This is a genomic window from Youngiibacter fragilis 232.1, from assembly GCF_000495435.3.
Classification (GTDB): domain Bacteria; phylum Bacillota; class Clostridia; order Clostridiales; family Clostridiaceae; genus Youngiibacter; species Youngiibacter fragilis.
This window is the reverse complement of the sequence record NZ_AXUN02000035.1, coordinates 1-57,671: the sequence shown is the minus strand read 5'-3', so window position 1 is coordinate 57,671 and position 57,671 is coordinate 1. Positions and strand designations below refer to the sequence as shown.

At 45.9% G+C, this 57,671-nt stretch carries 55 protein-coding genes (1 of these 55 running past the window's edge); 6 read left to right on the top strand and 49 right to left on the bottom strand.

Going from position 1 to position 57,671, the window contains the following annotated elements; all coding sequences use genetic code 11:
- On the bottom strand, positions 1–1,049 hold the 5' portion of the coding sequence (locus T472_RS02335) for a hypothetical protein (RefSeq protein ID WP_023386863.1). It extends 445 nt beyond the left edge of the window; the window shows 1,049 of its 1,494 coding nt (coding positions 1–1,049); it begins with the start codon at positions 1,047–1,049; its stop codon lies beyond the left edge, outside the window.
- A gap of 79 nt (positions 1,050–1,128) precedes the next feature.
- Complete coding sequence (locus T472_RS02330; RefSeq protein ID WP_023385752.1) at positions 1,129–2,088, bottom strand: PstS family phosphate ABC transporter substrate-binding protein; 960 nt, start codon at positions 2,086–2,088, stop codon at positions 1,129–1,131.
- A 479-nt stretch (positions 2,089–2,567) separates the two neighbouring features.
- Here T472_RS02330 and T472_RS02325 point away from each other — a divergent pair, with 479 nt between their 5' ends.
- From T472_RS02325 to T472_RS19490, 3 genes are all read left to right on the top strand, one after another.
- Positions 2,568–2,852: a hypothetical protein gene (locus tag T472_RS02325; protein WP_023385749.1), complete on the top strand. Its 285-nt coding sequence runs from the start codon at positions 2,568–2,570 to the stop codon at positions 2,850–2,852.
- 174 nt (positions 2,853–3,026) lie between these two features.
- Positions 3,027–3,167: a hypothetical protein gene (locus T472_RS20055; RefSeq protein ID WP_023385747.1), complete on the top strand. Its 141-nt coding sequence runs from the start codon at positions 3,027–3,029 to the stop codon at positions 3,165–3,167.
- Positions 3,139–3,366: a hypothetical protein gene (locus T472_RS19490; RefSeq protein ID WP_152975103.1), complete on the top strand. Its 228-nt coding sequence runs from the start codon at positions 3,139–3,141 to the stop codon at positions 3,364–3,366. The genes T472_RS20055 and T472_RS19490 overlap by 29 nt, the downstream gene beginning before the upstream one ends.
- A gap of 102 nt (positions 3,367–3,468) precedes the next feature.
- Here the strand turns inward: T472_RS19490 and bfr are convergent, their stop codons facing one another.
- From bfr to T472_RS02230, 19 genes are all read right to left on the bottom strand, one after another.
- The gene (gene bfr / locus T472_RS02320; RefSeq protein WP_023385744.1) at positions 3,469–3,933 is read right to left on the bottom strand and encodes a bacterioferritin; all 465 of its coding nucleotides are present in this window, start codon (positions 3,931–3,933) and stop codon (positions 3,469–3,471) included.
- A gap of 49 nt (positions 3,934–3,982) precedes the next feature.
- Positions 3,983–4,327 carry a carboxymuconolactone decarboxylase family protein gene (locus T472_RS02315; RefSeq protein WP_023385742.1) on the bottom strand — a complete coding sequence of 115 codons (345 nt, stop codon included), beginning with the start codon at positions 4,325–4,327 and terminating at the stop codon, positions 3,983–3,985.
- A gap of 108 nt (positions 4,328–4,435) precedes the next feature.
- Positions 4,436–5,485 carry an LCP family protein gene (locus T472_RS02310; RefSeq protein WP_160319110.1) on the bottom strand — a complete coding sequence of 350 codons (1,050 nt, stop codon included), beginning with the start codon at positions 5,483–5,485 and terminating at the stop codon, positions 4,436–4,438.
- A gap of 148 nt (positions 5,486–5,633) precedes the next feature.
- Complete coding sequence (locus T472_RS02305) at positions 5,634–6,284, bottom strand: hypothetical protein (RefSeq protein ID WP_023385737.1); 651 nt, start codon at positions 6,282–6,284, stop codon at positions 5,634–5,636.
- A complete protein-coding gene (locus T472_RS02300) occupies positions 6,274–7,641 on the bottom strand; it encodes a type IV pilus biogenesis protein PilM (protein WP_023385735.1) in 1,368 nt (455 codons plus the stop codon). Before T472_RS02300 ends, T472_RS02305 begins: the two co-directional genes overlap by 11 nt.
- 10 nt (positions 7,642–7,651) lie before the next feature.
- The gene (locus T472_RS02295) at positions 7,652–8,845 is read right to left on the bottom strand and encodes a type II secretion system F family protein (protein ID WP_023385733.1); all 1,194 of its coding nucleotides are present in this window, start codon (positions 8,843–8,845) and stop codon (positions 7,652–7,654) included.
- A gap of 11 nt (positions 8,846–8,856) precedes the next feature.
- Positions 8,857–10,518, bottom strand: a complete 1,662-nt coding sequence (locus T472_RS02290; protein ID WP_023385730.1) for a GspE/PulE family protein — start codon at positions 10,516–10,518, stop codon at positions 8,857–8,859.
- A gap of 14 nt (positions 10,519–10,532) precedes the next feature.
- Complete coding sequence (locus tag T472_RS02285) at positions 10,533–11,456, bottom strand: PilW family protein (RefSeq protein ID WP_023385728.1); 924 nt, start codon at positions 11,454–11,456, stop codon at positions 10,533–10,535.
- The gene (locus T472_RS02280) at positions 11,449–11,904 is read right to left on the bottom strand and encodes a hypothetical protein (protein WP_023385726.1); all 456 of its coding nucleotides are present in this window, start codon (positions 11,902–11,904) and stop codon (positions 11,449–11,451) included. Before T472_RS02280 ends, T472_RS02285 begins: the two co-directional genes overlap by 8 nt.
- A 13-nt stretch (positions 11,905–11,917) precedes the next feature.
- Positions 11,918–12,313 (bottom strand): type IV pilus modification PilV family protein, encoded by a 396-nt coding sequence (locus T472_RS02275; RefSeq protein ID WP_023385723.1) that lies wholly within the window; start codon positions 12,311–12,313, stop codon positions 11,918–11,920.
- An 87-nt stretch (positions 12,314–12,400) separates the two neighbouring features.
- A complete protein-coding gene (locus T472_RS20465) occupies positions 12,401–12,835 on the bottom strand; it encodes a type II secretion system protein (protein ID WP_023385720.1) in 435 nt (144 codons plus the stop codon).
- Positions 12,836–13,256: 421 nt separating this feature from the next.
- Complete coding sequence (locus tag T472_RS02265; protein WP_023385717.1) at positions 13,257–14,003, bottom strand: prepilin peptidase; 747 nt, start codon at positions 14,001–14,003, stop codon at positions 13,257–13,259.
- Between the two features lie 19 nt (positions 14,004–14,022).
- Positions 14,023–15,096, bottom strand: a complete 1,074-nt coding sequence (locus tag T472_RS02260; protein WP_023385715.1) for a type IV pilus twitching motility protein PilT — start codon at positions 15,094–15,096, stop codon at positions 14,023–14,025.
- A 26-nt stretch (positions 15,097–15,122) separates the two neighbouring features.
- Positions 15,123–17,408, bottom strand: a complete 2,286-nt coding sequence (locus tag T472_RS02255) for a putative bifunctional diguanylate cyclase/phosphodiesterase (protein ID WP_160319109.1) — start codon at positions 17,406–17,408, stop codon at positions 15,123–15,125.
- 568 nt (positions 17,409–17,976) lie between these two features.
- Positions 17,977–20,667, bottom strand: a complete 2,691-nt coding sequence (locus tag T472_RS02250; protein WP_023385711.1) for an HD domain-containing phosphohydrolase — start codon at positions 20,665–20,667, stop codon at positions 17,977–17,979.
- Between the two features lie 23 nt (positions 20,668–20,690).
- Positions 20,691–22,622, bottom strand: a complete 1,932-nt coding sequence (locus T472_RS02245; RefSeq protein ID WP_023385709.1) for a putative bifunctional diguanylate cyclase/phosphodiesterase — start codon at positions 22,620–22,622, stop codon at positions 20,691–20,693.
- Positions 22,623–22,667: 45 nt separating this feature from the next.
- Entirely contained in the window at positions 22,668–23,252 is a 585-nt protein-coding gene (locus tag T472_RS02240; protein ID WP_023385707.1) for a hypothetical protein, read from the bottom strand.
- 289 nt (positions 23,253–23,541) lie between these two features.
- Positions 23,542–24,645, bottom strand: coding sequence for an Ldh family oxidoreductase (locus tag T472_RS02235; protein WP_023385704.1), 1,104 nt, complete (start codon positions 24,643–24,645; stop codon positions 23,542–23,544).
- A 159-nt stretch (positions 24,646–24,804) separates the two neighbouring features.
- Positions 24,805–25,533 carry a nuclease-related domain-containing protein gene (locus tag T472_RS02230; RefSeq protein ID WP_023385702.1) on the bottom strand — a complete coding sequence of 243 codons (729 nt, stop codon included), beginning with the start codon at positions 25,531–25,533 and terminating at the stop codon, positions 24,805–24,807.
- A gap of 214 nt (positions 25,534–25,747) precedes the next feature.
- On the opposite strand from T472_RS02230, the gene T472_RS02225 reads away from it, so the two are divergent.
- Together T472_RS02225 and T472_RS02220 are read left to right on the top strand one after the other, a co-directional pair.
- Positions 25,748–26,470 carry a hypothetical protein gene (locus T472_RS02225; protein WP_023385700.1) on the top strand — a complete coding sequence of 241 codons (723 nt, stop codon included), beginning with the start codon at positions 25,748–25,750 and terminating at the stop codon, positions 26,468–26,470.
- Between the two features lie 88 nt (positions 26,471–26,558).
- The gene (locus tag T472_RS02220) at positions 26,559–27,335 is read left to right on the top strand and encodes a M15 family metallopeptidase (RefSeq protein ID WP_207643933.1); all 777 of its coding nucleotides are present in this window, start codon (positions 26,559–26,561) and stop codon (positions 27,333–27,335) included.
- 70 nt (positions 27,336–27,405) lie between these two features.
- Here T472_RS02220 and T472_RS02215 read toward each other — a convergent pair whose 3' ends face one another.
- The 19 genes from T472_RS02215 to T472_RS02130 all read right to left on the bottom strand — a co-directional run bounded on the left by T472_RS02215 (position 27,406) and on the right by T472_RS02130 (position 47,924).
- A complete protein-coding gene (locus T472_RS02215; RefSeq protein WP_040906398.1) occupies positions 27,406–27,900 on the bottom strand; it encodes a C-GCAxxG-C-C family protein in 495 nt (164 codons plus the stop codon).
- A 123-nt stretch (positions 27,901–28,023) separates the two neighbouring features.
- Positions 28,024–29,394 (bottom strand): tripartite tricarboxylate transporter permease, encoded by a 1,371-nt coding sequence (locus T472_RS02210; RefSeq protein ID WP_023385696.1) that lies wholly within the window; start codon positions 29,392–29,394, stop codon positions 28,024–28,026.
- Positions 29,395–29,853, bottom strand: coding sequence for a hypothetical protein (locus T472_RS02205; RefSeq protein WP_023385693.1), 459 nt, complete (start codon positions 29,851–29,853; stop codon positions 29,395–29,397). It lies immediately after the preceding gene.
- Positions 29,854–29,875: 22 nt separating this feature from the next.
- Positions 29,876–31,144, bottom strand: a complete 1,269-nt coding sequence (locus T472_RS02200; protein ID WP_023385691.1) for a hydroxymethylglutaryl-CoA reductase, degradative — start codon at positions 31,142–31,144, stop codon at positions 29,876–29,878.
- A gap of 10 nt (positions 31,145–31,154) precedes the next feature.
- A complete protein-coding gene (locus T472_RS02195) occupies positions 31,155–31,478 on the bottom strand; it encodes an AtuA-related protein (protein ID WP_023385688.1) in 324 nt (107 codons plus the stop codon).
- Between the two features lies 1 nt (position 31,479).
- Complete coding sequence (locus T472_RS02190) at positions 31,480–32,847, bottom strand: acyclic terpene utilization AtuA family protein (protein WP_023385686.1); 1,368 nt, start codon at positions 32,845–32,847, stop codon at positions 31,480–31,482.
- 286 nt (positions 32,848–33,133) lie between these two features.
- Complete coding sequence (locus T472_RS02185; RefSeq protein ID WP_023385684.1) at positions 33,134–34,702, bottom strand: sigma-54 interaction domain-containing protein; 1,569 nt, start codon at positions 34,700–34,702, stop codon at positions 33,134–33,136.
- 182 nt (positions 34,703–34,884) lie between these two features.
- A complete protein-coding gene (locus T472_RS02180; RefSeq protein WP_023385682.1) occupies positions 34,885–35,235 on the bottom strand; it encodes an FMN-binding protein in 351 nt (116 codons plus the stop codon).
- 25 nt (positions 35,236–35,260) lie between these two features.
- Entirely contained in the window at positions 35,261–36,022 is a 762-nt protein-coding gene (gene tatC, locus T472_RS02175) for a twin-arginine translocase subunit TatC (RefSeq protein WP_023385679.1), read from the bottom strand.
- A 17-nt stretch (positions 36,023–36,039) separates the two neighbouring features.
- On the bottom strand, positions 36,040–36,201 hold the full coding sequence (tatA, locus tag T472_RS02170) for a twin-arginine translocase TatA/TatE family subunit (protein ID WP_023385676.1): 162 nt from the start codon (positions 36,199–36,201) through the stop codon (positions 36,040–36,042).
- A 101-nt stretch (positions 36,202–36,302) separates the two neighbouring features.
- Complete coding sequence (locus T472_RS02165; protein ID WP_023385673.1) at positions 36,303–36,563, bottom strand: Sec-independent protein translocase subunit TatA/TatB; 261 nt, start codon at positions 36,561–36,563, stop codon at positions 36,303–36,305.
- 96 nt (positions 36,564–36,659) lie between these two features.
- Positions 36,660–38,180 carry an FAD-dependent oxidoreductase gene (locus T472_RS02160; RefSeq protein WP_023385670.1) on the bottom strand — a complete coding sequence of 507 codons (1,521 nt, stop codon included), beginning with the start codon at positions 38,178–38,180 and terminating at the stop codon, positions 36,660–36,662.
- An 88-nt stretch (positions 38,181–38,268) separates the two neighbouring features.
- Entirely contained in the window at positions 38,269–38,835 is a 567-nt protein-coding gene (locus T472_RS02155) for a TetR/AcrR family transcriptional regulator C-terminal domain-containing protein (protein WP_023385667.1), read from the bottom strand.
- 418 nt (positions 38,836–39,253) lie between these two features.
- Positions 39,254–41,941, bottom strand: coding sequence for an immunoglobulin-like domain-containing protein (locus tag T472_RS02150; protein ID WP_207643932.1), 2,688 nt, complete (start codon positions 41,939–41,941; stop codon positions 39,254–39,256).
- Between the two features lie 646 nt (positions 41,942–42,587).
- Positions 42,588–43,445, bottom strand: a complete 858-nt coding sequence (locus T472_RS02145) for an oxamate carbamoyltransferase subunit AllH family protein (protein WP_023385662.1) — start codon at positions 43,443–43,445, stop codon at positions 42,588–42,590.
- A 288-nt stretch (positions 43,446–43,733) separates the two neighbouring features.
- On the bottom strand, positions 43,734–43,961 hold the full coding sequence (locus tag T472_RS19680; protein ID WP_207643931.1) for a hypothetical protein: 228 nt from the start codon (positions 43,959–43,961) through the stop codon (positions 43,734–43,736).
- A gap of 476 nt (positions 43,962–44,437) precedes the next feature.
- Entirely contained in the window at positions 44,438–45,871 is a 1,434-nt protein-coding gene (locus T472_RS02140; RefSeq protein ID WP_023385656.1) for a lactate racemase domain-containing protein, read from the bottom strand.
- Entirely contained in the window at positions 45,871–46,716 is an 846-nt protein-coding gene (locus T472_RS02135; RefSeq protein WP_023385654.1) for a triose-phosphate isomerase family protein, read from the bottom strand. Before T472_RS02135 ends, T472_RS02140 begins: the two co-directional genes overlap by 1 nt.
- A gap of 47 nt (positions 46,717–46,763) precedes the next feature.
- Positions 46,764–47,924 carry a diphosphate--fructose-6-phosphate 1-phosphotransferase gene (locus T472_RS02130; RefSeq protein ID WP_023385652.1) on the bottom strand — a complete coding sequence of 387 codons (1,161 nt, stop codon included), beginning with the start codon at positions 47,922–47,924 and terminating at the stop codon, positions 46,764–46,766.
- Positions 47,925–48,055: 131 nt separating this feature from the next.
- Between T472_RS02130 and T472_RS02125 the strand changes: the two genes are divergently transcribed.
- The gene (locus T472_RS02125) at positions 48,056–49,159 is read left to right on the top strand and encodes a LacI family DNA-binding transcriptional regulator (RefSeq protein ID WP_207643930.1); all 1,104 of its coding nucleotides are present in this window, start codon (positions 48,056–48,058) and stop codon (positions 49,157–49,159) included.
- A gap of 21 nt (positions 49,160–49,180) precedes the next feature.
- Here the strand turns inward: T472_RS02125 and T472_RS02120 are convergent, their stop codons facing one another.
- From T472_RS02120 to T472_RS02080, 9 genes are all read right to left on the bottom strand, one after another.
- Positions 49,181–50,320, bottom strand: coding sequence for a class II fructose-bisphosphate aldolase (locus T472_RS02120; protein ID WP_040906396.1), 1,140 nt, complete (start codon positions 50,318–50,320; stop codon positions 49,181–49,183).
- A 104-nt stretch (positions 50,321–50,424) separates the two neighbouring features.
- The gene (locus T472_RS02115; RefSeq protein ID WP_023385647.1) at positions 50,425–51,288 is read right to left on the bottom strand and encodes a class II fructose-bisphosphate aldolase; all 864 of its coding nucleotides are present in this window, start codon (positions 51,286–51,288) and stop codon (positions 50,425–50,427) included.
- A 22-nt stretch (positions 51,289–51,310) separates the two neighbouring features.
- Complete coding sequence (locus T472_RS02110; RefSeq protein ID WP_023385643.1) at positions 51,311–52,327, bottom strand: zinc-dependent alcohol dehydrogenase; 1,017 nt, start codon at positions 52,325–52,327, stop codon at positions 51,311–51,313.
- Positions 52,328–52,329: 2 nt separating this feature from the next.
- Positions 52,330–53,124 (bottom strand): SDR family NAD(P)-dependent oxidoreductase, encoded by a 795-nt coding sequence (locus T472_RS02105; RefSeq protein ID WP_023385641.1) that lies wholly within the window; start codon positions 53,122–53,124, stop codon positions 52,330–52,332.
- Between the two features lie 2 nt (positions 53,125–53,126).
- The gene (locus T472_RS02100; RefSeq protein WP_023385639.1) at positions 53,127–53,879 is read right to left on the bottom strand and encodes an ABC transporter ATP-binding protein; all 753 of its coding nucleotides are present in this window, start codon (positions 53,877–53,879) and stop codon (positions 53,127–53,129) included.
- 8 nt (positions 53,880–53,887) lie between these two features.
- Positions 53,888–54,652 carry an ABC transporter ATP-binding protein gene (locus tag T472_RS02095; RefSeq protein WP_023385636.1) on the bottom strand — a complete coding sequence of 255 codons (765 nt, stop codon included), beginning with the start codon at positions 54,650–54,652 and terminating at the stop codon, positions 53,888–53,890.
- Positions 54,637–55,419, bottom strand: a complete 783-nt coding sequence (locus tag T472_RS02090) for an ABC transporter permease (RefSeq protein ID WP_023385634.1) — start codon at positions 55,417–55,419, stop codon at positions 54,637–54,639. Before T472_RS02090 ends, T472_RS02095 begins: the two co-directional genes overlap by 16 nt.
- Positions 55,420–55,459: 40 nt before the next feature.
- Entirely contained in the window at positions 55,460–56,278 is an 819-nt protein-coding gene (locus tag T472_RS02085; protein WP_023385632.1) for an ABC transporter permease, read from the bottom strand.
- Positions 56,279–56,353: 75 nt separating this feature from the next.
- Positions 56,354–57,466: an ABC transporter substrate-binding protein gene (locus T472_RS02080; protein WP_023385630.1), complete on the bottom strand. Its 1,113-nt coding sequence runs from the start codon at positions 57,464–57,466 to the stop codon at positions 56,354–56,356.
- Positions 57,467–57,671: the final 205 nt, after the last annotated feature.

Here is a 57,671-nt window from a genome sequence, read left to right as displayed (position 1 = left end):
GCGAGTTCATTCAGCCTGTCGAGTATCCCTTTGTCACTTATTCCGTAGAACTTACCGTTTATTATGCTTATTGCATAGGTTGCACCGAAGTCCTGGAACACGCTTTCCGGTATGTACTCCACTACGTTAGGAAGCAGTTTCCGCAGCCCTTCCTTATGGAACAGATTCCCAGAAGACATGTACCTCTCGAATATCGCGAGATCGTCCCCGATTTCATTAAGAGGAATGATTATGGACAGAGGGTAATCAAGGCTCATGAATTCATCGTTCTTCTCATCGAGGATGATCCTGACACCGGACAGGTCGAATGAAAAGCTCTGGTCCTCCCTGATGCCTTTGAACGGACCGCTGAGAAAGCCGGAATCCGGGTCGTCAAAGTTGTTTTCAATGATGTACATGATTATCTTTTCATTGAGGTATTTCTCATGGTTGAAGTCATTTCGGAAAAGGTCCGCAAGCTCCAGCTTTTCTCCTGTGGTCAGGTCAAATCCCACTGACCTGAATTTCTGCACGTAGGATATTCCGTTCGCCTCAGGATATTCAGCATATGCATAGTAGTCAATGAAAAGCACATTGGCGCAGCTATAGATGACATTTGTGCTGATATTAATCCCTGTTACCTTCTGCCCTTCGTTACCTCCGCTTCCAAGGGCTTCAGCCTTTACCTGGTCCATGATCTCGATGAGGGTATTCCCTATTTCAGTATTTATCTTCTTCTCTATCTGAGATGACTTGAATCCACTCAAGGAATCCTTATTTACCATTATGTCCGTACCGTCTAGCTTTGATGTTTCTTCAATCCTTCTGATTTCTATGCCGTTGGACATGACAAATCTTCTGCTCTCGTATGGTATCTTCTCAAGTGTTTCAGTTCCGGGCTTCCACTCATCTGGAGCCTCCGGCACTTCAGGTTCAGCAGGTGCTGTGGTCTCTTGAGTTGCTGAGGGCGCGACTGTCGCTGATGGAATAGTTGGGTCCGAAGGCTCCCTCCTGCAGGCAGCAAGACCAAGCAGCAACAATATTAAAGATGCGGTAGCTATCCTTTTCATAAACATTGGAGTTCGGAGACTCGTGACTTCAGTCATGAGAGGAGAACTCCATTACACCCCTTTCGTTCGATGTCTGCTCCTATCTCAGCGGTACATAGCCGCTGTCCTCGGATACCTTCTGTCCATCACCTGAAAGTATCCATTCAAGAAGATCCCTTGCACCTGAGTCCTTTGCCTCGGTCTTCTTCAGCACGGCATAGTAAGCACTGGTATATGGATATGCGTCGCTGCTGATGTTCTTGTTGTCAGGCTCAACCCCATCCACCTTCACGAACTTTATTGTGTCCTTGCTGTACATTGAATTGGCGTAGTAATATACGGAATATCCTATTGCCTTGTCCGAATTGTCATATGCCGCAATGACCTCAATAAGGCCTGACATATCTGCAGGTTTCAGTTCAACCGGAGCCTTTGCGATTTCCAGCCCCTTCATCACCTGGCTCAGCATAAGGGTCTGGCTCCCTGAATTGTCAGGTCTCTGGTAGGCTATGATCTCCTTGTCAGGACCACCTATATCCTTCCAGTTCACTATCTTTCCCTGGTAAATGTCCTGTATCTGCTTTTGTGTAAGCACATCGACCGGGTTATCCACATTGATGAGGAAGACGAACGCTTCCTTGACTACAGGAACGACCTCAAGTTCAATGCCCTTGTCTTTTGCCATCGTTAGCTCTTCCACCGATGGTTCCGTTACAAATATGATATCAGCCTTCCCATCCATGAGATTAACATAGGCATTATGGGTTGTATTGTGTTTGATGAAGGCCTTAGACTCAGCTTCTGACAAACCAAGCAGCTCTGATGCAAACCCCTGAGACAGTGGGATCGTAGCTGTAGAGCCATCGACCCTGGGGTATGTATCCATTGTGAAGTCTGGCTTCTTTACCGTTGGCGCAGCCGTAGAGGTTGGTGACGTGGTTGCTGATGGCTCTGAAGCAGCAGTTGGTACCAGGGGTTCTTTGCCTGTACATGCAGTAAGCATGATTATGGCTGCTGCCGCTGCCGCTATCATTGTTCCCTTATTGATATTGATTTCCATTTTGAATCCCTCTTTTCGCGAATGGGCCCATTCACTCATATTTCAAATTCCCCAAACAAAAAGCCGACCTTTCGGTCAGCCAAAATCTGAGGAATGCCCTAATGCGCTCCGCATATCATGGCTCCGTAACTTCATTGTCTATATCCATCATATCATTTCCTATTTCTTATTAATATACCTACAGTGACATGAAAAGCCATTAAATGGACCGTTCTTGCAGATTCCAGGTGAACGGAGTGTTAAATTCCTGATGAGGGTCCCATAGGAACCCATGAGGTAGATCGGGATATGATGCAGTGCTAAAATCATGTTAGGAGATGTCTCGCTGAGGGACTAAAGCTGTAATCTGTAATACTGCAGCAGCATTTTATCCGCGTTTTGCATTTTAGGACCGCAGCTTGAAACTTTGCTGCTTTTAAAAAGAAGAGGATGAGAAATGTGACGTACATGAAGAAACTGTCTGCGTTCATTTTGGTCTTTTGTTCATTGCTTCAGCAGCTTCTGTTCCTGTCCAGGCTGCACCAAAGACGAGTGTCGGAATATCGATAAATGTAACAAAGGATGTCGAGTGGATAAGCGACGCAACCTCATTCAGCGGTGTAGCATGTAAGGACAACGTCAAGTTCAAGGAAGGAACTATTCCAGAAAGAAAGCCTCTGGTCCTTTCGAATCTGAAGGCAGGAACCTATAGGGTTGAGGAGCTTCCCGGGGAAGGATATGAAAATCTGTCCATAACACCTCCAATGGCAATCTCTGCCAAGTGAACCAGCACGTTCGCTGTAATTAACAGGAAACCTTCAGCACCTCCGCCTGTCGAAACCTTCCGCTATCTGGCGCTTGGCGGCTCCATTGCTACTGGTACTAGCTCAAGGGGAACTACCATAAGCTGCGTCACCACATTCTACAATCACCTTAAGACCATATACCCATATGCCGCCATGAGAGACCTGGCAGCCGACAGTGATGATTCTTCAGAGCTTCTTGATAAGCTGACAGTATCCCCCCATATTCATGAGATCATCAAGGCTGATGTCAAAACGATAAGCATCGGTGGAAACAACATCATATATCCAGGGTAAATGCTTCGTTAATGGTGTCACAGACTCCAATTATAAAATCGCAGATATACACAGGCTTTTCCTGGAGAATTATGCCGAAAAGTATCTGATGGGTAAGGTTACCTATTTCTACCCGAGCGTATGGCTAAAGTTCATGAGAGACCCCCATCCTGGTCAGACAGGCGAAAACCTTATGGGAACAACGATGATCGCCGCTTAGTAGCAAACGAGTTACTACTCCATGACAGCAGGGATATTGCATTTGACTCCAGCACTATATGAAAAATTAAAGGATCAGCCGCAATTTGGCTGATCCTTTACTCTATACCTGAGTAGTAAGGAATATCGGAAGTGTCATATGGCTTATCTGGTCCTGAAGCTCTTCGATTCCATCAAGGTGCCTGTCCTCGTCTCCAAGGATGCTTTCCAGAAGCTCCCTCGTCGCGAAGTCCCTGACTTCTCCTGCAAGGATTATTGCATCATTGTAAGCCTTTATGGCCCCAATCTCTGCTGCGTTATCGCTTGCGAGCTGCTTGTTGACGTCGCTTCCGATCTTTATCGGAGCCAGATTGCTGACTATCGGTATCCCTTCAAGGAAAAGTATCCTTCCGATCAGCTTTTCAGCATGCTTCATCTCATCGATGGCGCGTTTTTCAAAATGCTTGTGCAGTTTCTCATAGCCCCAGTTTGCACACATCTCCGAGTGGACCATGTACTGGTTGACAGCACCAAGTTCATCAGACAGCAGTGCATTGAGCGCGGCAAGAAGTTCAGGATTTCCTTTCATTTTCATCCCCCTTTTCACGAAGTGACAATATAATGTTTCTGATCTTTGGCTATTTTTCCTGTTCCTTTATGATATCCCTTAATATGAGCAGCCCTTCCATTGTCTTCGGAAAGCCGGAGGTAGGTGCCACAAGGAGTATCGCATGTTCGATCTCCTCTCTGGTGCAGCCTGCCTTCAATGCCTTAAGTATATGTGTCCTTAATGCATACTCGTACTGGCCTTCGGTTGAAAGCGCAACCTTTATAAGCCATCTCGTCTTTTCATCAAGTGGTCCGCCCTTCTCGTGGACAAGTTCACCATACCTGCAGTATGCTTCGTAGATCTCACCATGGTTCTTCACAAGATATTCAAGGTTCTCCCGTATTACTTCACTGTTTTCAACCTGCCTGTCCATTATCATCCCTCCCTTTCCCCTAACCTGATTATACTACCCTCAGTGTCTGAAGTTCCTCTCATCGGAGCAGTTCAGGGATAATTAACATATATAACACTTTGTTCACAGTCAGTCTTCAAAGATCAGGTCATGAAGCATTTCCCTGTTCCTCTGGAGATTAATGGATATGACGCTCCTGCCGTCCTTGTCTGCATATTTCCATGTGTTGTCGAAGGGTATCCTGCTGTTTACAGCAACCAGGTCCTTTGACTTCAGGATGTCAAGTCCCAATGACAGCATCGCATCCGGAGTAATGTTGGTTTTGGCATGCTTGAATACGTTATTCAGGAGTGCTGGCAGCTTCAAGGGGCTCAGGTCGGTCCTTACCTTTGAATATATCGCCATCAGCACTTCCCTCTGTCTCCTTGTCCTGCCGAAATCACCGTCTCCAGTCTTCCTGTTCCTGCTGTGAAGGAGTGCCTGCTCACCGTTTAGCCTCTGCTTGCCGTCTCTGACTTCAACCTTCACTGAACTGCCTGCATTGATGAACTGCGCCTCTTTTTTAGTCAGATTGACTTCAACCCCGCCAAGCTCATCAACTATGCTCTCAAAGCCTTCGAAATTCACCAGGACATAGTTCTGTATATCCAGCCCGAAGTTCCCGTTCACAGTATTGATGAGGAGACCTATTCCTCCGTATGAGTAGGCTGCATTTATCCTGTTGAAGCCAACTCCTGGAATGCTTATCCATACATCCCTCATGAATGAGACGAGACTTATCTTTCCTGTCTTCGTGTTATACGATACGAGAAGGCAGCTGTCAGACCTTCCATTACCTTCTTCGCCTTCCCTCAGGTCAGTTCCGACAAGCATGATGTTCAGGACATCAGGGTCTATCCTCTCCTTTTTATATATTGGCACATCCTCAGACCCTATGATATCCACCTCATAATCAAGGTCAATGTCATGAGGCGTACCATCTATCTCATCAAGCGCAGGAGTCTCCGGTGACACAGTAGGCGCAGGCCCGTTGTCAACTATCTTTACCGGATCCTTAGAAAGGTTCAGTGTCCTCAGGTAAAGGTACCCTGCCGTACCAGCTGCAAGGAGCGTTAACGCAAGAATTACGATCAAGACCTTTCTGCCAAAGTGTCCGCCTTTATTACTATTTCCACCCATATCTTTATCTCCAATTGTTGAAATTGCTGCTTTATCTGCCTTTTTAATTCTACCACCTGGTGCATGCCTTGAAATATACTTTTCGGTTACAATTCCAAAGTCTGCAAAAAGGAGCCGTGCCTCCATTTTCAGCATAGCTCCCCTGATATCAGTCCCCGAACATGGATTCCAGGTCTCCATGGCCTACATTGTCAATATGGAATTCGTAGTTAGCATACTTTGTTTCAGGCGGAAGCGGATTCCTTACATAGGTTATGAATCCTATCTCTGCCTCTACCCTGCCTTCAGCTGCATCAACAAGCCGTATTGAATCAACGATAAGGTTCTGTTCTGTCATGTTTTTTGCGTCTTCAACAAATGAGATGACATTACCTGCAATCCCTTCAGCTATGAAGGTTATGCGCACTCTTGAAGGAGAGCTGTCTGGTGCACCTGATTCACTGTCCTTGATGTATTCATGTACCTTATCAAAGGCTATACGGACAGGTTCTATGCCCTTTACTCCAGAAAACATGTAGAAGTCATATACCAGCTGAGCTGTGTCGAGGTTCTCAGGAACGACTTCATTCAATCCTGAGACCGTCTTTTCATAACCTTCGATTTTCCTTTCAAGCACCTTTGCTGCCAGGGTGTCAGCCTCAAGCTGCAATGCAAGCATCTTGTTCGCTTCACTCGCCTTCGCCTTCATACTAAGTGCCTGGATCCTTGGTACTCCGAAGAAACCGACAAGGAAGATGTTGATGGCTATGAAAAACGCGAAAATAGCTGCCCTCTGCAATCGTACCTTTCTATTGTCCATTCTCATCACCTCTGTATTTGAGCTTCAGATGGAAAGTTTCTATTGAGTCATCCATCTCAAGGAAAGAAAGCTGTACAGGTTCGAAGGCCAGGGTCTCATTTATGGCCAGCACAAGCCTTGCAGCATCCAGTGTGCTTCCTGTACTGTCCTTCATCCTGAACATGATATCCATTCCTGAATTGCTTATTGCAATTGAATCTATACCAATGTTCGAGGGGATGCTTCTTTGTATGAGATAAAGCTTCCCTACAAGGTTCCTGTCTTCATTTTCCATGCCTTCAATTGCACTGATGTCGCCTTCAAGCTCTGAAGCCTTTTCCTTCAGCTCTGCTAGGGCTGCTTCAGCAGCTGATACCTCTTCAACTGACACATGCGCTGTATCTGCTTCAAGATTTGACAGTACAAGCTTCTCAAGCCCCAGGAAGCCTGCCTGGAAAAGGACCGTAAGTATTGTCATTGCAGCTATCCTGTGCAGCATTGTCCTGCAGAAGGGAGTGCTCTGGCATCTGCTTCCAGGATAAGCGTAGTCAAGCTGCTTGCCTAGTATGACTTCACTCTCCCTCTGCATCCCGCCAAGGTATTCGTGATCCTTAGCAAGCCTTCCTGAAATCTCAGAAATGCTTATCTTCCCATCAAATGACAGTTCAAGTGCCTTCTTCAGCCCTTGAGAGGAATCCTTATCTCCGATGATGCGTATCATCTCGACGGTTTCACCGAAATTCTGCTTCGAGTAGAAGTTCAGGTAGTAGGATATGTTGTCGGTAATAGTGCTCAGGCCTTCACTGTCATTGCCTTCCGATTCAAATGAAGCTTGCAGGAACAGGCCCTTACCCCTGACTATGGAAATTGAAGCTCTGGATCCTGAAATGGATACTGTTGCAGAGCTTCTGCCGTTTGCAGAAAGGGCCAGGTTCATCTGAAGCTCCTGCATTATGAAAATGTGGGCTGCCGTCAGTGAACAGCCTTCAAGGAAGCTCCATATCTCACGAAGCTTTGTTTTTCTGGCAGCTGCAAGGATCATTGTCATCTCATTGCTCTTCCTGTCCCTTGCTATGACCCTGTAGTCAACAGAATGCTCACTCTGGTCAAGGGCGAAGTACTCCTGTGAATTGGTCCTGACAAAGCCTTCTATATCCTTTGGCTTCATTACGGGCGTAGTTACACCTTTGACGACTGTATTCTCATCATCAAGGATCACGGTGGCCTTCCTGATGCTGCAGCCATTCCTTTGCAGAAATCCTCTTGCATCCTCCGGCGATGAGATCAACTGCGAATCCAATATATGTGAGTTCCTGCCTTTTCTTATCAGCAGGATCTCCCTGTATTCATTTGAAAACCTGATCAATACTTCTTTCATTTTTACCCCTTTACCCGATATTCTGGGAAATGGTAAGTATAGGTACGGCGATTGCGATAATTATGAAGCCTACTATTCCTCCGATTATGAGGATAAGCAGAGGCTCTATCCTTGAAGTCAGCCTTGCCAGAGACTGCTCCACCTTCCTGTCATATGCAGCAGCCACCTTGTAAAGCATCTCGTCGAGCTTTCCTGTTTCCTGTCCTACCCTCATCAGGCTGTATACCATGGGCTCGAACAGTCCTTCAGTCTCGAAGGCTTCAGACATAGAAGTCCCTGACATTATCCTTCCTATGGCCTTCTGGAAGCCCTTCTCCACATATCTGTTCCTTATGATGTCCTTTGTGGCGTTAAGTGCTGTAAAGAGAGGAATCCCAGACTTGAGGAATACTCCAAGGCTCCTGGTGACTCTTGTTATTATGACTTGTCTCCTGAATTCTCCTATGAGCGGCATCCTGAGGGACAGATTGTCCCGAAGGTCCTGAACCTTCAGGCTTCCTCTTGTCACGTACAATGTGAGGACAAGACAGAGTATGCCAACTAGCACCAAATGCCAGTAATACTCAAAGAAACCTGCCATACCAAGCAGTATCCTTGTCGGAAGCGGCAGGTTCTCCATTGATTCGAACATGTCCTTGAATGTCGGTACAATGAAATACATGAAGAATAGCAGCGTCGCGAAAGTCGCGAAGATGAGTATCTTGGGATAAACCGATGCTGCCCTTACCTTGCTCCTTACAGCCACATCCTTCTGGTAGTATTCCTCCATGCTGGAGAATATGCCGTCCAGGTCGCCTGTCGATTCTCCGATACGCACCATATCAACCAGGAGGCCCGGAAACTCACCTGTTTCCCCCATCGAGGCCGATATCGCTTCACCGCGCTTCACCTGTTCAAGAAGAGCTGAAAACACCTTCTTCTTTTTAGGATCCTTTGCCTGCTCCTCAAGGATCTCCAGACTCAGAACGACATTGACACCTGACTGAAGCATCATAGCCATATGTCCGCAGAAATCCGCTGCATCCTGCTCACGTATAAGCTTTCTCCTTGTCAGCAGCCTCAAGTCATTCTTTTCATCAATGCTGACAGGAGTAATGGATTCAGCCCTAAGCATCTCGTACGCTGCAGACGGATCCTGTGCATTCAAAATACCTTTAACTATATTCCTTTTTTCATTCCAGCCTCTGTATCTGTAGATCGGCATTTTCTCACACCCTAATATGTAGTACGGATAAGCTCTTCCATGGTGGTGGTACCTTCGAAGACTTTTGCCAGGCATGACTCACGGAGAGTCCTCATGCCTGCTGCTCTTGAATGCTTTTCGATTTCCATGTCTGAAGCGCCTGACGCTATGAGGTTCCTTATTTCCTCACCAACCTCCATTACCTCGAACACAGCTTCACGGCCCTTATAGCCCTTCATTCCGCATACCGGGCAGCCTTCAGCCCTTGACAGCAGAATATCCCCTGTCACAGAAAGCAGTTTCTTTTCCACTTCTGTTGCGGGTGTCTTCTTCGAGCAGACCTGACATACCCTCCTGACAAGTCTTTGGGAGATCACCCCTGCAATGGTGGAGCTCAATAGGAATTCCTCAATACCCATATCCCTCAGCCTCGTTATTGTTGCTGCGGCATTGTTGGTATGGATGGTAGAGAAGACAAGATGCCCGGTAAGTGCCGCCCTGACAGAGATCTCAGCTGTTTCATCGTCCCTTACCTCTCCTACAAGCACGATGTCAGGATCCTGCCTTAATATGCTCCTGAGCCCTGTTGCGAATGTGAATCCAACCCTGTTGTTAACCTGCATCTGGTTTATCCCCTCAAGGTTATACTCAACAGGGTCTTCAATTGTCACGATGTTCTTCCTGGAGTCATTGACCTCCTTCATGAAGGAGTATAATGTGGTTGTCTTTCCGCTTCCGGTTGGTCCGCACAATAGGACCATGCCGTATGGTCTCCTTATCATCCTGCCTATGGATTCCCTTTCTAGTTCTGTGAATCCAAGCGAGTTTAGGTCAAGCAGCGAGTCATCACGTCCCAGGAGCCTTATGACCATCTTTTCCCCGTAAATTCCTGGTACTATGGACACCCTCATGTCAATCGAAGACGAACCGTTCCTGTATAGGAACCTTCCATCCTGAGGAACACGTTTCTCGGATATGTTGAGGTTTGACATTATCTTGATCCTGCTTACGACAGGTTCATGTATGCCCATATCAGTCCTAAGCATCTCCTCAAGGAAGCCGTCTATCCTGTACCTTACCCTCAGTTCCTTTTCACCCGGCTCGATATGTATATCGGATGCCTTGTTCATGACCGCATTCTCAAGCACGGTATCAATGAACCTGACAACAGGTGCATCAGTGCTGTTGCCTTCTGCGGTCCTCACCATGGTACTTCTTGTAGTTGCAGCTCTCCTGAAGCTCTCAGCCGCATTCTTTGCCTTTTCCGTCCCATAATGCTTCTCTATGCTCCTGAGGACCTTTTCCCTTGAAGATATTGCAGGTCTCACAACATACCCTGTGGCCATCCTGATATCCTCGATTGCGAAATAGTTCGAAGGATCGCTCATGGCAACCGTCAGCTGCCCGTTGTCCACTCGAATCGGCAGAGCCTCGTACTTCCTTGCAAGCCTTTCAGGCATAAGGCTTAGAGTCTCCTGCCGTATATGCACCTCATCAAGGTCTACGAGCGGGACATTCAGCTGGTTCTTTACCGCATGAAGCATCTCATCGTATGTTACGAGTCCCTGCCCGACAAGTATATCCCCGAGCCGCTTACCGCTATTCTTTTGCAGTCTGAGAGCCGACTCGATGTCATTCTCTGAGACCAGCCCTTCTGAAACCAGTATCTCACCAAGTCTCATTTTAGAAGCCATATCCTTACCTTCCTTCAATATATGTCAAAGTATGAATCGGTGAATTTAAGTTCATTTACATTCTGAGCCGTATCGCCTGAGTACCTGTAGCCGAAGGATACTGAGGCATTGGCTCCGCTGAGGTTCCTCCTGTTATGGATCCTGATGTCAAATACAGTGTCTTTTGTCATCCCCTCTGCATAGATCATCGGTACCGTGTCTGCAGATCCTTTTCCATTGAACTGAACCAGGCTGCCGCTATATCCAAAGGCGGAAATCATAAGACTCCCCCTGTAAAGATTAACCTGGACCATTGCATTGCCGGAAACCTGGACAATCTCTATCCTGTCAGGCAATTGTTCCTTCACTTCAGGTACGGCAATTACTGCTCCATTCTGATCCTTAAGCCAGGCAAATTTGCCGTTCTCGAAATCAATGTAAAGGAGATAGTTCGGATTGTCAATAACCGGCGGAGGAATCCTGTATCCGAAGCTCCTTACACCAGACCTTATCCTGTTTGTTATTTCCAGTTCATAAGCTTTGCCGCCTGCAATGTATTCCACATTGAAGGTTTGGGCTTCTCCCGGAGCGGCGGTCATATTGATTGAGATTGCCCCTGCCCGTCCATCAAGGAATGTCCTCACCATACCGTCAGCTCCGGTCCTTGTTATCACACCTGCAACCGGATCATGGGAATATGTTATGGTACTGCCATCAGCTATCTGGATTATTGCTTTGCCGCTGTCTTCTATTAAACCATTCACCTCAAGGTACTGAAGGTCATACATGAGCATTTCCTGCATGAACCTTATGTCCTGCCTGACAGAAACATCAACCTCAGTCTCCTTTGCCTGGACTCCAGACATGAGCATGAGGGTATATGCTATCCCAAGGACGAAAGTACCGACAGACATGGCAACAAGAACTTCTACTAGAGTAAAGCCTTTCTTCCTAGTCACCACTGAAGCTCCTTTCGTACGCAAGGATCTGGAATTCTTCAACGTCAGAAGAGCTGTTCACCTTGAATCTCGCCTTGGCAATTATCCTGAAGCTCTTTCCGCTCACATCATCTGCCAGGCAGTCTATCACATAGGTTTCACCTGTCCTTGTTATGTTTGCCCTGACAGCAGCGCTGTGAAAGAACTGCTCAGTTTCAGCTGGTGGAAGTTCAACCACAGAAGGGACAGGCATCCCATCAGATATAGCCTCATGTATCTGAAACATGCTTTCCTCAACCCCTGCCTGAGCGGCATATGAGAGCATTATCCTTTTTTCCTGGCTTTCCCTGTTCCTCAGGTCGGAATACACCATGGTGAACATTGCAGCTCCAAGGGTTGTAACCATGAACATGGCAAGGATGACAACAAGAAGGGCATATCCTTTCTGTTTATTCGGCCCCCACTTCATAAGTCCATCCTCCCTATTCCCGGTAATCATAGTACTTTGTAGAAATAATCTTTTCATAGGTCCCATAAGTTACCTTGACCTCTATGGTATAAAGCCTGGCAAGTTCTTCGGCCTTATCTGAAACTATTGCATCATCGGTTCCGCTCAAAACCCTGTAGGATACAGTGTACCCGTTGGTTACCTGTTCAGTTAAATAGGTCCCTGACGGTATCGCAGAAAGGCTGTCAGGCATGGCAAGGAGTGACTCTATCCTGTTCTCAGCTAAGGTAAGGGCTTCCTGAGCTATCCGATTGCTTTCCCTTGCCTTCAACAATGAGTTTGAAAATGAGTAAAAGCCCATTACAAGGAGGCTTGCAATAGCAAGCGCCACCAGCGTCTCTATCAGGCTGTATCCCTTTACCTTCTTCAACCAGATCTCTCCTTATCCAAGAAAGACCACTTCGAAAGTGGTCTCACTTACGAAGTGGTCTTCAAACCACGTGGTTATGATTTCAGCTTATGATGCTGGTACAACCTCAACTACAAAATCATCGAAGGTCTTTGAATATTTGCCGTCAGCCAAAGTAAGACCCATCATTTCGCTGAGCTTTGTAGCACCCTTTGCAGAGACTCCACTTACAGTCAATGTGTTTGCATCAGTACCTTTAACAAACACATAGGTTCCGCCCCATGGATTCTCACCCTTCACTCCAAACTTGCTCATTTCCTTCTCGAGGTTAGTCTGATCCGGATATTCACCTTCACTTACATAGTAGGTAAGTGTTGCTGTCTGATATGCCCTGATGTCCGCAAGGGCTGCTGTAGCCTTGCTCTTCTCTATAGCCCCGAGAGCTGCTGGTGTAACTATCGTAGCGAGTACGGCGATGATGGCGGTTACGATAAGCAGTTCAACAAGTGTGAAACCCTTCTGTTTTTTCATTGTCTTCTTCATGAATAAACCCCTTTCGATTCTGTTAGATGCTTGTGTCGGTTTGAAAGAACTTTTCTATGAAACTATAATTTCGTCTGCCCAATCCAATCTCATATCCACTGAAATATTATCTTTAAAGCTTCACTTGGATGAATGTTATAGCCAGATAATTACTATTGGTAGATAATCAATATAAACTGAATCAGAAAATCAATGATAAAAATATAGCATGACTTTCTGACATTTACAACAAATAATTAAAATCCATATTTTAACTATCGTTAAATTATTCATTTATATATTCAGTATAATCTCAATGACGATTCTGCAATCTTGACCGAATCCGTCTTAAAATTTAAGGAGTTATCCTGATTATTGAAATAAACATTAGGTTTGAAAGAATCTGTCATTTCGGTGAGTACTTTGTCGAAAAGTCGTTCTTCTAGAACGCTGAAAGATAGGCTCCCACTACTTCCTGACCTACCAGCAAAGCGCAGTAGAAGCCAATTATGAGGAACGGACCGAATGGAACCGCATCCCTTCTGCCCATTTTTCTTGTCAGCAGGAGGTAGGTCCCGACCAACCCTCCGACAATGCTGGCTATAAAGAAAGCAAAGGCCGTGAGCTTGGGTCCGAGCAGCATCCCTATGATGAGCAGAAGCCAGGCATCACCCCAGCCCATGCCACCCTTTGTAAGTATGATGACGAAGACGATAAGCCCGAAACCAACGGCTCCGGAAAGGATGTTTTCAGCCGCCCTGCCATAAATAAGCTGCTGGTATGCGAGAAAGAATGCTGATAGGAATAAACCGAACCAGATAGTCACATTGAAGATGTCCTGGTACCTGAAGTCAAGTATACCAATGACTATGAACAGGGATGCTGCTATAGCGTATATGACCGACTCAACGCTCCAGCCGAACCTGAGGTATATTATTGCATAGAGGATTCCGTTTGTGAGCTCTACAATAGGATACTGCGGAGAGATAGACTTTCCGCAGTATCCGCATTTACCCTTTAGATACAAGTAGCTTGCAACAGGTATCAGGTGAATTGGTTTCAGTTTCTTGCCGCATTCGTTGCACCTGCTTGACGGGAAGGCTATGTTCTCTCCGAGTGGAAGCCTGAAAACAAGCACGTTAAGGAATGAGCCTATTATCAGTCCATATATCAGGAATAGTGATGTCATCATGTTCTCCGATCTTTTATCAGCCTGTTACAAGCCGTATGTTCATTGTCATTTCCTTAAGGACCGCTTCCCTGTCATGCGCGAAAGCAAGAGCATTTTCCCTGGTTATCTTCTTGTTTTCGAAAAGCTTCAGTATTGCTGCGTCCATTGTTCTCATTCCTGCACCTGAGCCTGTCTGTATCTGATTCTGAAGCATATGGGTCTTGCCCTCCCTGATCAGGTTCCTAATTGCAGGAGTTCCGGTCATTACCTCGAAGGCCGCTTCACGACCCGATTCGTCCGCTTTTGGAAGGAGCTGCTGAGATATTATACCTTCAAGCACCATCGAAAGCTGAAGCCTTACCTGAGACTGCTGATGGGGAGGAAACACATCGATTATCCTGTCGACAGTCTTCGCCGCACCCGAAGTATGCAGGGTTGAGAGCACAAGATGCCCTGTTTCTGCCGCCGTAATGGCAGTGCTAATTGTTTCCAGGTCCCTCATCTCGCCTACAAGTATGACATCAGGGTCCTGCCTAAGCGCTGACCTGAGGGCAGATGGGAATCCTATGGAATCCTTGGTTATCTCCCTCTGGCTTATCACGCACTTCTTGTGCTTGTGGATGTACTCCACAGGATCCTCAAGTGTGATGATATGTCCTTCCCTTGTTGTGTTTATCCTGTCAATCATGGAGGCAAGGGTGGTGGACTTTCCGCTTCCGGTTGGCCCCGTTACAAGCACAAGCCCCTTCTTCAATCCGCAGAAGATGTCGGCGACAGGTGGAAGGCCAAGTTTTTCAAGGCTCGGAATGTCTGATCCGACTATCCTGAATGCTGCCGAGAGACCTCTTCTTTCCTTGAAGAAATTCACCCTGCAGCGTCCATACATGCTGGGATATGAGCAGTCAAATTCACCCTTATCCGCGAGAATCCCTCTGTCTTCCCTTGGCACAACCCTTTCCATGGTCTTCTCAATGTCTTCCTTGAGCAAATGCGCTTCATCGAGGTCCCTTAGGGACCCGTTGATCCTGGCCATTGGCTTTGCACCAGGTGCCAGGTGTATATCAGAGGCTCCCATCTGCACGGCCTTTCTAAGCAGCGTATCAATGTCCATAATCCTATCTCCTTCACCCTATGTTTTTAAGCTGATTGATTTTCATCTGTTTCATCAGTTTTGGGATTTATTCTTGCAAGAAGCTCAATTGCCTTAGCCTTCTCAAGAGGCGGACTTGCAAGGTACCCCTGATAGTAGTCGCATCCATTTGCAATCAGGTAGTCCTTCTGCAAGTCTGTCTCAACACCCTCAGCTACAGCTACAAGCCCTACCCTGTGCGCCATCCTTATAACATCACCCGTAATGCTGTCGTTGTCGTCTGTTCCCTTAATTGAGCTGATGAAGCTTCGGTCAATCTTCAGGGTATCAACCTGAAGCTCCCTGAGCCTGTGCAACGAAGAATAGCCTGTCCCGAAATCGTCAAGGTGTATCCTTATGCCCTGGTTTCTGAGCTGACCTAGCCTTTCATTGATCACTTCAAAGTCACTCACAAGTATTGATTCTGTTATCTCAAGCTCGATCATCGAAGGGTCGGCACCGCACTTTCCGATGATATCCCTGACACCTTCAGAAAAGCATTCTCTCATAAGCTGTACGCCTGATATGTTGACAGCTACCTTTATGCCATGGTTACCAGAGGACTCCAGTATCCTGAGGAATTCGCATGCCTCCCTGAAAATCACTTCGCCAAGCTGGCAGATAAGCTGCTTCCTCTCTGCTATACGTATGAATTCCATGGGCATGACCAGTCCAAGAGCCTTTGATTCAAACCTTGCAAGTGCCTCGAAGCCAGTAATCCTGTCACCCTTAAGCGTTACCATTGGCTGGAACATCAGATACAGCCTTCCGTCCCCTTCTCCTTGCAGAAACTTCGAAAGCTCTTCCTCGATGGCTTCTTCCCTTTGCAGTTCATTTTCCATGTAGCTGTCGAAATAAGCAAGGCTGCTGTCTTCAGGATCTTTTATCGAACCCAGGGAGACTGAGGCTTCCTTCAACAGCTGGTCAGCTGACTTCCTGGAACCTTCCGTATCCGAGATACCTACCTGTACTGATAAATACTTGAATGATTCCTGCAGTCTGAAAGGCTTTACGAAGATGTCATCTATCTTCATGGCGATCGCCCTCGACTCATTCCTGCTCCTGCAATCCTCATAGAGCAGGACGAACCTGTCTGCCGCAAACCTGTAAAGTGTTATGCCATTCTTAGCTAAAGCTTCAAGCCTTTCTGCGATCTCCTTCATCATCCTGTCGCCGGTCTCATACCCGAGTGTCATGCTGACATTCCTGAAATCACTTAGATTCACCATCAGCAAGGCAAGACTCAGGTTCCTTTCCCTTGAAAGCTTGTCTTCAAGTATCTCCTTGAGATAAAGGCTGTTTGGCAGTCCGGTCAGGTCATCGGTGTATGCCAGCTTCCAGAGACTCTTGTCCTTCCTGTATGAAGAAAGGATCATCAGAAGGAGAATGATATAGATGATACTGATAAGTAATATTCCCAGGTTCGAAAGCAAAACAATCAGGGAATCTGTTTCCTTCATCTCAATTCCGGCAATAAGCGAGCCTTTACCTGAACCTCCGCTGTATACAGGTACTATGACCCTATATAACCTGTCCCATTCGGAACCGGATTCAGATTCCAGAAACTGACCGTTAGTTACAGCTAGCCTTTCATCCTCCTCCAGATACTTTCCCTTCAAGGAATCATCTGTGCTTCCTACTATCCTGAAATCCCTGTTGGCATAGGAGACATATCTTATCGATCCCGTTCCCTTGATTTCCTTAAGAAGCTCATCCAGCTCAAATCCAGCAGTCATAGTACCGATTTTAGCTTCACTTATACCAACCTGAATGAATCCTCCATCTGATTGTTTAAGATAACCGTATTTGACATGGCCACCCCTTACAGCATCCTCCCTGATTTCCCCCACATAGGAGATCAGAGTGCTGTCATAGAAGTCCCTGGCCGGATGTCCCTGTTTAGGGGAAAATCCAATGTAGCCAACGTCTGCAGAATTTATCACAGTACCTGATTCATCGTATATCAGTATGGAATCGACATTTATGGTCCTCGCTAAAGCCCTGAGGTCATCCGTATCCGGATTTCCTATCTCAGATATGGTTTTGGCTGCCGACATTATCCTCTCACCAAGAAGTCCGTCGACTATCCTCTGTGCTTCAAGAGCCTTACCGATGCTGTGGGAATGTCCCCTTGCATAGCTCAAGTACTCCTTCCTCATGCTGGCGTAGCTCCAATCTTTGATACCACTTATCATGAGCGTGCCAACTGATGCGAATATTGCTGAAACTGATATTATCGAGATGACAAATGTCTTGAGGTGTGACTTCTTTAACCTGTATGCATTAATTTTCAAGTCAGCATCCCGCATCCTTCCTAATGCAGGCTCAGCCCACAATATGTTATGAGTCCTGATGTCATTCAGGCATTTAATATTTTCTGTCCATATGCAATAAGATTGACTCAAATGTATAGTGGACAGTCTGATAGTTATGGCTGTCCCAGCATTTCATATGCATATTTACTTTGATTATATATTCTTTGGTCTTATCATGTAAATTGAATGTATTCTCTTAATTTCGTACATAGATTAATGTAATTTTATGAATATATTTAAACCGATAATATTTATGATCAAATTACTTCATTGGTCAATATCTTGTCTTTTCTCTCATAATCCTGCATATATGTGCAGGTTCAATTAAACCGCATCATAAAAGCGGCCCCAAATGAGCTTCCGGGCCGCTTGAAACGCATCGTTCAATTGTTTTTCAGATTCAATTCCGGTTTTGGGAATCGCACTATCTGATATGGGTTTTGACACGCATATGCATATTTTGTCAATTTTTGTTAAATATTTAATTATATAATCAGCTCTATTTATATTTTATTTCATAATGAACTGAAATAATACTTGATCAATGCTATATCGCTTTGTCCTCGAGGCTTATAATATCCAGCTCAAGTACCTTTTCAATGAATATCCTGGTAATTCTCGGATCATACTTTGTTCCTGCTCTTGAGATCATCTCCATAGAAGCGTCAGCCTCCGTCAGACCATTCCTCTTAAGCAGGTCGAAGCCTTCAGCTACCGCTATGATCCTTGAAAGAAGCGGTATCTCCTCTTCAGAGAGACCTCTCGGATAACCTGTGCCATCCCATCTTTCATGATGTGCAAGCACAACTTCAGCGATTCCTGCAGTATCCTCGAAGGAATTGAGGATCCTGTAGCCTGCCAGTACATGCTGCTGATATATCTTCCTGTCGACACCGACAAGTTTGCCTGTCCTTTCAAGAAGCCTGTCCTCAAACACCACTTTACCGATATCATGAAGGAATCCGGCATCCCTCAGCTTCTTCACCTTGGAGTCAGAAAGCTGTAATGCACGTCCTATCTTCTGGCAGAGGTCACTTACATTGAATGAGTGTGTCATGACCGTGTGACTCCTGTCGAACAGCTTCATTATTATCCTGGTGACCATATCACTATCGTGGGTCTTCCTTGAGAGAGTCTTTTCCTTGTACATCTCAAACTCGGCATTTGCCACTGTCCTCCCTATGCTTTGGGATTCGCTGTCACAGGTGTCGAATCCCATGGATATACCGGTCTTTATGGCTTCTATGTTCTCTTTCTGATATGCTTTCCTTATTTCAGCCATCATACCAAGAGTCTCATCAGTACCGGTATTTGGCAGGAGCACCATGAACTCATCTCCGCCAACTCTCGCTATTATTCCCCTGTCTCCTATGACGCCCTTAAGTATCTCGGCAGACTTCTTCAGAAGCTCGTCCCCGGCAGAGTGCCCGAATATATCATTCGAAAGCTTAAGACCGTTGACGTCTCCATAGATGACCGAGACAGGCAGCAGAGAGGCAACATCCATCCTGCTTATCTCATCCTCAAGATATTTCCTGTTATAAAGCCCCGTTAGACTATCATGGTAGCTTAAATGCCTTATCTTTTCTTCATCACGCTTTTTGGCTGAGTTGTCAATGAACGTGATTACGATTCCTACTATTTTCCCATCCATTACCTGAGGATAAGCGTTATACTCTATTTCGACAGGTGTACCGTCTGCTCTCCAGAACACCTCATCCTCCGAATGTGTTCCCTCGCCTTTTCTCGCTGCAGTCAGTATTCTGCAGCCTTCCTTTGTTATTGGCTCCCCGTCTTTGCTTGAATGATGGATAAGGTCATGAAGATTCCTTCCCAATAGCTCATCCTGACTGTCATAACCAAGCATCCTGATTCCTGACTTGTTGCAGAATACGCAGTTCCCTCCTTCATCAGTACCGAAGATAGCCTCAACTGTAGAATCCAGAATCAGCTGGAGCCTGTCCTTGTTTTCTGCAAGCTCCTGTGTCCTTTCCACTACCTTGTGCTCCATGGTTTCAAACAGTTCATTAATGGTTTCGGCCATGTCGTTGAAAGACCTTGCCATTCTGCCTATCTCATCATCCCTGAACACAGTGGCCCTCTTGGTAAGGTCCCCCTCTGACAAGCTCACAGTAGTTGAGATAAGGCTGTCAATAGGGCCAAGCAGCCTTCTTGTCATTACCAGATACACAAGAATAGACAATATGAATGCTGCCGCAACGTAGAGTCCGGCAAGCTTCATGTTTTCGAATATCCCTGCCGTAAACAGAGATGAAGGTATTGTCGTGACTATCATCCAGTCGATTCCGGACCTTGCAAATTCCAGATAATGGACGTGGAGCCCTTCCTCCTTGAGGTCGAGCCCGTAGGTGCCTGAACCTGATGCATAATTCCAGGCATTCGCCAGGCTTTCATCACCGAAATCCTGAAGGGTTATCCTATCGAGAGTACCGTCCTGATTCACTGTGAAATTCGGTGCACCAGTTGAGTTCGCAATAAGCAGACCTGAATCCTTTTCGATAATCGCCGCCTTAGCCCCTCTTTCTGATGCCAGGCGGCTAAGGAACTCATTTATACCACCAAGGGTCATGTGGGTTCCAAGCACTCCCTTGAGTGTCCCGTCTTCATTGTAGACCGGAAGTGCCGCTGACAATGTCATGTCTTCAATCACGAAATGCTTGTATATCGGGGAGAAAACAGAAGTCCCTGCAGCTTTGGCTGCTATATACCAGGCCCTTGTCCTTGGATCGAATTTTCCCGCTTTCATGGCGATATCTCCGGCCCTCATGGAGTCCGTGACACTGTAGTACCAGGAATTCCCGTCTGTCCCCGCATCATTCCTCATGACTTCGGTTCCGCCCTCAGGATTTCTCCTCGCTCCGTAGTATTCACCCTTCTCCGTACCGAAGCTGAAGCTGTAGATTGACTCTCCGCTGTAGCTGCCAAGAACGGATAGGAAGAACCTTTCCCTGTCCGAAGGATCGTAAATGTCAACTATCCCTTTCCTTATCATGGCTTCATGGGCAAGGTTGATGCTTTCAGGATTCCCTATATAATCTTCAATATCCCTTGTTATATCCCGGCTCAGCTCTTCTGCCATCTCATTAGCTATCGCCTCGGCTGACCCCATCCACTTTGAGAAGACAATGAAGCCCACCGTTCCAAGGGTTGTTGTCATAAGCAGTATGAACATGAGAAGTGTTATGTTCTTTATCGAGATCTTCCTTAATTTGCTCATTTTAAAGTACACCTTCCATATCTTCAAGCAGTCACAGTATTACCATCCCTGACAAGTTCAAGGGCATCCTTTTCACTGAGCGGCTTCGAGAACAGGTATCCCTGCATTATGTCGCAGCCGTTCTCCATCAGGAAATCCCTCTGAAGCACTGTCTCCACACCCTCCGCTATGACCTCAAGGTCGAACTTGTGGGCCATTGAGATAATGTCGCTTGTTATGTAGTCATTCCTGTCGCTTGTGGCGACCATGCCTACAAAGTACCTGTCGAGCTTGAGGTAGTTGACATTAAGCTCGTTAAGCCTCAGGAAGGATGAATATCCTGTCCCGAAGTCGTCAAGTGCTATCCTTATGCCATTCTCCTGGAAATCCTTAAGGCTCTTGTTGACAGCAGTAAAATTGTCGAGAAGCACCGATTCAGTGATCTCAAGCTCCAGGTTCTCGCTTCTTATCCCGGAATCCACTACAGCCTCCATTACAGAGCTTCCGAAGTCCTCGTGTATAAGCTGGATTCCTGAAACATTCACTGCTACCCTTAGGTCAGACAGGCCATTCTTCTCCAGTACCGACAGGAAGCTGCACGCCTTTTTCAGAACCAGGTTCCCAAGAGGAATGATAAGCTGCTTTCTCTCAGCTACATCGATGAATTCCGCAGGCGACACATTGCCAAGCTCGAGTGACTTCATCCTGGCAAGCGCTTCGAATCCTACTACCCTGCCAGTTGCCAGATGCAGCTGCGGCTGGAAGTTAAGGTATATGGCATCAGTCCCGTTATCAAGGCACAAGGATATTTCCTTTTCAATGATATCTTCCCTGTGAAGCTTCTCTGCCATTGCCTTGCTGAAATACATGTGGCTCTTTCCTGTATTCAGATCCACATTGTCCAGTGAAATTGTCGCATCCTTCAGAAGCCTGTCGGCAGTCTCATAATCACCGTCAATTTCAACAATTCCAATCTTTGGCAGAAGCTGTTTCTTCTGTCCCTTGAAATCCATGGGCTCCCGGAAAGCTGCCTCAACCGACTCAACCAGCATCTTAAGATGATTCTCCCTGTGGCAGTTCCTGGTATATAGCACGAACCTGTCTTCCGTGAAACGGAAAAGCATATTGTCCTGTCCCGCTAATGTCTGCAGTCTCCTTGCAAGCTGCCTCAGGGCATCATCACCGGAGTCATACCCATAAAGGAGGTTGATGCTCTTTAGGTTGCTTATGCCTATAAGCATAAGTGCTTTCCTGTTCCATCTGTACAGCTTCAGGTCCTTCGTCAGCATGACCTTCAGGTAGTAGCTGTTGAAGAGTCCGGTTAGATGGTCATAGTACGCAAGCATCATGAGATGCCTGTTCCTGTTGAGGGTGAAATCCATCAGGGCGATAAGCGCCCCATACAGTGAAACAAGGATCAGGATGCCGATCGCAGAAGACCTGAAAATCCTGCGGTCAGCTTCAGCTGCAGGTCTCAGCACAACCAGGAAGGAGTCCTCTCCGAAACCTCCATCGATCGGAACCATAGCCTTGCCGTATCTTATCCCATCGATTTCTGTATTGCCGCTATGGATACCGGCTGCTTCAGCCTCTTCAAGTTCGTTTATTCCGGCAATGTCAGAAATTCCTGCTGCAGGACCGCTTCCAAGGATTGCTTCATCCAGGACGATATACACATAGTTACCTTCATCCGTTACCATTCGTGAAAGCAGATGGTTCAGGTCCGCAGCCTTTTCAAGTTCCGCCTTCTGGTCTTCATCAGGAGATTCAAGGATATTCTTTAACTGCAGCATGTTCTCAATGTTCCTTGCTCCTGACTTAGCGTAGACCGCCGCTTCTTCCTCCAGGATGCTGTAGTAGTGCTTTCTGGAGAATATGACAAGAAGGCTGGCTAACGCAAAAAATGCCACTGTGATGCCTATGACCGGCATCACAAATGGCCTCATTTCACTTGAGATAACTCTTCTCTTCTTCAAGCCTATACCCCCAGGAACTCAATATGTCCTACCGATGCTGTAATACTACTCCAATGACCTGTTCAGGTCCGCTTCATTTCTGGCAGCAATGTCAAGCCAGGTTTCAATGGCATACTTTGCCACCCTATATGATGCCGCTATGGCTGATCTGGATTCTTTGTCCTTCAGTGATTTAGCCTCGCAATTTTGCCTGTTGAATGATATCTTCAGCTCGCCCCTTATGCTGAAGTCACATATCATCCCATCTTGCAGCACCCTGTCCTCTTCAATGTTGAATCCTGACAGATATCCTGCATTGTTCTCCTGCAGGAACCCTTCGATTTCCCAGAAACTCCTTAAGTCTCCATAATCGGGCCTTTTCTTAAGCTGACCGAATAGCTTGTCTGCCTTTTTCAGCAGTCTGCTTTCCTTGATTGTCATTTCCCTGCAAATGGGTTCGTATATTGAGATCGAATCCTCATTTATTTCAATAAGCGCCTTATTCCTTGCATCAATGACAAGCTCAGCTCCATCAGCCCTCTGGAACGTTATGCACGCACCTGCAACCTCAATGAGCTTAAGCTCTTCACCCTTCCTGAAATTATGTCCTGACCTGGCGGGTACCACCAGTTCTCCTATAAGCTGCTCCATGTTGTTCACCCGTTATTTAATCCTATTTATTTTTCAAATACAATTATCATTATATATTCAATCAATATAAATTACCATATGAACAAACACTGAATTGTTACAGATGTTTGGTATTTCCCGGTTTTTCTTCTTATTCATTATGCCTATATTGAAATCCAATATTCAAATGAGATGCATTGATTTAGAAATTTCAGATATATCTATACTACGCAAAAGAATCCGCAAATTGCGGATTCAATCAATACCATATTTACCATTTTTACGTTTACTTACTGGTGAATTAACGGCATCACTCGTTCGGGAACCTGTGTGTCAATCCAAGGCCATCCCTGATTTCCATGAATTCCTTCATTACCTCAGATTCAACCGGAATCCCCTTGTCCTTTCTATCCAACCAGGCAAGATATTCCTTCTCACCAGCCGTATATATCCTGTCTTCACCCGGTGCAAGCTTTGATGCCCTGAGCTCCCTCAGTATGTTGCCTGCTGTTTTCCTGAAGATTTCCAGTCCCATGAAGGCTTCTGTGTCAATGGCCATGAAGAAGTGTCCAAGATGATATGGAATCTTTTCTCCGTTCTCGCCTATTCCATTAAGCATCTTCATGTAGCTTCCTGCCTGTAGTGCAGCAGAAAGTATCTCTACGACTGTAGCGTAACCATATCCCTTGTATCCACCAAGTTCTTCCCCTATGCCTCCCAATGGAGTCAGTGCGGCATCTCCCTTGACCAGGTCTATGAGTATCTGCCTGCTGTCTGTCCGGGGCTTTCCATCAGAACCTATTACCATTCCTGATGGAGTATCCATTCCTGTCCTCGCATAATGCTCTATCTTACCTCTCTGGGTTATGCTGGTGGCACAGTCTATTACAAACGGGAATTCCTCGTCAGTCGGAAGTCCTATTGTCAATGGGTTAGTTCCAAGCATGTTCTCCACTCCAAATGTCGGGGCAATGGAAGGCCTTGCATTGGTGCCTGTAATCCCGATCATACCTTCCCTGGTTGCCATTGTGGCATAATAGCCGGCTATTCCGTAATGGGTTGAGTTCCTTGCCGCAACCATTCCCATTCCATACTTCCTGGCCTTCCCAATTGCCAGCTGCATTGACTTGTATCCTACAACCATTCCCATTCCGTCATGTCCGTCGACCACAGCTGTCGTTGCAGTCTCCCTGACTATTTCAAATTCAGTTACCGGCTTCTGTATGCCGCTCCTTATCCTGTCCATGTATATGGGCTTGAACCTGTTGCAGCCATGGCTGTCTATCCCTCTTCTGTCGCTCTCGACAAGGACATCCGCGCATATTGCAGCATCCTCAGGCGGCACTCCTGATTTTATGAAGGCTGATGAAATGAAATCAGCTGCAAGCTCAAAGGAAACATAAGTCTTGTCCATGATAACCCTCCTGCGTATTCCCAACAGTCTCCGACCATCAATTATACTCTTAACCTGATTCTACAACCTTTTGCCTGTTCTTGCACCCATATTAACAAACAGTCAATCATTCTTCCTGTATATGGGTATAAGAAAGGCAGCCTGATGACTGCCTTCAACCTACTCCATATCTTCCTTTATAACCCTTATATGGTTGTCCTTGACGCTGTCATCTGCAAGAGAATACCATGAAAGTATCCCGTATATGCCTGATATCTCGCTTTCCCCCAGCACAGTGCGCCTTCGTGCAATGTCTTCTGCAAGGGCTGTTTTAAGACGGTTCCTCTTCAGAACCGAAGTGTTGGATGATGATACGCTGACGTTCTTGAGCTCACAGCGTTCGCTGAAGACAATATATGAAAAGAAGCTTTCCGGTCCTACATCCCTGAGATTCTCCATTAGGGCATTGATGTGCCCTCTGTTCTGCCTGACAGGGTTATAGAAGGATATCTTCTTACCGCCTTTAAGGCACTGTGTCCAGTTCCTGCCCTTCTCGTCACCGAATATCCATCCGCTGTAGTTTTTGGATTCGAATACATAGATACCGGTCGGATGAATCATGAGAAGATCAATTTCCGTTGTCCTGCCATTATCAGCAGGAAGATATATGTTGGCAAGTATCCTGTTTCCTTCTCCAAGGGCTTCAAGCATCTCGAAGATAAGGAATTCACCATATGCACCCTTGTCTGAGATAGTCTTATAGAACCTGTTGCCACTAGAGAGTGAATAACCTGACTTTGAGAACCTTATGAACAATCCATAAACCCTTATTATAAGGATGAATAGCGGTATTAAAGCAAGGTAGAACAAAGGCATAATATTGGAGATGATTATTTCCGAAATACTCATGATATCTCCCCTTCACTACAGTGCCCTAATTATATCATCAGTAGGATAATAGGACAACCTAAGGAATATTTTGTAAATCTAAAAAAATATTTTGTCGATATAGTTGAAAATGTGCACTTCTTCACTATCCATCATGCTTTGACATGCAGGTCATGTGGGAATACAATTATCATAAACAGGTATTAACCTGCAAGAACGACACAGGGGTGATTTTATGGCAGTCACAAGGATACGATTTGCAAGTCACCGCAGAGCCCTGCTAATGTACATCGTACTCATCTGCTCATTTGCTCTTTTTACCTCGTGCGGCTCAAAGCAAGAGGCACCGACATCCCCAACTGCGCCTTCAGCTACTGTTGCTCCAACTTCCCCAACTGCAGCAACCATGCCGACAACTTCGGATCTTCTGTCCCAGAAGTTCGTGGACATAATGAAGGACGGCAGATACACCATGACTTTGAAGATCTTTGCAGCTGTTAACGGCGAACTTGAGGATGTCATGGAGGCAACCATGTCTATGGACGGTGAAGCCATGGCCAGCAAGATAGACCTCGGTGACACTATGTCCATGAGCACAGTGATGAAGGATGGAAAGATATACCTAATCAGTCACGACATGAAGACTGTGATGGTCATGGATGCTTCAAAGCAAGTCCCTGCCGGTACGCCTCAGGCTCCTGAGATCAAGCTTGACGGCATTGTCTACAAGGGAAAGGGAAAGGCTGATTTCATGGGCAAGATGCTTGAATACGAGGAATATACTACAGAGGGCGGAATCGTCAGGTATTTCTTCGAAGGCAACGAGCTGAAGGGAATCGAAAATACCTTTGACACTACAACGACCATCATGGAAATATCAGAGCTTACGGATACTGTAGACGACAGCATGTTCACCATTCCTTCAGACTACAAGGTAACAAACCTTAACATACCGTAGTTGATGCCAGGAAGGTCAGGCTTTGCCAGACCTTCCTTTGAGGTAAAAGATGAAAAGGCTCCAGGTAATTGCAGCACTCTTGTTATCATTGTCAATTTCAACAGGTCCTCTATCATATGCTCATGCATATGACAAGGCCTTTTTGGCTTCCGGTGAAAGTGCCGGGGATTTGCCGACTTCATATCCTCAGCCTCTTCATCATCCCTCCCCTTTCTACTACAAGGACCTCGTAGACCTTAAAAGCCTTGATGAAAGCTTCATAATCGACCAGAGATATGCGACAAGTGACAACTTTACTGGAAGGGTCCACTATGACACAGTGCTCTGCCTAATACATAAGGACATCGCCTCAAGGCTTCTTAGGGCTCAAAGGCTTGCAAAGTCAAAGGGATTGAGGATCAAGATATTCGATGCATACCGACCGGTGTCAGTGCAGCAGAGCCTTTATGATTCAACGCCAAAAGAGCTTAAAATTTACGTTGCAAAGCCTTCAGCCAGCTCTCTTCACCCAAAGGGGCTTGCAGTGGATATGACCCTTGTGGATTCAAACGGTAAGGAACTGGATATGCCGTCAGAGTTTGATGACTTCAGCATAAAAGCACACATAGACTACGATGGTGCCACGGAAAGACAAAAAGCTAACCGTGCCCTACTCATCGATATCATGCAAAGAAGCGGCTTCAGGGTAAACAAGTCCGAATGGTGGCATTACTACGTACCTGAAAATGCCTCTTACCCCCTTCTCAATGTGCAGTTCATCCATTTCCTCAAGGCCAGGTCTGGAAGACTAGACCATAGTTACAATGATGCATCAGAGCATGATCCGTCTGAAGGATTGTCATTCAGGTCACGAGAAGTGGAATAGTCGAACCGGAAAAGCACATGAGCCATGTCCTGCATAGCACGGGACATGGCTCATTATGATTTCAGAATCTCTATATCTGCTTCAGTGCATACTTGACGCCAAGAGCCGCTGCATATCCGACTATGCTCTGGCAATTCTTCTTCCTTTCCCTGGAATGCCAATCTGGATACACATCGGTTATTTCCTTGCAGCTTACGGTCCCGTACTTCTCTTCAAATTCTTTTACGAGCGAGCTGAAGATGCTGTAGATCCCACCCTCGCTGTAGAGTTCCTCGATCCTTTCTTTGATGTCCTCTTTAGCTTTTGGGTCTTTCCTTCCCTTGACCGCCGCAACTGACATTGCTGCTCCAAGAAGTGCCCCGCAGGTATTCCTGGTCATTCCGATACCGCCGCCAAAGCCTGAAGACAGCGCAATGACTTCTCGGGGCAGGTCAGTAAGTCCAAGGTCAAGGAAGCTCTGGAAGACGCATTCAGAGCAGTTGAACCCCTCCCTGAAATAGCCTTTTGCAGAAACCTCTGCCCTTTCCATCATCTTATCAAGGTTTGTTTCATTGCTTTCAGACATTATTTTACCTCCAAATTACTGATACTCAGATATACCTAAAACCATGATACGATGCATCGGCACTTCTTTCAACAGGAATCCCCGCAACTAAAGTGCGGGGATAATTTTGACCAACATTTTGGGTTATATGAGTATCTTTGCCAGTGCAAGTGCCTGAGTCACAATATAGCCTGATGCATAATAGGCCATAAATTGCACACCTGTGTGTATGCCAAAAAGGTTATGCAGTAAGCCGCCGAATATTCCAATGCTGACAGCAACGAATATTCCAAGAATTCCAGCTTCATAGAATGCAAGCATGCATATAAGTCCTATGAATGCACCAATCAGGGCTTCATGGCTTACTGCCCTAAACATAAGCTCGGTCCATGACCTTGCCTTCTTTATAGCTATTGGGAATGCAAACAGTGCTCCGCCTATTATTCCGATGAAGCCAAATATGAAGTAGTCTGGTATCGATAGCAACTGTGCAAGGTTGTTAAGCGGCTCTATTGTAAACCTTGGAGGTGCATTGAAGAGTGGTGCTCCTGGTCCAGTAGCGACTGGACTTAGCGGAAGTCCTGCAAAAGCGATCAGTGGTATTATAAATTCTCCAAGATATGTACTGTTGCTTATGGCATCCTGGACACCTAGTGTTGTGGTTACCCTCTCATAAAGTTCTTTACACTTTCCATTGATGATTTCGCCAAGCATAACAGTCATGCCAACGGGCGAGAACGTGAATGTGCAGGCTCCTATGGAGGACATCAGTAATATAGTCTTATTCTGCCTTTTTGTGAAAATCTTGAACGGATTTGGAAATAATCCTTTCTTCTTGCTTGAGTCAGGCGCAAGCCAGATAGTTGATGCCTTGTTCCTTCTCTGCTTGTCTCTTTGGCTTGGTATGAATACATTGAATACTTCAGCGATCATTGGTCCTATTGTTATTCCCATGAAGATAGATATGAAGAGGGTCTTGCCTACACCTTCTACAGCTATCCTTTGGAACCCCTGTATAAGGAACGCGAAGGGGAAAAGAGCGATTACTGCACCCCACTTGGCTTTCGACATATAACCGATTACCATGGCTCCGATTGTAAATATGAGTCCGATGTACGGCTTTACCATGTTACCGAGCGGCGCCATTAAAAGCGCAAATCCGATAGCGACCATAAGTCCTGTTAACGATCCAATGAGTGAACCTGCTGCCATCTTTCTCATGGCGACATGTGGTATACCAAGCCTCTTTGCAATTGAGCTGTTAAGTACCATAGGTACAGCCATAGTACTTCCAGGAAGTGCAGCCATTGCTGTCGGGATAGTATGGCTTATCTGCATTGCTACTATAATTCCAACAAACCAGGCGAATAGCACCTCACCTGGAAGTCCCATGAGAACGAGTATAAGTGTAACTGGAGCCATCGTAGCTGTTTCATCAGTTCCGGGTATGATTCCGATTATGGTATACAGCACTCCCCCAAAGGTAGCCGCGATGAAAGCCTGTATGAATAACATTTATTTGCCCCCCTTTGCCTTTTCCTTGTATTCCGGTTTGTAGTTTGGCGAGTCCTCAGGCACCAGCTCAAGAAGACTATAAAGCTCAAACTCTTCCATTTCAGCGATTATTGCCGGATCGACATTCCTGAGTGCATTAATTTCATCTTCAACTGTCATGCCTGCGGCCTTAAGGATCTCTTCAATATCCTCGTTCTCAAACTTTTCCTCTACGATTCTCTTAGGCTTGAACAATTTGGCGGAAATTACTCCTGAGGCGATGCAACCCACTATACCAATGAGCAGAGAATAACCTTTGGCAAGGCCAGGATCTAGTCCCTCAATCCTCAAAAATATGTTACGGCCAATCAGAAACATTGACATGGTAAGTGCGATTCCTAGCAATGATGCGATCATTAGTTCCTTCAGGTCTACGGTGTCGCCCCAGACCTCAGTAAGCTGGACCTTTTTGTTTTCCATTCTGCTTCCCCCGATTCGATTCTTATTTCTTTTCATATTCCTTTAGAAGTTCCTGAGCATATTCAACCCTAACCTTCTTTTCAGAAACCATTCTCTTTACAATTGCCTCGAGTACATCACCCTTTGCACCAGCTACAGCGGCAACATTTCTTGCATGGAGACCCATGTGACCTCTCTGTACTCCTTCTGTTGCCAGTACCCTTACAGCTGAGAAATTCTGGATTAGCCCTAATGCAGCGAAAACTTCTCCAAGTTCACCAGCTGACTTAACACCAAGTATTCTAACTGCAGCTTTGGCTTGAGGATGTACCTTGGTGGCTCCTCCAACAAGACCTACAGCCATAGGCAGCTCTATAGTTCCGACAAGGTCTCCGTTCTTGTCCTTCTCCCAGGTTGAAAGCGGCTTGTATGATCCACTGATTGAAGCATAGGCATGGGCTCCGGATTCAACTGCTCTCGTGTCGTTGCCTGTCGCAAGGACCGCTGCAGAAATACCGTTCATGATTCCCTTATTGTGTGTAGCTGCTCTGAAAGGGTCAGCCTCTGCGAATGCATATGCATCGATTATCGCATCAACAACATGCTCGCCACCAAGACTCTCCTTACTGAACCTGGCCCTTGCCCTTGCAAGCCTGAAAATAGCAAGGTTAGATAGTATCCTCAGGTTAACACGACCACCTGTGATTTCTTCGATGAATGGTGAGATACCTTCTGCCATTGTATTTACTGCATTGGCTCCCATAGCATCAAGTGTGTTTACCTTCAGATGAACTACCAGCATGTCACCTATTATGGATGATTCTACTACCCTCGCCTCTACATCCACTACACCCCCGCCAAGCTTAACGAGAACCGGATCCATCTCGTTGCATCTGTCAGCTATGGCCTTTCTATTCTCTAGGACTTTTATCCTCGCATAATTTGCGTCCTCTACGTCCAGCACCTGGATCTGTGAGATCATTACAGTACCGCTGTTGCTCGCGAATATTCCTCCGTTCTCTCTCGCCATCTTTGCTCCGTTGCTGGCTGCCGCTATGACTGATGGCTCTTCTGTTACCATTGGTATCAGATAGTCCTTTCCGTTGATGAGAAAGTTCACTGCAACACCCATTGGAAGAGAATACCGTCCTATGACATTCTCAACCATGTGATCTGCCATATCAGGAGTTAGTGCATTGGGGTCGCTTAGTACGATAGCTTCTTCATTAGTCAATCCTGCAAATTCAACTGCCTCCTTCAACCTTTCCTCAATCGAAAGCTTGTAAAATCCTTTGTATTCACTTATTTTCATATTCTCCTCCTTATTCTTCCCGTTCAAGCTTCATTCTCAAAAGCGCAGTATACATTGTCTTGCCTAAATTATCTAATCTGATGGACATCGTAGCACCACCACCCAGCGCCTTGTCCATTACGAAATTGAATCCCTTCAGAGACTCGACCTCGTACCTTATCACATCACCCTTTACCATATCTCCGAAGTAGGCCTTTACCCTTTCGGCTGTAAGCTCCTGCTTCAGGAATTCATAGTCCTCAGGATTCCTCGCGAACATACAGATGTTGCTCCTGTCTCCCTTATCACCTGACCTTCCATGTGCCAGGTCCTTGATATAGTATGTCTTCTTCATCCTACAACACCTCCAGATTGTTTGATGTAAGCACAACGATTGACTTTGGTACTGCTGTAGGCCATAGAGCGATGACTTCGCTTACTTTGGACCTTCCACCGAAAAGGGCTCCACCTGGAGGTCCGTTCAGCTGAAGCGGCGCTATCTCGGGTATTATCTTCTCAGCCTCTGACTTCTCTTTTGTCCTTATAGCAATCCTGAGGATCACCTCATTTAGATCATTTAGCCTTTCCTCTGACATATCTGCGAGTGATAGATGAAGTGAATTGAGGCCAACATAGTCAACCCTTACCTCCTCTGTCTTCAAATCCTTCTTCCTCATCTTCTCCATGACAATTTCTGAAGCCAGCTTTGCCTTGTCGTATGCATCCGGCCATGCGAAGCAATAGAACGACTCAACCTTGTAACCTGCGGAATATCCAACACAGAGCTTGAGAGTTTCAGGAGCAGGCTTTCCTTTTATGTTAGAAATCTTCACTCGGTTCTCTCCGACGCTTTCAACTGTTACCTGACTTACATCAGCTATGACATCAGGTGTTATATAGTTTGCAGGGTCATGAATCTCATAAAGCAACTGTTCTTTTACTGACTGCTCTGTTACAAGTCCACCAGTTCCGGGAGTCTTAGTTATAACAAGACTATCTTCAGTTACCTCAGCTATTGGAAACCCCAAATCTGCAAGATCAGGTATTTCTCTCCAGTTGTAGTCGCAGTTTCCACCTGAAACCTGTCCGCCGCATTCCAGAAGATGGCCTGTCATAATCCCTTTGGCCATATTGTCATAATCCTTTGAGTCCCACCCAAATTCATGGATGAGAGGAGCCAGGAAAAGGCTTGAATCTGTTGCCCTTCCTGTTATGACAACATCCGCACCTTCCTCAAGGCATTTAAGTATCGGCTCATGTCCGTGATAGACGTTCACATTATAGATTCTGTCTAGAATTTCAGTGAATTCACCATCATTATCCATGTTAACGAACTTGACTCCACTTTCGAGAAGTCCTGGCAGCTTATCCTTGATATCATCCCCTAGTACGTAGCCTATCTTCAGTCCCTTTAATCCCTTTTCCCTTGCGATTTTTTCAATTTCCTTTACCGCTCCGGTTATGTTCATTCCGCCAGCATTTGTTACTATCCTTATCTTCTTCTTGTAACAGGTCTCTGCAATCTGTCCGTACAGGGTTATGAAATCCTTGGCAAATCCAGCGTTAGGGTTCTTATTCTTCTGCTTCTGCATTATCGACAAAGTGAGTTCTGCAAGGTAGTCACAGGCAAGATAATCAATTTTGGCCTTTTCAACCATCGCAATGGCACCGTCATTGGTATCTCCCCAGAAACCCTGCCCCCCGCCTATATATACAGTCTTCATAAAATCACTCCTGGTTTCATTATTAACTGTTCTTCACGCGCAAAGAGCAGCCTTTGGTCCTTTGACCTCTATCTTGATTTATAGCAAACACCATGCCAAAACTGAATTTACAGAAAAATAAATACCCTCTTAGTTTTAAACGTATTCATATGACTTGATTTCCAATGATAATACAAATGGCGGAAACAGGTTTCCATAAAATCTGGAAATCGATGTCTCCGCCAAACCGTGCCATTAATGGCACTTTTATAAAAATACATGTATACATTGTGGCACTATGTTTACTTTATGGCACTATACCATTTTCCTTAAGTTTCCTATAAAATGTTCGCCTGCTGAGCCCCAGAAGTTCCATCGCCCTAGTCCTGCTTCCTGATGACCTTTCCAGAGCCTCAAGCATCAGCTGTTTTTCCACGTTTGCCATGAACCTAAAATAATCAACGTCTTCATCCTTTGAAATTGCAGGTAATGAAGGCGCATCAGGCTCTGCAGCATCTCCTGCAAATATTCTTCCAGGAAGATGCTCCATCAGTATAGTTGAGCCTGAGCATAATATAACTGCATGTTCAATGCTGTTCTGAAGCTCTCTCACATTTCCCGGCCAGCCATATCTTGCAATTGCACGGTAAGCCTCGTCGGAAATTGTTAGCCTCTTCGAATACTTGTTACCGAACACATCTGCAAAATGGTTTGCCAGGAGGATGACATCATTTCCTCTATCCTTAAGCGATGGTATGGTCAGGTTCACGACGTTAAGCCTGTAGTACAGGTCTTCCCTGAATTTCTTCTGTTTGATCAATTCCGGAAGCGGCTGATTAGTCGCTGCGATAACCCTAACATCTACCTCAACGTTCTTCTGCCGCCCAATCTTCTCAATTTCACCGAGTTCAAGTACCCTAAGCAGCTTTGCCTGCATCTGAAGCGGCATATCGCCTATTTCGTCAAGGAAAATGGTTCCCTTGTTTGCCAACTCGAACTTACCCATCTGGCCGCCCTTTCTGGAGCCAGTGAACGACCCTTCCTCGTAACCGAAAAGTTCACTTTCTATAAGGGAGTCAGGTATTGCACTGCAATTTACAGTTATGAATGGTTTGCTGCGCCTTGCAGAACTCATATGTATGAGCTTTGTTATAACTTCTTTCCCTGAACCGTTGGCTCCAGTCACAAGTACTGCAGCATCAGTCTTAGCGACGATTCCCGCCTGGTCCAGGATATGGATGAAATTAGGGCTGTTACCTATTATCTGAGACCTTAGGGTTTCACTTTCCGCTTCCTTTTCCCTATGGTATTCATCCACGATACCGGAATATCTCTTGACCTCGTTGCTCAAATTATCTATTTCAGTTATATCCGTGAAGATCGAGAATGCTCCGATTATCTTGTTTTCCTTATACAAAGGGCACATCCTGAGCGACACATACTTATTAACAGACTTCACAAAATGCTTTTCCTGAACCATAGCTTTTCCGCTCTTTAGAACCTCATAAAGAAGTGCTGAACCTTCGACATCGTAGATGTACTTCCCCACGACCTTACGAGCCTTAACTCCTAATATCTTCTTATAAGCCTCATTAATGTAAAATATCCTGCCTTTTTCGTCGATGATGACTATCGCTTCCCTGAAGTGATCAAGAAGGTCCATTGAGGGTAGTTCGCTGTATTTTGTAACCAGATATCTGATATTCACAGAATCTACTTCACCAAGCTTTTCTCCATTTTCATCTAGAACGTCCATCAGGCTTTCATCTTTACCGAGCATCTCAACTCGTAAATCCTGAATGTTAGTGTCGCCATTAAGAGACATGCCAGCCTTGTCTAGTACTGATACTCTGTTTAGAAAATCCGAAATCTTCATTTCCGTCCCCCAATTCAAACCATTTATCTAGAGTTTAGGTTGAAAATGTTAAAAGAGCAATGCAAATCCAGACATTAGTGTAATATTATTAGCAGACTAACTAAATACCCGCAACAGGCTAAGCCATGTTGCGGGTATGCACTATTATGACATTTGTACTCAACCTTGCATTTTTACGAATTCTACTTTGCCTTGTCCAATGCACCGGCAACCGCCTCGAGTATTGCCACTGAAGTGACTGTAGCTCCTGATATGGCATCAACCTCAGTTGACTGCTTCTCTATGATCTTCGTAGGAATCTGATCGATTGCGGCAGTTCCTATACCTTCTGTCTCCTTGTGTGAGGTGACGGTTACTGCGCTTATCTTTCCGCTTGTAACCTTGACCTCAACCTTGAGCTCCCCATGCATACCTTTCATGCTCACTCCCTCGTAGGTGCCATCCTTGAAGGCACCCTTTGAAGTACAGCCTGTGCTTGCCAGCATTGCTGCAGTTGCCATTGTTATTACTGCTGTTCTTATAAACTTCTTCATTTTATCTCCTTGTATCAGATATTCTTTATGCCGCCTTCTGGCGTTTTATCTTTCTTCTGTTTACTATCCTGCTCATTACAACGCTGAATTCGAAAAGTACCATCATCGGTATTGAGACAAGCAGCTGTGAAACGACATCAGGAGGCGTTATTATCGCTCCTATGACGAATATTATCACTATTACTAACCTTCTGCTCTTAACAAGCCATTCTGGCTTCAGTACTCCAAGTCCTGTAAGCAATGATATTAGGACCGGCAGCTCAAATACTATTCCAAATGAAAGCAGAGTGGAAAATATGAATGCCAGATAGTTCTGGACTGATATGGTTGCGCTTATCGCCTGACTCTGGTCCACGTTCGCAAAGAACATAAGAAGCATGGGTACTGCCACGTAATAGGAGAAGGCAGTGCCGCAAAGGAAGAAGAACAGTCCTGCAACAAGTGAAAAGAAGACCAGCCTGTTCTCATGCTTTTCAAGTCCAGGTCTGACGAATCCCCATACCTGATGCAGAATCACAGGTGATGAGATCACTATCCCGCATATGACCGAGAGCCTTACATATTCCATGAACAGCTCACCAGGTGCAAGATACACCAGCGTATAGTCAAGTGCCTTGGCATTTGAGATCAGTATCTCAACAATCTCATCGCAGAAATTGAAGCTTATGACCGTAGCCAGGATAAATACCACCACTACGATGATAAGACGGTTCCTGAGCTCCTTCAGGTGGTCAAAAAGACCCATGTCTTTTCCAGTATTGGCTGCAGACTTTTTCTTTTTCTTCAAATTCACCGTCTCCTATTCTACTCTGCAGTTTTTTCGTCGCTTCCTGCGACGCCTTCCTTGAAGTTCTTAATGGATTTACCAAAGATGCTTCCAAGCTTCGGCAGCTGCTTCGGCCCGAATACCACCATCACTATCGCAAGTACCACAAGCAGTTCTGTTGTACCAAGTCTTCCGAACATATTCATTCTCCTTTTCTTTCAAATTGCATAAAACTAAGCTACTTTGCATCGAATTCTGCTTCAGTGCTTCCTTTGGACCAAGCTTCAGCAACTATGGATTACTACACTTTGCTCTTGTCTGCATCCAGGGACATCTGTACTGAAGCGCTGATATCCTTCTTGAGGCTTGTGAGAGGCTCCACAGCCTCAGCGAGCGGCTCTGTAACATTTTCCTTGATTTCCTCTGTTATCTTTCCTGACATTTCCTTTATCATGCTTACTGCCTTTCCAAGCTTCTTTGCATAAATCGGCATCTTCTCAGGCCCCAATGCAAGAAGCGCAACAATAAGGATGATTATGAACTCGGTAGTTCCTATCTTCATGGGAAACCTCCATTAATCTTGTCAAAACATCAGTACAAGCCTGTTCGGGCCGAGGCTGACCATCGGCCCATGCAGACTTTTTTATTGCTATGCAGGTTACTTTATCTTTGCTGCGTTCGCTCCGGCTTTTCTACCCTGGTGAACTGTACCGATTATTGCAGTTCCCGAACCAGGATAGTAAGGTCCTATCCATCCGCCCGCGTTAAGTCCGCCTGCGAAAAGGTGAGGTATTGGCTCTCCGTTTGGCTTGAGAACCTGAGTGTCAACGTTGATCTTTACTCCGCCAAGTGAGCCAAGGTTCCCTGATACGTTCTTGTATGCATAGAATGGACCCTCAAGCGGCACAAGTCCGTCAACTCTGTCGAACTGGTCATCCTTGCCTGCAGCAGTGTCTGCATTCCAGGTAGCCAGTGTAGCTGCAAGGTTTTCTTCATCAACTGATATGAGCTTTGCGAGCCCTTCTATGTTATCAGCTGCAAGCACTGTTCCTGCCTTGATATCAGCTGCAACGCTTTCTTCTGTCCATGGTGCCCCTTGAGCTGAAAGGCTGCTCTTAGCGAAGATCATGTAGGTTGGACCGTTAAGCTGCGATTCCTGCTGGAATATCGCCCTGTAGTGATAAGCATACGTTGCATCCTCGCATACGAATCTTCTGCCCTTCTTGTTGACTATGAATGAAGGGAATACCTTGTTCTTGTTTGTGGTTGCGTTTCCTGTCTTAAAGCAGAAGTCAATGCATCCGCCAAAGCCTGCTACTGCCGCTCCAATCTCCTGAGCCATCCTTATGCCGTCTCCTGTGTCTGTCTTGACCGCAAAGCACATCTGTGTTGTAAGGTCCCAGTAATGCTGCTGGCTTAATTCCTTTGCCATCTCAACATTCTGGTCTATGCTTGCCGCTGCAAGTATTACTCCCTTGTTGGCCTTGATGTTCATGGACTTATCCCCTGACTTTGCAACAACTCCTATTACGGTTCCTGTCGCATCAGTAAGAAGCTTTGTAGCCTCTGTGTTGTATTCTATCAGGGCTCCCTTTGCAAGTGCTGCCTTGAGCATGGTCTGTACAAGAAGCACTCCCTGTCCGCCTGCTCCGCCTCCCTCATATACATGGATACGGTCTGCGTAAAGCGACTTGTCAATGTACGGTACATGGTTGTGTCCGTATACACTCGTCCATTTCAATCCAAGGTCCGAAAGCCACTTGATATGTTCTGGAGCTCCCTTTGCAAGGTCCCTGACAAGCTCCTCATCTATATAACCCTCTCCGGACTTGATCCAGAGCTCAGCATGCTTGTCTGTTGAATCGTCTTTGTAGCTTGTAAGGCTCTTCTGGTACTCAGTTCCTGCAGCCTGCATTACTCCGCCGGAAAGGTTTGTGGTTCCTCCTGCGATTCCTGCCTTTTCAAGGACCAGTACCTTTGCTCCGTCATTTGCCACCTGAAGCATTGCTGCAACTCCGGTTCCGCCGCCTCCTACGATAAGTACGTCAGTCTCCTTGTCCCATTTGATGGAGGAAGCTGGGGTCTTGTCATCCTGCGTGCATGCACCCAGAACACCGATTGTAGCTGCTCCGACTGCGCTTGCCGCAGCACCCTTCAGAAAGTCTCTTCTTGAAATCATGTTGAATCCCCTTTCAGATATTATGTTATATTATTGTCAATACAATAATTATCTGTTAAGTTTCTAACATATTCAAGAAACAGAAAGCCTAAAGTGTCTCACTCTCAGCACCCCTGAAATACTTGACAAAGGCAGAGGGTATCCCCATGGTCAATACGTCAACCAGTTCCTCCACAGGTTCCTTCATTCCGCCCATTATCCACCTGTCGGTGATTTCCAGACCACCGTATATATAAGACTCCATTGCCGTAACAACCTTCCAGTCGCTTATATCCACTCCATTCCTCCTGAGTATGTCCAGATGGAGCTCCCTGCTCATACTGTAGATGAAGCACTTCAGGGAATTCGCGTCCTGGCATCTGAAGGCATTCTGGAAAAATTTGGGATTGTCCCTGATCACACCGTATATGGAGCATACCGCATCCCTCCAGGGTACGCCATCATTGAAGGTGAAAAGTGTGCTCTCAAGTATGCTCTTGTAGTACGAGGTCATGACATCGTACTTGTCCATGAAGTGCCTGTAGAAGGTTGCCCTGCTTACACCAGAGGTGGAGATGATTTCATTGACTGTAAGGCTTTCGATGGATTTAGTCTGCAAAAGCTTTGACATGGCTTCATAGATGAGCCTGGCAGGTTCCGTGCATTCCTTTTTCATTGAAATACTCCCCCATGAGTTTCAAAATATACCTACAGCACACAGTAGACTATGATTGAATAACAGTACGATATTTTAACGTCATAATATTCAGGCAAATTTCCGAATATTCCAATCCACTTCCATAAAATAAAGCTAATTGTTAATAATTATACCATTAGTTTATTATTTGTTCAAATATTATCAAATTGTGAAAGTCATTTAAAATCAATGGAAAACCAGAGATCAGGCTTAAAAATGAAGCACTTTTTTATGATTTTGTTCCTCATTATGATACCCCCGTGATTCATATCCTATTACCTGATTCACAATAGTACCTCGTTACCAAAACGAGACAAAGCCCTATGGCAGGAGTTCAATCCTGACATAGGGCTCTTTGTCCTAATTATTTATGATAGTCATTTTTCAGGTTCAAATCTCAACCTTTATCGCTCTTCCCGTTGTTTGTCTTTTCTTCGAGAAGTTCGATATTCTCATCCGCCTTTTTCTCCTTGTCCTTGTCCTTCTCATCATCACGGATTTCAATCAGCTCAGCGTCAGGAGACATCGGCACCTCTTCAATGACTTCTTCTGCAGTTATTTCCTCTTCCTTCTTTTCCTGTCCGAGACCCTTGTCCTTCTTAAGCTCTTCAGCTGCCGCTTCAACTACAGTAGTCTCTACTTTCTTTTCCTGTCCGTTGTTGGTCTTTGGTTCTTTGAGAACCGGTAGCTGACTAGGTTCATCCTTCTTGTCCTGACCCTTGTTGGTCTTTGGCTCCTCAACTTCTGGAACTTCCTCAACAATATCAGGTGATATTATCTGGTCTTCTGGCTTTCCAGGATTATCAGGCTTCTTGCCGTTGTTAGGCGGATCCGGTATTGTTGGAAAATCAATTGAAATAACATTGGTTATTTCACCACCGGCCGCTTTCAATACGACGTATGCCACCTGCGGTTTAACACCTGGCTTCAAACCTTCAATTCTGAATGAATTGGTCCCGGCAGCTCCTGGTATTCCAGTTCCCGAAGTGTCAATATCTGGCACTGCGGCTCCCTTTTCTGTTACCACATAGTAGAATTCGCCATCTACAGTTGACTTAATTGTGATTTCTCCGGTTTTCGCATTGAGCCGCAATGCACTTCCATCAAATATGTACGGAAGTATAGTCGCGAGTAGCTCTTCGCCATTTGATGACAGTGAGTACTTGAATCCTGGCAGAACCTCATTTGAGATTATTAATCCAGGGAATTCAAACGTAAGTTCACCATCAGCATAAATAGCCATTGACAGCATGGATCCTGCCGGAATTAAGACTGGTGATGTAATGTAAGCCATTTGAGCCTGTTCATCAATTTCAATCCTGACCATATTCCCATCATATATCAGATAGTAGTCTATGACCGGTTCGTTGATTACAGAAACATTGACAGTCTTTGTTGTTGTTTTATCCTGAGAATTTGTTACGCTGTAGGTTACCGTGTATGTCCCCAGCGTATTGATATCAACATTATTCTCAGGCACTTGGATCAGGTAGCTGATTTCTCCATCCTTCTGGTCCCAAGCATATGCATAGTTAATCGGATCATAATCACTTCCGATTATTACGCTGTAGTCGTAGACTTCAAGTTCTGGATATGAGTAATCCTTTACTGTCACATAGCATGTCGTCTCAGCCTTGTTGCCATCCGAATCAGTTACCGAAAGAATGATCGGATATTTACCTGCAGTATTGATATCGACAGCGCTTATGTCCCAGACAATGCTCTCCCAAATGTCCCCATCCTCAAGGTCGTACGCCTCGAAATGCACGGAATATTTATCAATCTCCTGATTTAACGGGCTTTCAAAGTCATATGCCATGATTATCGGCACGGATGACTCAAAGACAATTACCTGTCTGGAAGCACCACTAGAAAGTCCAAGAGAGTTTGTTACCTCATATTCTATATAATATACGCCTGGCATTGATGTATCAACGTAGTCATATACTACAATATTACTTGTAATTTCACCATCTGTTGCGTCTGTAGCTGTAACACCTTCCATAGGATAAAATGCTCCACCCAATTCAAGGTAAACAACATATGGATCGACATGTATTTCCGGGTAAAGCATCCACGACCACCCTACGGTAATGTATGCAGTGTGTTCAGCGATATTTCCGTCTGAATCAGTTACCCCGTACAATACGTGATATTCACCAGGCTGACTTGTATCTACGGTATTTTCAACGACTTTTATGAGGTGAGTTATGTCACCATCCTCAAGATCGTATGCATACACTCCAGCCAATGGATCAAAAGGTTCACCTGTTTCCAGGTAATAATATTCACCAGAAACTATGGATGGTGAAGTTGTCATATCAAAGACCACGACTGTACGGTCAGCAAAGCTCATGAGGCCCAGGGAATTGTAGACTACATACTGTACCCAGTATATGCCAGGTCTCATTGTGTCCACTTCCATGTGCTCGACTGTTACGCTTTCAGTAATGTCACCGTCTGTAAGGTCAGTAGCTGTGACTCCTTCCATCGGATCGAACTCGTCACCGACCTTCAAGTAAAGTGTAGGTGCTGTAATCACGGGCTGGTACTCTTCAGGCCACAGTACGACAATATGCCTCGTCTCCTGTACTGTATTGAGGTCTGAGTCAGTTACCTCATAGGTGATGTAGTAATCACCCGGAACAGCCAAGTCCACATCATTTGCAATGATCTTGATTGAAGAAGTAATGTCTCCATCCTTCAGGTCAAATGCATATACATCAGCATACGGGTCAAATGGGGAATCCTTATAGATTCCTTTGGTTGTGACACCTATTACAGGAAAATCAGTACCAAGCACAAGTACATTTCTTCTGAAACTGACCCAGTGGTTGTCTGAATCCGCCAAATCATAGAAGATAATGTAGCTTCCAGGCGTGCTTACATCAACTTCCTTATCATAATAATAAATGTTGGCTAACAGCTCAGCCTCTGTATCAACATCATCAGTTACAACGAGCCCTTCCAGCGGATCATATGTACCGCCAACCGAGATTACTATTGGAGCAGCGGAAATCGTAGGCGCACCTTCTTCAGCGGCAAGCACAGGAGCGGTAAAGGAAAGGCCAAAGAAAAACAGCATCACGGGAATGAGCAGATTTCGGAACTTTTGCTTATTCATATCATCCAATCCTTTCAATTGAACAGAAATGAAACCTGAAACTTGCGTCTCACGTTCCCTGCCTTTCTTCAATTGTAAAAAATCAAGCCTGTGCAGGATCAGTGAATCTCCATTGAAATATCCTTGAAATTCAAAAACAGGCTGTTGAAAAACACCTCATACATCGCCTCCCGGTCAGCAAACATCTTGGTTATCATTGGCTTCGTGATAGGTTTTGTTCGTATTCAGCAATAGTTGAAGCTTTACCAATTTTAGCATTAGCGCAGTTACACAATCAGCAGAACGGCATGAGTAAGATCGGCGTATTTTAGTGATCATAATAATCATTTTCAATGAATTCAAGTGAACATCTTAGAAATAGATACACCTATAGCTCTTCGATTCCATTTAAACACTGAATTCATAAATTGCCACGCTAATTTGGTGTATGTTCGATTAATTATCAGTTAATTTTATATCAGGATCAGTAAGGTACGTTAACGGACTCGAGATTGTGTCAACTCCTGTAGGACCTGATAATGCGGAAGATCCCTTAACCTACCTGGCAAAGGCTTGGTTAAGGGACCTGTTTAATTTTCGGCTGCATATTCAATTGGCACGAAATTCCTTATCTGCCCTGAACTTCCATAAGAATTTCCAATCCACATAGGATGCCACATAAAAGATCAATCCCTGATGTTGAGCCATGCTTCAGGAACTCATCGATCCTCAACTCTCCCGGGTATGGATGTTCAAGATATTCAAGTACTATTTCAGGATAAAGCCTGCTCCTCATACCATACCTGAGCATCCATCCGCTGACTTCAGTTGTTGTGTGCAGATATTTTTCAATGTAAGCAGCCAATAGTTCTTTCCTCATCACTTCCCCGAAACGGTCGAGCATACCGGCTATTCCAAGAAGGAAGTCATCAGCTGAGGGTGTAAGACCTATCCCGTAGCCGACTATGTTCTCGGCTGTAATCTCCCTTCCCTCCATAAGGTCTGTTATTAGGAGCTTCGTCCTTGCTGCAACCATGCTGTACATCTTCAATTCTAATCCTGAATAATCTCCTGAACTTGAAAGCATGCCCAATATGGACATTATCGGGAGCATCCCCTTTGAATCTGATTTAAGTCCTTCAAGTGCGGATCGGATCTGGGTATGCATGCTGGAGATGAGATTGTATTCATCAGTTGTATGCATACTTATATCCACATTCTTTGTATCTTGAGTGACTACAAGGTCTGAATCTAAACAACTCGATACATCAATCTTGTCACCAACCGAGTAACGTCTTCCTTTCAGCTCACCATCCATCACTATGCTCATAGGAAGGACCTTCTTTCTGCCATCAAGAATGGTGATGAATTTGCCTTCATAATACCCGCATACGGTTGTTTCAAATACCATTGATGCTATGAAGGTCATATGGCCATTTTGGTCTATGATCTTCCCTATTTCACTGTCCATTTCCCTTACTAACATCCTTCACCCGCCTGACTGTATTCTGCATGTCCAAAACCAAACCATATATGCTATTCTATCATTTATTGTGTGTAAGACAACGTCAGATTAATGAAATAAGAAAGCTCCACACAAGGTGACAATTGTTAATCAACACGTCCCGAATGGAGCTTCTAAGCGATCAAGTAAGATTATTTCATTGCTTTCTTGTAAGCAGCAACCAGTCCTGCAACAAGAATAACTCCGCTGATCAGGAATATAAAGATCGGATTCATACTACCACCCTTTCACATCATCATTATTTTAAGTTTAAAGCAAGAACTCAGCAATGCCCCAGACAGCCAGGAATACTCCCAGTATCAGTGGTGGATATATTAACATCGTCCTTTCCTTATTGATGAAGGCATAGACAGCCATTGCAAAAGCGACGATCCCGATAATGAAAATTACAGGTGTCGAAAGAGGTACCATCATACCTCCTATCTTAAGCTTAAGTGCTCCACCGCTTGTACGCTTAACGCCGCGCCACCTGTCCAATCAGGTTCTTGGGGAATAGCTTTGACTTCATCGCAATCAGCTCGCTCATATAGATTACAGAATATTCCGTCACTAAAATTATACCATAATAATCACTACAGCTTACCATGTGAACAGCTTCTCTATCTCAGTTTCTTCATCTTCTGATGCTGACACTTTGGTTTCAGACGCATCCCTGATGTTCAGCTCTTCCATTACTTATGGGATGTAAGTATTAGAAAGCCATTGGAACTCTGTTTTACTACATTGCTCAATTCCTCATATCAAATTAATCGAAAAAAAGACTTGCCTTGAAATAACGAATCATTTTGACCACACGATAATTCTATCATCTACTATATACCGTTAAAATATCAGAACCAGCCTAATCAGAAACAGCCTAAAGCAAAATGATGCTTAAGATAAAGAATTTACATAAGGATTTGGACCCATGACTCAGGTTACATTCCCGATTCATGGATCCAATTTTAATTTTGCTATTCTTTCATTCCCAGATGCACCGCACTGAGTTTGAAAGTCATTGGGAGGGCCAATATGTTAGGATTCTGTCCGACATACTTCTTCTTTGCATCCTCAAGTGCTTCCTCGAAGGTGTTCCTGGTCTTCATACCCATTCCCCTTGCAAATCCCGGGGCTTCAGCTCCTACGATGTACACTGCTGATGTGTTCATCTCGGCTATATGTGCGCTGGAGATCATTGAGAAGCCATGGAATGGATGGAATGCGTTTGCGAATCTGTATTTCTTGAGATATTCCTCATTGTTTGCAAAGTATTCCCCGAACCTGTTGATGTCAGGTAACGTATTGCCCTGTTCAAGGAACAGATCGTACATCTCCCTGGTGTATGGCCAAAGCTCCTCATGGAAGTTGCCGTTGCAGATTGACGAGCATATTATCACGCACTTGTCGCTCATGATCCTCTTGTGCCTTACTACCTGGGCTGATATCGCCTGCATGAGCATTATGGGGTTGGTTCCCATCCCGTTTCCATAGTGGAAGAACTGGGGCATACCGAAAACAAGGACATCATACTTCTTTTCCGCAAATGGCACATATGTCCTCTGGTCCGCGGTCTTCCATGCCTCAACCTGCATTTCCCTGGCATAACCACTATGGATCTCTATCTGCCTTGACCTGGTGTCCAGAACAGCGTCACAGCAGAAGAACTTCTTGCCCATCTTCTCTTCCAAATGCTGGCCTATCTCATCAAACTTCCTTCTCATGAGGGATTTGCTGTTGACTGGCGTGAAATCAGACCTGTGCATTACCTGAGGTACGTGATGCGATGCTATTGACTTCCAGTGGGTGATGCCTGTCGAGCAGTGCTTGTAGCCGCCTGAATACCCTCCGTAAGGGTTTCCCTGCGTATGCCCTATGAGTATGGCAAGGTCACTGTCGTAGACGTATTTGTTCATAATGACAGGGTCCCCTGATCCTGTCTTACCGAGGTCAATGAGGTTTTCATAATCCTCGCTGTCATGGTTTATGATCTGATTAGAGTACCAGAATTCATTGAAGAGCTCCTCACCAAGTACTCCGAATATCTCTTCCTTAGTGTTCTTCCTGTGGAGTCCGTTGGAGCATATTAACAGGATGTCCTTCTTATCTACACCAGCATCATAAAGTTCATTCAGAATGAGCTTTATGGACACCTTCCTGTGGGAAGTCTTCTGCTCTCCTCCCTTTACCCTGTCAGGAAACACTATGGTGACCTTGGAGCCCTTCTTCGCAAGCTTTGAGATGGGATCCATACCAATTGGATTCCTGATGGATTTCAGTGTCTCCTCAACTATTCTTTCCTCAGGCAGATGTTCCGGATCCCTTATCGTCTCTCCGGGAATGAAGACATCCGTATTGTCAGGAAGTGTTGCCTCCATCATCCCATGTCCGTATTCAAATGACAGTTTCATCAGTTGTTTTCCCCTTCCATATAGATCCTTACTATTTCAAGATACTCCTCAGGGTAGAAGCCTATGTCGCCCGAGAACCTTGTAAGGGCTATCAGACCTCCATCAACCTCAGGGATCGACGACAGCATCCTGGCATTTTCAGCCTTCAGTCCACCACCGTAGACAACGGGCAGACCTCCGCTTACCTCTTTGATATATCCTGCCACCATCTGAATGTAATCCCTGCCGGGAGGTGTCTTTCCAGGCCCTATGGCCCATACAGGCTCATAGGCTATGACAACATCCTTCCTGTCAACACCCATGAGGCCGATATCAATCTGCTCCTTGAGGACCTTCTTCCAGTCTTCCTTTTCTTCCTTTGTCTCTCCGATGCAGTAAAGGACTGAAAGCCCGGAATTCACAGCTGCCTTGACTTCTGAGTTAAGTATCCTGTTTACTGCCGCTGGATCTGTCACTCCAGCCTCAAGAAGCATTCCCTTCTTGTCGTTCCTCTCCTCGCAGTGTCCTATTATGACTTCCTTTACTCCAAGGGCAGCCATTGATTTTGCAGTCCTGTTTGAGGTAAAGGCTCCGAAGTTCCTTCCGGTTTCCACATCATCCCTGAAAACGCTCTGGCAGCCTGCTTTAAGTGAATCACTGCTATCCATGGCATCAAGTGCCGGAATCAGATGTGCTTCAGGGAAGAATACCGTGAATTTGACATCGCTGCTGTCATACGCATTGACACCATCCCTGACATCTTCAACTATCCTTCTTCCCCACTCCCTGACCGGAGCTAAAGTGTTCACTCCCCCAAGCTCCCTTGGTATGTCAAATCTCTTTAGGTTTACATAAATCCTCTTCAAACTAACCCGCCTTTCATGATCATCCTGTTTTATTGACTCCTGCTTTCTCAATCCCTGAAGCTGACATATTCCGGTATCTCATCACCTATTATAGGCCTGAGCCAATCCAGGAATTCTTCAGTGACATCCATCCCGTTTTCTGCTATGTACCTGTCCGGCAGCTTCATCTCGTGAAGCATCACCTTGTCAATCGGGATGAGTGGGGTCTCGATTCCATAGGCTTCACCAGCAATCCTCCTGATTCCGACCATTACGCCGCTGACACCTGAGACCGCTGCCTTCACCGCTTCCCTTCCTACAAGGATAGCTTCCTGCCTGTCTGTCCCGGAAACAAGTGCCATTGATGACCTTCCCAGCAGGCCTGGTTTCTCATTTCTCGCTTTTATCCCAAGCTTTCTTATGATCAGTCCGGCAAGATGGGCGCTTACATCACCAAAGTAAACAGACCTTCCAGTCTTAAATATCGGGGGGACTATCGACTTCCCATCCTTGTCGTTAAGGCCTTCAGAGACCGCAACGACAACCCCTCCAATCTTCTCGTGGAGCCTTTTTACTTCAGCTAAGAATTTCTCCTCATCAAATGGTCTTTCGGGAACCAGTATGATATGAGGTGCATCACCAGGATGTTTTCTGGCAGCTGCCGAGGCTGCAGTGATCCATCCGGCATTCCTGCCCATTGTCTCAATGACAGACACATGGATCGGAAGGGACCTGACATCCTGAGCTGCCTCAGCGACCGATTCAGCGATGTATCTCGCTGCACTTCCGAAACCGGGTGCATGGTCTATTGCGGATATGTCATTGTCGATGGTCTTGGGAATTCCCACTACCTTTATCCCCGTTTCGATGCATGCCCTGTGTACCCTTCCGCAGGTATCCATGGTCCCGTTGCCTCCGTTGAAGAGGACATATCCTATCCCATGCCTTCTGAATATTTCAGGTAGCCTCTGGTATTCTTCATCCGATACCGCGTACCTTGACGACCCGATTGCAGTTCCGGGTGTCGTGAGCAGAAGCTCCAGCTTATCGTCTGGAACATTTCCGATTTCCCTGAAGTTTTCCCTTATGATCCCTTCCATGCCTCCTATGGCACCATAGATTGTATCTATTTCCTCATTTGCCTTTGCTTCCATTATTACGCCGTAAAGCGTTGAATTTATTACCGCAGTGGGGCCTCCCCCATGCACTACCAGAAGATTTCCGCCCATATTTCCAGCCTCCTGAATCGTTCTCGTTCCATACTGCAATGGTACCACTGTTTTAAGCAAAAATGACTAAAAATTACGCAAACGTTTGCTATAACATATTGCCTAAATGATTACCATTGGTCATAATTGAATTGAATAACAGGCAGGTGATGACAATGACACTTAAGGAAGTGGCCGAAAAGGCTGGAGTTTCAATATCCACCGTATCAAGGGTGATAAACGGGAAAAGCACGAAGACCGCAAGCCCTGAAGTACAGGAGAGGATTTTCAGGATTGCCGCTGAGCTTGGCTACAGGCCAAACCGTGCTGCACAGGCGCTGAAGCTTGGCGATGAGGCGGTGGAGGTGCTAAAGGGGAGAAGGTCAATCGGATGTATCTTCGGGAGGGTGATGTCCTCAGTGGATGACCCTTTCTTCTCGAGGATCGCAAAGGCTGTGGAGAAGGAAATATCAAAGCACGGTTGTGTAATGAAGTATTCCTTTTCCGCAAGTGAAATAGAAAGCGAAGAGGACCTGAAGAAGCTACTGGATGAATTCAGGCTTGACGGGGCAGTGATACTTGGACGACTAAACAAGAACTTCTACAGGGTTATAAGGGACAGCTATCCTCATGTGGTGTACTCAGGTCTAAATTCAATAAGCCCGGACTTCGACCAGGTCATCTGCGATGGATATAGCGCAGCGCTTACTGCAGTTCACTACCTGTATACCATCGGGCACAGGGGAATCGGCTACGTTGGCGAAAAAACGAACGAAGACCGTTTCAAAGGATATTTCGATGCGCTTTCTGAGCTTGAGCTTGAATACGAAAAGGATATGGTGATACAGACAAGGCTTTCTTCCGCCAGCGGTTACTCAGCTGTATCCAGGCTGCTAGCAGAAGGAAGACTAAATGCATCTGCCCTGTTCTGCGCAAACGACACCACGGCTATAGGCGTTATAAAGGCACTCAAGGACAACGGCCTGCGGGTTCCTGAGGATGTTTCGGTAATTGGGATTGATGACATAGACATCTCCCAGTACATGTCTCCCCCGCTCACTACAGTTCGTATCCCCCTTGACGAGATGGGCAGGGCCGCCGGCCGGCTCCTTATGGACAGGCTTGATAACGGAAGCGGTCTTCCTATGAAGATTGAGCTTCCATACACTCTTGTCAGAAGAGAAAGCTGCCGTGAAATCAGTACGGTTGACCTGCCTATGGCCGAAAAAAATGAGGAAGCAGACACCAGACTTTAACTGGTGACAGCTTCCTCATTTTCAATAAACCGATGCCATCTCTGAGAGCGACTTCATCCTTACCAGCGATGCCCTACCTGCCGAACCGAATTCCACTATCAGCTGAGCCAGTATTTCCTTGACGCCATTCCCTATTTCATTGTTAAGGTCACTTATGTCTCCATCAGATTCCATTCCTGTCATCACTGAGTCCATTACGGTCGACAGGAACTGCCTTGGGTCGATCTGGTCTTTCTTCTCCTCAAGGGATCCAAGGACACCGCCAAGTGATGCGGATGACCTTCTTCTTCCTTCGCTGAAGAACTCCCTCAGGTTCCTTGATACAGCAAGCCTTATGTCAGTATCCACGTTGATCTTCGATATCCCTGCCCTTATGGCTTCCTTGATCTCTGATATCGGTATCCCTTCAGCACTGGACAGACTGCATCCAAGGTTCTTCAGGTCTTCAAGTATGTATCTGGGCACTGTGGATGACCCGTGGGATACGAGTGAAGCGCTTACGCCTGAATGCCTGAAAAGCTCCCTGATTGCTATTACTACCTCTTTCCTAAGCTTGACGTCCTTGCCCTTCACAGGGCCGTGCATGGTGCCATAGGATATGGCAAGGGCATCAACTCCTGTCTTTTGTACGAACTCCAGGGCTGAGATGGGGTTCGTATAGGTTGAACTGCCTGAGTGGACATGGTCCTCGACCCCTGCCAGGATACCAAGCTCACCCTCAACCGAGACACCTCTCGCATGTGCGAACCTGACAGCTTCCCTTGTAAGTTCCATGTTGTCCTCAAAGCCCAGTGCGGACCCATCTATCATGACCGAGGTATACCCACCGTCAATGCAGGCCTTGACTACATCGAGGCTGCTCCCATGGTCCAGATGGAGAGCTATCGGTACTTTGGAGTACTCACCATATTTCCAGACGGCATCACCTATGTTCTTCGCTCCCCGCCTTATATCCTCCAGACTGGAGTTCTTGAAATCCACCCTTCCGCCCATGAATCCGTTGGCGAGCTCTGCTCCCTGGATTATCGCCGGCGAATGAAGCAGCTCATGTATCTCTATTGCCGCCCTTATCTGGGAGACACTGTTCACATTGAACGCTCCCTGACCGTAGCAATATGAGTCAGCCGCATCAAGTATGGGCTTCATTGAAATTACTGGCATGATCCACGCTCCTTTGCATTTAACAGCAACAATGCTGTTGTATCAGAATATTCTGTCTTATTTTTAGAAAAACATTCCTTATCTATGGATTGCATTTTTTTGTATCAGTAATTGTATGCCTTTCCTTCAGACCCCGACAGTTCAATTATCTCCTCTACAACCTTTGTCAGCTTTGCAGATGCATATCTTGAAATCTTCCAGGTATGGTCCTGATGGTCAAGGTTCTGTATGCCTTCCTTAAGGAATTCAACGTATTTCGACCTTATCAGGGTTCCGTAGTTGATCTTGGATATTCCCTTCCTTATGGCCTCCCTCACCTGGTTGTCGTCCATTCCGGTGCAGCCATGCAGCACGAGCGGGATGTCTGAGTGCCTTGAAACATCGTCAAGTATGTCGAGCCTCAGGTTCGGAGTCTCATGGTAAAAACCGTGAGCGTTGCCTATGCCTATTGCAAGGGAATCCGGTCTGCACTTGTCAAGGAAACCTATGACAGTCTTCGAGGACACGATATTTGCATCGATGTCAGTCGCCACACCGTCGTCAAGTCTCTGAAGTGCACCTATCTCCACCTCAACAGGCACGTTGAAGGCATGGGCAATCCTGATGATCTCATTTGATTCCTCTATGTTCCTTTCTATACTCTTCTCGCTTGCGTCATACATTATGGAGGTGAAGCCGAGCTTCAGCGCCTCCATGCATATTCCGAAGCTCGAGCCGTGGTCAAGGTGTATGCCGACAGGCACTGACACCTTGTTTGCCAGATATTTCGCATTCTCATAGAACCACTCGTTGCCTGAATAGGCACCTGTGCTCTCATAGTGGGCGAGGATAATCGGCGCCTTCCTGTTTTCAGCTGCATCGACTATCGCCCTTATTATGTCATACTGACCGCCCTGGGTATTTATGGCAGCTACCGCGTAATGGTTCCTGCGCGCGTCCTGCAGCATTTCCTTCGTAGATACGAGCATCACATCATCTCCAATTCATTCGCTAGATCTTCGCTACTACCTTCAGATACTTGTCCGGATTGACAATCATATCCCTGATCACGTCCTCAAGCCCGTCAAGGTCAGTGTTCGAGGTTATTATGCTGTCCACAGGTATCAGTCCATCTGCTATATATCCCATTGACTCAGGGAACTTACTGTTTGAATTCCTGCTTGTATAGATCGTCACTTCCTTCTGCATGAGCCTTACCTGGTTTAGAGGAACAAGGTCATGCGGCCATCCGACAAGTGCTACGTTGGCTCCATGTGCGACGTATTCGTGGATGTTCCGAAGGACTGCCTGGGATCCAGTGCATTCTATCATCACATTTGGAAGTCTTCCGCCTGATATCTCCCTGAGCCTTGCTGCCACATCCTCATTCATAGAGTTTATCGTTGCTTCAATGCCGACTTCCCTTGCAAAGTTGAGCCTGCTTTCGATGACATCCACAAGCACTGGTTTTCCGCCATACAGCTTTATACCGAGTGCTGCAAGGAGACCAATGGTCCCTGCCCCAAAAACCACGCAGTAGTCATCCTTCTTGACCTGGGCCCTTGTAATGGCATGGAGGCCTATGGTGAATGGCTCAACGAGGCAGGCATCCCTGTAGCTCAATGTGTCTGGGATCCTGTGGAGAAGCGACACAGGATGAAGGAAATACTCTGCCATCATTCCGTTCTTGTGCACCCCGCAGACCTTCAGGTTCTCGCAGTTGTTGAACCTGCCCTGCAGGCACATTGGACATTCCCCGCACGGTACATATGGCTCCAGGGCTACCCTGTCCCCAACGCTTAAATTGTTGTCCGGGTCCATTATCTCTACTATCTCACCAACGCCTTCATGTCCTATACCCTCAATTGGATATTTGACAGTGGGATTGCTGCCCCTGTAGGCTGTGACATCGGAACCGCACACTCCGCACATCTCCATCCTCACAACTGCATGCCCTGGTCTGCAGACAGGCCTCTCATATTCGGTTATCGCAAGGTCTTCTTTTCCATATACGCATACTACCTTCAATGCTATTCCTCCATGTCGTTTTCCCTGATGTAGTCAAGTGCATCAGGCATTATCCCCAAGTTCCAGCCGCCGTCCGACGATATTATCTGGCCAACCATGTAGTCAGACCTCCCGCTCGCAAGGAAAAGAGCAAGGTTAGCTATTTCCTCCGGCTTCCCGAACCTTCCGATCGGAGATACGGAAAGTATCTTCTTCTCATCCAGAATTCCTGATTTCAGGGGTTTTTCAACCATTTCAGTCCTGATCCAGCCCGGGGCTATCGCATTTACCTTGATGTTATAGATCGCCCACTCGGCTCCAAGCTGCTTTGTAAGCATGTTCACCGCACCCTTGGTTATGCCGTAGGGAGTCCTGCCCACGTTTATCATCAGGGTATTTCCAGATGAAATGTTCACTATGCTTCCTCCGCCATTCTTCCTCATGTGCTTTCCAACAGCCTGTGAGCAGAATAGCGGCGCTTTCAGATTGATGTCTATCACTTCATCCAGAAGCTCTTCTGACAGCTTGAGGGTCGGACATGGCCTTGCTATACCGGCACAGTTGACGAGCACATCGATCTTGCCGAATTTCTCATTGACCTCGTCAGCCATCCTGAATATATCTTCCCTTTTCCTGAGGTCGATCCTCACGAAATGGCAGCCTTCACCAAGCTCCCTTGCCGTATCCTCTCCTGTCTCAAGCACGTCAGCGATGATGACAGTCGAACCCTCCGCTACGAACTTTTCAGCTATGCTCTTTCCTATCCCTCTTGCTCCGCCTGTGATTATCGAAACCTTTCCCTTTAATTCCATTCCCATCCTTACCACCACTTTATCTTGTTAGTTATGTAGTTACGGTACTCTATGAACTTGGGGTCTGTTATGTCCCTTGGGTGCGGAAGGTCAATTATGAGCTCTTCCTTGACGTTGGCTGGCTTGTTGGAAAGTATAAGCACCCTCTCTGCAAGATAAACCGCTTCCTCGATGTTGTGTGTTATGAATACTACTGTGCTTCCCAGCTCCTTCCAGAGCCTTATTACCTCATCCTCCAGATAGAATCTCATCTTGATGTCCATCTGGCCATAGGGCTCATCCATGAGCAGGAGGTCCGGCTGCATCGCAAATGACCTGCCGATTATTATCCTCTGCTCCACGCTTACCGAAAGCTCCCTTGGATAGGAATCCGTCACGTCCTGAAGTCCCATGAGCTTGATTATCTTGGTCACACGCCTGTCTATCTCATCCTGCGGTACCCTCTTGATCTTGAGCCCATATTCCAGGTTTTCCTTTACGGTAAGCCATGGAAGTGCAGATGGCTCCTGGAAGACAAAGGATAGGTTATGCTTCCTTGGATCTGCAGGCTCGTTGTCTATGTATATCTCTCCTGCCGTCGTATCATATATCTTGGTCAGGCAGTTGAGGAAGGTAGTCTTCCCGCAGCCTGTAGGCCCAACTACACAGACGAACTCATTCTTCTTGATCTCAAAGTTCATGTTGTCGAGGACAAGCAGGTCTCCGAATTTCTTGGTAAGGTTCTCTACCTTGATTTTGGTCTCTCTCTCTTTAATCTCCATATTCCACCTCAAATGGCCAGGTCCGTATTGTCTGATATGTCTGTCCTTAGCTTAAGGAACTCCCTGCTTATCATGTTCCTCGGCCTCTCTATCTCTATCTCGTATATCTTCTTGACCTTTGCCGGGCACTCGCTGAGGAGGATTATCCTGTCTCCAAGGTAGCACGCCTCTTCAATGTTGTTTGTCACGAAGATCACGGTCCTCTTCTCCTCCTGCCAGATCCTCAGTATCTCGTTCTGCATTGAGTACCTTGTCTGGGCGTCCAGCTGTCCGAAAGGTTCGTCCATGATAAGTATCTCAGGCTTTGTCGCGTACGCCCTTGCTATGCCTACCCTCTGCTTCATTCCGCCTGAAAGCTGGCTCGGATATGACTTCTCGAATCCCTTCAGTCCTACCAGGTCTATGTAGTGCTGGGAAATCTCCTGCCTCTTCGATTTTGGCATACCACTGAACTTCAGTCCTAGCTCTACGTTCTCCTGGACAGTCTTGAATGGCATGAGTGCAAGCTTCTGGAATACCATGCTTATCTTTGAGTCTGTTCCTGATACTTCCTTTCCGTCAAGCAGGACTCTGCCTGTGGTCTTGTCAATCAGGCCAGCAAGCATGTTAAGCAGGACTGTCTTTCCGCATCTTCCGGGTCCCAGTATTACCAGGAACTCCCCTTCTCTTACATCGAAGGAAACATCTTCAATTGCTGTGAACATACCCTTCTTGGAAAAGAAAGTCTTTGATATGTCCTGTATCTCCATTATCTTTCTCATATGTTGTTCCATGGGCACACCACCTTTTCAAGTTTGGTGAGGATCACTGACAAAAGTGAACCTATTATGGCTATGGTTATTACCGCTACAAGCACAAGCGCCATATCACTTCCCTGCCAGCCCCTTGTTACCAGGGATCCAAGTCCCTTCTGCGCACCGAGCATTTCAGCCGCCAGGACTGTAGTCCAGCCGGAGGAAACCGATGTCCTGATACCTGCGAATATTGATGGAAGTGCCGTTGGCACTACAATATCCATAAGTATCTGTCTGTTGTTACCTCCAAACACCTTACCTACATCGATATTTATCTTGTCAACCATCGATATCCCGACGGATGTGTTGATGACAAGGGGTACGAAGGTTCCTATGAATACAAGGAGCACCTTTGGAAACTCGCCGATCCCGAACCACATGATGATGATCGGTATCCAGGCGATTGGAGGTATGGGCCTAATCACTTCAAATATGCTTCCGAAGAAGGCTTTAGCCTTTTTGCTCCACCCTATGAGTATTCCGAATGCTATTCCGAATGTCCATGCGAACATGAGTGCAAGAAGTACCCTCGAAAGGCTCGCCCATGCATGACCGAAGAGGTTTGTCTTTGCTATCGGCTTCTCGAATGACCTGATGAGCCTTTCCCAAACTGCCAATGGAGCTGGCATCAGCTTTGGATTCTTCGTCGCGAAAATTATCCAGCCAAAGAGTATCAGAGCCACTGCTGCTACCGGCAGCAAATTGTATATGAGCTTCTTTATTGTAATCTTGGATGTGTTTACCATCTATCCAGACCTCGTTTCATCTTATTTCTGCGGATTCCTGTCATCCCTTCAGGAACCTTTTCTCAACTTTTGACAATATCATGGAAAGGACTGCTCCCATTGCCCCGATTACGACCATGCCTACTATGACAAGGTCAGGTCTTGCTATCGTACGACCGAGCTGGATCATGTACCCAAGTCCAGCGCTGGCTGCAAGCATTTCAGCAGCGACCAGAGTCGACCAGGAGTTTCCGAGTGCAACCCTTATACCTGCGAATACCATGGGCAGTGAGTAAGGTATGCCTACCTTGTAGAATATTTCAAAGTTCGATGCTCCGAATGTCTTGCTTACGTTGATATAAGTCTGGTTTGTAAGTCTGATCCCAGTATATGAGTTTATCACGCACGGTACGAAGGCAGTGAAGAATATGATGAGGGCCTTTGCCTGCAGCCCTATCCCGAACCAGACCACCACAAGCGGTATCCATGCTATCGGCGGAATCGGCCTTATGAGCTCGAATATGGGCCTTAGGAACTGGTTCGCATAAGACCACCAACCCATCACCAAACCAAGTGGTATACCTATGACTATCGCAAGGAGGAATCCAGAGAGTGCAACCTGGAGACTTGCCAGCATATTGACAAGGAGAACATTTCCGTCAGGCTCCTTGTTCACGAACTTGTCCATCAGCGTTTCGAATATCCTGGTGGGCGGTGGTAGCAGCTTCTGGTCTATGATACCTGTCATGCTTGCCAGCTGCCAGATGGCGAAGAACGAGAATATACCCAGAACGCTCAGCAGGATAAGCTGCATGTCCTCGCTTTTTTTCTTCTTTTCCCATTCCTGGTACTTCAGTTCCAGTTGATCCTTGTTTATCATAAATACCATCCTTCTAAACAGTGTCTCCTGCCATTCTAAGAACAGCAGGAGACCACATAGATTTGTTTGCGTTACCTACTTCTTCGAAGCCTCATATACGTCTTTCATAAGCTTCGCATCCGCATTGCCCTTGAAGGTTTCGGCGTCAGCAGCCTTATACTTTCCATATGCTATGAAGAAATCGAGGACATCTGCAAGCTTCTTTTCCATCACTGTCACTTCACTGTTATCCGCTTTTGTTGTTATCATCTGGTATGCTTCTTCGAGAGTATAGTATTTGTCCGCCTGCATGTATACCTTCGCAGTCTCGGCGTCCATCTTTATTCCATTCTCCTCTGAGAAGTCAACCATGTATTCTGCCGCCTTATCAGGGTTTGCCTTCATCCAATCGAGTGATTTGAAATATACCCCAAGGAGTATCTTCATCGCTTCGTATTTCTCAGCATCAGCGTAGCTGTTCTTGTTTGCCACGAAGTTGCACATGAGTCCTGTATCTGCCCAGGTTCCGCTTGATACCGCAGTATAGTTCGCTGAATCCTTAAGCATGTTGAAGGTTCCTGATGAACCTGTAAGTACTGCCACATCTCCCTGACCAGCAAGGAATGCGCTGTATGCTGTAGGTGCGTCCATCGCTATGAATTTCACATCATCCGGCTTGAGACCATATCCCGAAAGAGTCTTTATCAGGAGATACTGCAGAACTGTTCCTGTGTTACAGAGTATTTCCTTACCTTTCCAGGACTCTGCATCTCCGAATATCTTGTCGCTGATCTCGCTGTTTCCTGAGCCTGCTTTCACTATCTCTGAATCATTCCTTGCAAAGACATACTGTGTTCCATCATCGGTGTTGCTGGCTCCGACGACCAACGCATCATAGCCTATGACTCCTGACAGTACTCCGCCTACTCCTGTGAATCCAAGGTCCCATGAGTTGGAGGATAATGATTCCATCTGGACCGGACCGTTCGTGAACATTATCTCTTCAATTTCCAGGTTTGCATCCTTCAGCCAGCCTTCCTGCTCAGCTATGTAGACAGGGATGTAGTTCAGACTTCCGCCTATTCCTGATACTGTGAGTTTATACGTCTTCTTTTCATCCGCAGGTGCTTTGCTTGCGCATCCTGCGAGAACCGATGTCATTAAACCTGCTGCCAATAGTATTGTTACGAACTTCCTTAGTCTTTTCATCTTATCCTCCTGATATTCTATTCATGTTTTCTTATTTCCCCTGCCTATGCATACATTTTTAATTTTACTCAAAATGAAATGCATACGAATCACCAATAAACGTTTACAGATTGCGCAATCCTCTTCGTTCCTTTTCTGTTGCTCTACATGATTAATTATGATTATTTTGAACAAATAGTCAACAATGGTTAATTGATAAAGTAAC

Coding starts and splice junctions, on each gene's coding strand:
- T472_RS02330 (WP_023385752.1), bottom strand. CDS start 2,088: ATGGAAATCAATATCAATAAGGGAACAATGATAGCGGCAGCGGCAGCA.
- T472_RS20055 (WP_023385747.1), top strand. CDS start 3,027: ATGAGAGACCTGGCAGCCGACAGTGATGATTCTTCAGAGCTTCTTGAT.
- bfr (WP_023385744.1), bottom strand. CDS start 3,933: ATGAAAGGAAATCCTGAACTTCTTGCCGCGCTCAATGCACTGCTGTCT.
- T472_RS02315 (WP_023385742.1), bottom strand. CDS start 4,327: ATGGACAGGCAGGTTGAAAACAGTGAAGTAATACGGGAGAACCTTGAA.
- T472_RS02310 (WP_160319110.1), bottom strand. CDS start 5,485: ATGGGTGGAAATAGTAATAAAGGCGGACACTTTGGCAGAAAGGTCTTG.
- T472_RS02305 (WP_023385737.1), bottom strand. CDS start 6,284: ATGGACAATAGAAAGGTACGATTGCAGAGGGCAGCTATTTTCGCGTTT.
- T472_RS02300 (WP_023385735.1), bottom strand. CDS start 7,641: ATGAAAGAAGTATTGATCAGGTTTTCAAATGAATACAGGGAGATCCTG.
- T472_RS02295 (WP_023385733.1), bottom strand. CDS start 8,845: ATGCCGATCTACAGATACAGAGGCTGGAATGAAAAAAGGAATATAGTT.
- T472_RS02290 (WP_023385730.1), bottom strand. CDS start 10,518: ATGGCTTCTAAAATGAGACTTGGTGAGATACTGGTTTCAGAAGGGCTG.
- T472_RS02280 (WP_023385726.1), bottom strand. CDS start 11,904: ATGAAGTGGGGGCCGAATAAACAGAAAGGATATGCCCTTCTTGTTGTC.
- T472_RS20465 (WP_023385720.1), bottom strand. CDS start 12,835: ATGAAGAAGACAATGAAAAAACAGAAGGGTTTCACACTTGTTGAACTG.
- T472_RS02265 (WP_023385717.1), bottom strand. CDS start 14,003: ATGACATCACTATTCCTGATATATGGACTGATAATAGGCTCATTCCTT.
- T472_RS02260 (WP_023385715.1), bottom strand. CDS start 15,096: ATGGACATTGATACGCTGCTTAGAAAGGCCGTGCAGATGGGAGCCTCT.
- T472_RS02250 (WP_023385711.1), bottom strand. CDS start 20,667: ATGAGCAAATTAAGGAAGATCTCGATAAAGAACATAACACTTCTCATG.
- T472_RS02240 (WP_023385707.1), bottom strand. CDS start 23,252: ATGGAGCAGCTTATAGGAGAACTGGTGGTACCCGCCAGGTCAGGACAT.
- T472_RS02235 (WP_023385704.1), bottom strand. CDS start 24,645: ATGGACAAGACTTATGTTTCCTTTGAGCTTGCAGCTGATTTCATTTCA.
- T472_RS02230 (WP_023385702.1), bottom strand. CDS start 25,533: ATGAGTATTTCGGAAATAATCATCTCCAATATTATGCCTTTGTTCTAC.
- T472_RS02225 (WP_023385700.1), top strand. CDS start 25,748: ATGGCAGTCACAAGGATACGATTTGCAAGTCACCGCAGAGCCCTGCTA.
- T472_RS02215 (WP_040906398.1), bottom strand. CDS start 27,900: ATGTCTGAAAGCAATGAAACAAACCTTGATAAGATGATGGAAAGGGCA.
- T472_RS02210 (WP_023385696.1), bottom strand. CDS start 29,394: ATGTTATTCATACAGGCTTTCATCGCGGCTACCTTTGGGGGAGTGCTG.
- T472_RS02205 (WP_023385693.1), bottom strand. CDS start 29,853: ATGGAAAACAAAAAGGTCCAGCTTACTGAGGTCTGGGGCGACACCGTA.
- T472_RS02200 (WP_023385691.1), bottom strand. CDS start 31,144: ATGAAAATAAGTGAATACAAAGGATTTTACAAGCTTTCGATTGAGGAA.
- T472_RS02195 (WP_023385688.1), bottom strand. CDS start 31,478: ATGAAGAAGACATACTATATCAAGGACCTGGCACATGGAAGGTCAGGT.
- T472_RS02190 (WP_023385686.1), bottom strand. CDS start 32,847: ATGAAGACTGTATATATAGGCGGGGGGCAGGGTTTCTGGGGAGATACC.
- T472_RS02185 (WP_023385684.1), bottom strand. CDS start 34,702: ATGAAGATTTCGGATTTTCTAAACAGAGTATCAGTACTAGACAAGGCT.
- T472_RS02180 (WP_023385682.1), bottom strand. CDS start 35,235: ATGAAGAAGTTTATAAGAACAGCAGTAATAACAATGGCAACTGCAGCA.
- tatA (WP_023385676.1), bottom strand. CDS start 36,201: ATGTTCGGAAGACTTGGTACAACAGAACTGCTTGTGGTACTTGCGATA.
- T472_RS02165 (WP_023385673.1), bottom strand. CDS start 36,563: ATGAAGATAGGAACTACCGAGTTCATAATCATCCTTATTGTTGCGCTT.
- T472_RS02160 (WP_023385670.1), bottom strand. CDS start 38,180: ATGATTTCAAGAAGAGACTTTCTGAAGGGTGCTGCGGCAAGCGCAGTC.
- T472_RS02155 (WP_023385667.1), bottom strand. CDS start 38,835: ATGAAAAAGGAATGCACGGAACCTGCCAGGCTCATCTATGAAGCCATG.
- T472_RS02150 (WP_207643932.1), bottom strand. CDS start 41,941: ATGCTGTTTTTCTTTGGCCTTTCCTTTACCGCTCCTGTGCTTGCCGCT.
- T472_RS02145 (WP_023385662.1), bottom strand. CDS start 43,445: ATGTTAGTAAGGGAAATGGACAGTGAAATAGGGAAGATCATAGACCAA.
- T472_RS02140 (WP_023385656.1), bottom strand. CDS start 45,871: ATGAAACTGTCATTTGAATACGGACATGGGATGATGGAGGCAACACTT.
- T472_RS02130 (WP_023385652.1), bottom strand. CDS start 47,924: ATGGGCGGAAATCTTCTGGTAGTGCATGGGGGAGGCCCCACTGCGGTA.
- T472_RS02120 (WP_040906396.1), bottom strand. CDS start 50,320: ATGCCAGTAATTTCAATGAAGCCCATACTTGATGCGGCTGACTCATAT.
- T472_RS02115 (WP_023385647.1), bottom strand. CDS start 51,288: ATGCTCGTATCTACGAAGGAAATGCTGCAGGACGCGCGCAGGAACCAT.
- T472_RS02105 (WP_023385641.1), bottom strand. CDS start 53,124: ATGGGAATGGAATTAAAGGGAAAGGTTTCGATAATCACAGGCGGAGCA.
- T472_RS02100 (WP_023385639.1), bottom strand. CDS start 53,879: ATGGAGATTAAAGAGAGAGAGACCAAAATCAAGGTAGAGAACCTTACC.
- T472_RS02095 (WP_023385636.1), bottom strand. CDS start 54,652: ATGGAACAACATATGAGAAAGATAATGGAGATACAGGACATATCAAAG.
- T472_RS02090 (WP_023385634.1), bottom strand. CDS start 55,419: ATGGTAAACACATCCAAGATTACAATAAAGAAGCTCATATACAATTTG.
- T472_RS02085 (WP_023385632.1), bottom strand. CDS start 56,278: ATGATAAACAAGGATCAACTGGAACTGAAGTACCAGGAATGGGAAAAG.
- T472_RS02080 (WP_023385630.1), bottom strand. CDS start 57,466: ATGAAAAGACTAAGGAAGTTCGTAACAATACTATTGGCAGCAGGTTTA.